General features: G+C 55.6%; 43 protein-coding genes and 1 tRNA gene. 38 read left to right on the top strand and 6 right to left on the bottom strand.

The genetic code is table 11. From position 1 onward, the window contains the following. Positions 1-545: 545 nt before the first annotated feature. The 3 genes from B1C80_RS20545 (at position 546) to B1C80_RS20535 (ending at position 5,165) form a co-directional block, all read left to right on the top strand. The gene (locus tag B1C80_RS20545; RefSeq protein WP_077923093.1) at positions 546-1,283 is read left to right on the top strand and encodes a LytTR family DNA-binding domain-containing protein; all 738 of its coding nucleotides are present in this window, start codon (positions 546-548) and stop codon (positions 1,281-1,283) included. Between the two features lie 35 nt (positions 1,284-1,318). Continuing rightward, a complete protein-coding gene (locus B1C80_RS20540; protein ID WP_077923092.1) occupies positions 1,319-3,391 on the top strand; it encodes an ATP-binding protein in 2,073 nt (690 codons plus the stop codon). Between the two features lie 415 nt (positions 3,392-3,806). Beyond that, positions 3,807-5,165, top strand: coding sequence for a sensor histidine kinase KdpD (locus B1C80_RS20535; protein ID WP_139361700.1), 1,359 nt, complete (start codon positions 3,807-3,809; stop codon positions 5,163-5,165). Here B1C80_RS20535 and B1C80_RS20530 read toward each other — a convergent pair. Further along, positions 5,158-6,138 carry an FAD:protein FMN transferase gene (locus B1C80_RS20530; RefSeq protein WP_369822723.1) on the bottom strand — a complete coding sequence of 327 codons (981 nt, stop codon included), beginning with the start codon at positions 6,136-6,138 and terminating at the stop codon, positions 5,158-5,160. The two genes, B1C80_RS20535 and B1C80_RS20530, sit on opposite strands and share 8 nt — an antisense overlap. 45 nt (positions 6,139-6,183) lie before the next feature. Between B1C80_RS20530 and B1C80_RS20525 the strand changes: the two genes are divergently transcribed. Further along, positions 6,184-6,390: a hypothetical protein gene (locus B1C80_RS20525; protein WP_077923090.1), complete on the top strand. Its 207-nt coding sequence runs from the start codon at positions 6,184-6,186 to the stop codon at positions 6,388-6,390. Positions 6,391-6,408: 18 nt separating this feature from the next. Here the strand turns inward: B1C80_RS20525 and aroC are convergent, their stop codons facing one another. After that, a complete protein-coding gene (gene aroC, locus B1C80_RS20520) occupies positions 6,409-7,488 on the bottom strand; it encodes a chorismate synthase (RefSeq protein WP_077923089.1) in 1,080 nt (359 codons plus the stop codon). Continuing rightward, positions 7,485-8,804: a BatD family protein gene (locus tag B1C80_RS20515; RefSeq protein WP_236648863.1), complete on the bottom strand. Its 1,320-nt coding sequence runs from the start codon at positions 8,802-8,804 to the stop codon at positions 7,485-7,487. The genes aroC and B1C80_RS20515 overlap by 4 nt, the downstream gene beginning before the upstream one ends. 219 nt (positions 8,805-9,023) lie before the next feature. Between B1C80_RS20515 and B1C80_RS20510 the strand changes: the two genes are divergently transcribed. Further along, entirely contained in the window at positions 9,024-9,227 is a 204-nt protein-coding gene (locus B1C80_RS20510) for a hypothetical protein (protein WP_077923087.1), read from the top strand. A 74-nt stretch (positions 9,228-9,301) separates the two neighbouring features. On the opposite strand, the gene B1C80_RS20505 is transcribed toward B1C80_RS20510, so the two are convergent. Then, positions 9,302-10,696 (bottom strand): MBL fold metallo-hydrolase RNA specificity domain-containing protein, encoded by a 1,395-nt coding sequence (locus B1C80_RS20505; RefSeq protein WP_077923086.1) that lies wholly within the window; start codon positions 10,694-10,696, stop codon positions 9,302-9,304. A 39-nt stretch (positions 10,697-10,735) separates the two neighbouring features. On the opposite strand from B1C80_RS20505, the gene pbpC reads away from it, so the two are divergent. From pbpC to B1C80_RS20460, 9 genes are all read left to right on the top strand, one after another. Beyond that, positions 10,736-13,111, top strand: a complete 2,376-nt coding sequence (pbpC, locus tag B1C80_RS20500; RefSeq protein ID WP_077923085.1) for a penicillin-binding protein 1C — start codon at positions 10,736-10,738, stop codon at positions 13,109-13,111. A gap of 67 nt (positions 13,112-13,178) precedes the next feature. Further along, positions 13,179-13,616: a nuclear transport factor 2 family protein gene (locus B1C80_RS20495; protein WP_077923084.1), complete on the top strand. Its 438-nt coding sequence runs from the start codon at positions 13,179-13,181 to the stop codon at positions 13,614-13,616. Between the two features lie 117 nt (positions 13,617-13,733). Beyond that, on the top strand, positions 13,734-19,250 hold the full coding sequence (locus B1C80_RS20490; RefSeq protein WP_077923083.1) for an alpha-2-macroglobulin: 5,517 nt from the start codon (positions 13,734-13,736) through the stop codon (positions 19,248-19,250). A 226-nt stretch (positions 19,251-19,476) separates the two neighbouring features. Beyond that, positions 19,477-20,826, top strand: coding sequence for a hypothetical protein (locus B1C80_RS20485; protein ID WP_077923082.1), 1,350 nt, complete (start codon positions 19,477-19,479; stop codon positions 20,824-20,826). A 75-nt stretch (positions 20,827-20,901) separates the two neighbouring features. After that, complete coding sequence (locus B1C80_RS20480) at positions 20,902-21,411, top strand: gamma carbonic anhydrase family protein (RefSeq protein ID WP_077923081.1); 510 nt, start codon at positions 20,902-20,904, stop codon at positions 21,409-21,411. A 2-nt stretch (positions 21,412-21,413) separates the two neighbouring features. Beyond that, positions 21,414-22,025: a HupE/UreJ family protein gene (locus B1C80_RS20475; RefSeq protein WP_077923080.1), complete on the top strand. Its 612-nt coding sequence runs from the start codon at positions 21,414-21,416 to the stop codon at positions 22,023-22,025. A gap of 116 nt (positions 22,026-22,141) precedes the next feature. Next, positions 22,142-24,544, top strand: coding sequence for a M1 family metallopeptidase (locus B1C80_RS20470; RefSeq protein WP_077923079.1), 2,403 nt, complete (start codon positions 22,142-22,144; stop codon positions 24,542-24,544). Positions 24,545-24,567: 23 nt separating this feature from the next. After that, entirely contained in the window at positions 24,568-26,970 is a 2,403-nt protein-coding gene (locus tag B1C80_RS20465) for a M1 family metallopeptidase (protein ID WP_077923078.1), read from the top strand. 96 nt (positions 26,971-27,066) lie between these two features. Further along, positions 27,067-27,140 (top strand) — tRNA-Pro (locus B1C80_RS20460). Positions 27,141-27,291: 151 nt separating this feature from the next. Here the strand turns inward: B1C80_RS20460 and B1C80_RS20455 are convergent. Next, positions 27,292-27,588: a hypothetical protein gene (locus B1C80_RS20455; RefSeq protein ID WP_129603177.1), complete on the bottom strand. Its 297-nt coding sequence runs from the start codon at positions 27,586-27,588 to the stop codon at positions 27,292-27,294. A 608-nt stretch (positions 27,589-28,196) separates the two neighbouring features. On the opposite strand from B1C80_RS20455, the gene B1C80_RS20450 reads away from it, so the two are divergent. The 21 genes from B1C80_RS20450 to B1C80_RS20345 all read left to right on the top strand — a co-directional run bounded on the left by B1C80_RS20450 (position 28,197) and on the right by B1C80_RS20345 (position 51,603). Then, positions 28,197-29,030: a MotA/TolQ/ExbB proton channel family protein gene (locus tag B1C80_RS20450; protein ID WP_077923076.1), complete on the top strand. Its 834-nt coding sequence runs from the start codon at positions 28,197-28,199 to the stop codon at positions 29,028-29,030. A gap of 64 nt (positions 29,031-29,094) precedes the next feature. Continuing rightward, a complete protein-coding gene (locus tag B1C80_RS20445) occupies positions 29,095-29,721 on the top strand; it encodes a biopolymer transporter ExbD (protein ID WP_077923075.1) in 627 nt (208 codons plus the stop codon). Between the two features lie 75 nt (positions 29,722-29,796). After that, positions 29,797-30,330 (top strand): biopolymer transporter ExbD, encoded by a 534-nt coding sequence (locus tag B1C80_RS20440; protein ID WP_077923074.1) that lies wholly within the window; start codon positions 29,797-29,799, stop codon positions 30,328-30,330. 4 nt (positions 30,331-30,334) lie between these two features. Next, complete coding sequence (locus B1C80_RS20435) at positions 30,335-31,159, top strand: energy transducer TonB (RefSeq protein ID WP_077923073.1); 825 nt, start codon at positions 30,335-30,337, stop codon at positions 31,157-31,159. A 220-nt stretch (positions 31,160-31,379) separates the two neighbouring features. After that, positions 31,380-32,315 (top strand): PstS family phosphate ABC transporter substrate-binding protein, encoded by a 936-nt coding sequence (locus tag B1C80_RS20425; RefSeq protein WP_077923071.1) that lies wholly within the window; start codon positions 31,380-31,382, stop codon positions 32,313-32,315. Positions 32,316-32,643: 328 nt separating this feature from the next. Continuing rightward, positions 32,644-34,464 carry a tetratricopeptide repeat protein gene (locus B1C80_RS20420; RefSeq protein WP_369822722.1) on the top strand — a complete coding sequence of 607 codons (1,821 nt, stop codon included), beginning with the start codon at positions 32,644-32,646 and terminating at the stop codon, positions 34,462-34,464. Positions 34,465-34,634: 170 nt separating this feature from the next. Beyond that, positions 34,635-35,222 (top strand): adenylate kinase, encoded by a 588-nt coding sequence (locus B1C80_RS20415; RefSeq protein WP_077923070.1) that lies wholly within the window; start codon positions 34,635-34,637, stop codon positions 35,220-35,222. A gap of 43 nt (positions 35,223-35,265) precedes the next feature. Further along, positions 35,266-36,276, top strand: a complete 1,011-nt coding sequence (obgE, locus tag B1C80_RS20410) for a GTPase ObgE (RefSeq protein WP_077923069.1) — start codon at positions 35,266-35,268, stop codon at positions 36,274-36,276. Between the two features lie 50 nt (positions 36,277-36,326). Continuing rightward, positions 36,327-39,296, top strand: a complete 2,970-nt coding sequence (locus B1C80_RS20405) for a T9SS type A sorting domain-containing protein (RefSeq protein WP_077923068.1) — start codon at positions 36,327-36,329, stop codon at positions 39,294-39,296. A 176-nt stretch (positions 39,297-39,472) separates the two neighbouring features. Continuing rightward, positions 39,473-41,626, top strand: a complete 2,154-nt coding sequence (locus B1C80_RS20400; RefSeq protein ID WP_077923067.1) for a T9SS type A sorting domain-containing protein — start codon at positions 39,473-39,475, stop codon at positions 41,624-41,626. 205 nt (positions 41,627-41,831) lie between these two features. Next, a complete protein-coding gene (locus tag B1C80_RS20395; RefSeq protein WP_077923066.1) occupies positions 41,832-42,203 on the top strand; it encodes an NADH-quinone oxidoreductase subunit A in 372 nt (123 codons plus the stop codon). Between the two features lie 64 nt (positions 42,204-42,267). Continuing rightward, positions 42,268-42,813 carry an NADH-quinone oxidoreductase subunit B gene (locus B1C80_RS20390; protein WP_077923065.1) on the top strand — a complete coding sequence of 182 codons (546 nt, stop codon included), beginning with the start codon at positions 42,268-42,270 and terminating at the stop codon, positions 42,811-42,813. Positions 42,814-42,912: 99 nt separating this feature from the next. Next, positions 42,913-43,413, top strand: a complete 501-nt coding sequence (locus tag B1C80_RS20385; RefSeq protein WP_077923064.1) for an NADH-quinone oxidoreductase subunit C — start codon at positions 42,913-42,915, stop codon at positions 43,411-43,413. Positions 43,414-43,495: 82 nt separating this feature from the next. Further along, on the top strand, positions 43,496-44,728 hold the full coding sequence (gene nuoD, locus B1C80_RS20380; protein WP_077923063.1) for an NADH dehydrogenase (quinone) subunit D: 1,233 nt from the start codon (positions 43,496-43,498) through the stop codon (positions 44,726-44,728). Between the two features lie 13 nt (positions 44,729-44,741). After that, positions 44,742-45,242, top strand: coding sequence for an NADH-quinone oxidoreductase subunit NuoE (nuoE, locus tag B1C80_RS20375; protein WP_077923062.1), 501 nt, complete (start codon positions 44,742-44,744; stop codon positions 45,240-45,242). A gap of 9 nt (positions 45,243-45,251) precedes the next feature. Continuing rightward, positions 45,252-46,592 (top strand): NADH-quinone oxidoreductase subunit NuoF, encoded by a 1,341-nt coding sequence (gene nuoF / locus B1C80_RS20370; RefSeq protein WP_077923061.1) that lies wholly within the window; start codon positions 45,252-45,254, stop codon positions 46,590-46,592. Positions 46,593-46,657: 65 nt separating this feature from the next. Further along, positions 46,658-47,731, top strand: coding sequence for a 2Fe-2S iron-sulfur cluster-binding protein (locus B1C80_RS20365; protein ID WP_077923060.1), 1,074 nt, complete (start codon positions 46,658-46,660; stop codon positions 47,729-47,731). Positions 47,732-47,823: 92 nt separating this feature from the next. Further along, positions 47,824-48,993: an NADH-quinone oxidoreductase subunit NuoH gene (nuoH, locus tag B1C80_RS20360; protein WP_077923059.1), complete on the top strand. Its 1,170-nt coding sequence runs from the start codon at positions 47,824-47,826 to the stop codon at positions 48,991-48,993. Positions 48,994-48,996: 3 nt separating this feature from the next. Next, a complete protein-coding gene (locus tag B1C80_RS20355; protein WP_077923058.1) occupies positions 48,997-49,563 on the top strand; it encodes an NADH-quinone oxidoreductase subunit I in 567 nt (188 codons plus the stop codon). Positions 49,564-49,669: 106 nt separating this feature from the next. Continuing rightward, the gene (locus tag B1C80_RS20350; RefSeq protein WP_077923057.1) at positions 49,670-50,224 is read left to right on the top strand and encodes an NADH-quinone oxidoreductase subunit J; all 555 of its coding nucleotides are present in this window, start codon (positions 49,670-49,672) and stop codon (positions 50,222-50,224) included. A gap of 200 nt (positions 50,225-50,424) precedes the next feature. Further along, the gene (locus B1C80_RS20345; RefSeq protein ID WP_077923056.1) at positions 50,425-51,603 is read left to right on the top strand and encodes an acetyl-CoA C-acyltransferase; all 1,179 of its coding nucleotides are present in this window, start codon (positions 50,425-50,427) and stop codon (positions 51,601-51,603) included. A 107-nt stretch (positions 51,604-51,710) separates the two neighbouring features. Here the strand turns inward: B1C80_RS20345 and B1C80_RS20340 are convergent, their stop codons facing one another. Continuing rightward, the gene (locus tag B1C80_RS20340; RefSeq protein ID WP_161492796.1) at positions 51,711-53,543 is read right to left on the bottom strand and encodes a LysM peptidoglycan-binding domain-containing protein; all 1,833 of its coding nucleotides are present in this window, start codon (positions 53,541-53,543) and stop codon (positions 51,711-51,713) included. A gap of 366 nt (positions 53,544-53,909) precedes the next feature. Here B1C80_RS20340 and B1C80_RS20335 point away from each other — a divergent pair, with 366 nt between their 5' ends. The 3 genes from B1C80_RS20335 to B1C80_RS20325 all read left to right on the top strand — a co-directional run bounded on the left by B1C80_RS20335 (position 53,910) and on the right by B1C80_RS20325 (position 57,578). Continuing rightward, positions 53,910-55,724 carry an acyl-CoA dehydrogenase family protein gene (locus tag B1C80_RS20335; protein WP_077923055.1) on the top strand — a complete coding sequence of 605 codons (1,815 nt, stop codon included), beginning with the start codon at positions 53,910-53,912 and terminating at the stop codon, positions 55,722-55,724. 163 nt (positions 55,725-55,887) lie between these two features. After that, complete coding sequence (locus tag B1C80_RS20330) at positions 55,888-56,382, top strand: GyrI-like domain-containing protein (protein ID WP_077923054.1); 495 nt, start codon at positions 55,888-55,890, stop codon at positions 56,380-56,382. 77 nt (positions 56,383-56,459) lie between these two features. After that, positions 56,460-57,578: a Gfo/Idh/MocA family protein gene (locus tag B1C80_RS20325; protein WP_077923053.1), complete on the top strand. Its 1,119-nt coding sequence runs from the start codon at positions 56,460-56,462 to the stop codon at positions 57,576-57,578. Positions 57,579-57,671: the final 93 nt, after the last annotated feature.

Here is a 57,671-nt window from a genome sequence, read left to right as displayed (position 1 = left end):
TTTGTAAACCAGCGGTCCTTTTTATGCGGGGACACTGGTTTAAAAGAAGCCATCAACAGCCGGCAACACTCCCGGCTCCCAATCGCGGAACAGATGAACATTCCTGGGGTCGCCTACAGTATGCGCTGCTGCATCTGGCAAATCGATACGTATGTAAAATGATGTTGATAAACAGGGGTCGGTGAGTCATGCAACTCACCGACCCCTCGCATACTCAGGATAAGCCAAACTATTGCCAACCGGGACCAACGAACGCTCAAATCATACGTGTGTGCAGATTTTCTATCTGAATGATCTTTTTATATCATGAATGCCCATTTTCCTGATTCGAGTGAGCCATACTGTAGTGACTTAATTCTACCGAATAATGACATACGCTGACTTTAGGCCTTTTTTACACGAAATCAGCTTTTTTATATACATACCTAAAAGTTTGTGATATGTATTTGAGTATTTTTACTCAGTTTTTTGATTATATGCCATGATTTTTGCTTATGCCTGTCAGGTATAAGCACAATGTGTTGTACCCGTAACTTGACTCATGTATGTTTTCCTGCCTAATCGTTGAAGACGATCCGTCGTTTTCTGATCAACTCACTACGTATCTGGCAAAAACAACGCTCTTCGATGCACCCCTGATTTGCCGCACGGCCAGGGAGGCTTTCTCGCTGCTCAATACCATCCCGATCAACCTCGTTTTACTGGATTACGACCTGCCAGATATGAACGGTCTCGATTTGCTGGCTTGCCTGCCGCAACCTCCTCAGGTTGTGATGACAACCGCGCATACCCAGCCAGCCGTGGCGTGTTTTGATATCGATGCAGTGGCGGATTTTCTTACCAAGCCTTATAGCTATCCCCGCTTCCTGCGTGCTGTTCGCCGGGCGCTCGGTAATCAGCTGCAGCCGGCCGAGAGCCAGCCAGCCAGCAAGGCGCCAGCCGCCCGCGAAGACAAGTACATCTATTTTAAGTCGGGCCGGAAACTGAACCGATTCGTGCTCGACGATATCGTCTATGCAGAAGCCTATGGGGCCTACACCAAGGTCCATACCCTGACGGGTTCAGTAGCTATCAACCAGCGGCTGGCTACACTCCAGAACGAATTACCCCGCAACCGATTCCTGCGCGTCCATAAGTCGTTTATTATCAATTCGTTGCATCTAAGCAATCTGGAAACAAACCGGTTGCATGTATTGTCGTACAAGATCCCGATCGGTATCACCTATCGGCCAGCCGTACTTCAGTTCATGCAGCAGGCAGGCATTACAGCTCCTATCAGCTGATCTGACCCGACAGATAACCTCTCCTCTCCCCTACCATGAAAATGTTACTTGCGGGCATCACTCTGCTCGTACTTCAGACAGCTCAGGCTCAGTCGTCCCGACTTGCTCAACTACGCCATCAGCTGACGAAAGCGCAGCATGATACAGCACGCATACGACTCTATATAGAACTGGCTCAGCTTTACTCTAAACATGTAACGCCCGACAGCGCTTACTATATGGCAATGAAAGGCATCAGCCTGGCCCACAAACATGGGTTATCCCTTCAGGAAAGCGCGCTGTATCTGCATCTGGGTTATTACTACAAACGCAAAGCCAACTATCCAGAAGCACAGTCAGCTTTACAAACGGGCCTGCGCTTATCCGAAAAAAACAAACCCGACAGCCTGAGAATCAAGTTACTGTACCGGCTGTCCTGCATCTATGGCGATCAGGGGATGTATGAGAAAACGATAGAAGCCGCAACGGCAACCCTACGCCTGGCCACGCAACTCAAGGACACAGTGCAGATGTGCTATGCCAGCAATGTGCTTACCTCGGCTTATCTCGACACCAGGAACAAAGAAATGGCCCTGACGTATGCCCACTCATTTTATCAATTGGCCAGCCAGATTGATTCCCGAAACCCCAGGCGGCAGGCCCAACTCATCATGGCCGGGCTAACCATTGCCGATATTTATGAACAGACCGGGCAGTATGCTGAAGCGTACCCGTATATCGAACGCTCGTTTGCCCACACAGTTTCCCTGGGTGACTTCATTCAGACTTCTGAAATAGCTATTCGGCTTGGTAAGAATCTAGTAAAACAGCGTCGATCCGGAGAGGCTATTCGCCATATCGACAAAGCACTCCGTGAGAATCTCACAAACCCTGATGCTTCTGAACCCTACGAAACCTACGCACTGGCCTATCGGCAGCTTGGCCAGCTGAGTACAGCCCTGGCTCACGCCCGTAAAGCTCACCGGATTGCCTTGAAGAAAGGGCACCTCAAACAAATACAGTCGACTTTAGAAACGCTGGCCCTGTTGGAAGAAGACCAGCATATGTATGCCAGCGCAGTGACTCACCTGCGTCAGCTAAACACTATCAACGACAGTCTGTTTACCGTTCAGAAAGCCGAAGCCATTGCCCGGGTAGAAACCAGATATCAGGTAACTCAGCACGAACAAACCATTCAGCTTTTACAAAAAGACGCTTCTCTACGCCAGGTTTCGCTGGCCCGTAAACAGGCTGATTTATTGGCCCATCAGGAACGTCAGACGCTGCTGATACTGCTGACAATCTTTTTGCTGACGCTGGCGGGCGGGTTGCTCATTGTTTTCCTCCATGAGAAAAACGTTGCCCGGCTGCTCGCAGCCCAGAAAGCCGACATTGAGGATAAAGCCCGGCAGCTGGAAGAAGTCAATTCCATTAAAGACAATCTGTTCGCTATTCTCGGTCACGACTTGCGCAGCCCTATCGCCAACCTGAAAACTCAGCTCAACGGTATCAAGGAAGGGTTCATTTCTCCCAAAGAGTTCAGATCACGCATCGATGGGTTGCGCCAGAAAGTAGACAGCGTATATACTACGCTCGATAATCTGCTTCATTTCTCACTGCTCCAGCGAAAAGGCATGCGCTCTTTTCTGACACAGGTTGACCTGGCCGAAACCATAGAATCTGTCGTTCAGCTGTACGACGCCGATATTATGGCCAAGCGCCTGACCCTTCAAACAGCCTACAGTGCAACGCCGGTTTGGGCTGATGAGCATCAGCTGCATATTGTAGGACGCAATATTCTTCAAAACGCCATCAAGTTCACGCCCGTAGGGGGGTCTATCCATATTATTACCCAATACCAGAGCAACCGCTCCAAACTAATCATCAAAGACTCAGGGGTTGGTATGGAAATCAGTCACCAGCTCAATCCGACCGATCAGAACCTCAACAGGCGAGGTACGGCGGGTGAGCGCGGCACGGGTCTGGGGCTACAAATCTGCCGGGAGCTGGTTCAGCTGAACCAGGGGCAACTGCATATCGAAAGCCAACCCGGCCATGGCACAACGGTAACGGTCGAGTTTGGGGAGCGTCAGCAGACAACTTCGACAGTATCTGCTTTTTTACAGTAGTCAGCCTATACGTTTGGCCATATAAACGAATCCGCCTTTTCATCGTACTGGTTTTATCATGCTGATCCAGGAAACATCTCACGGGTGAATATTCGGGATGCTTCCTGCCGCACCGGTCAGCATGACAAAAAACAGCCGTGACAAAAATGAGCAGCACAAAAAAACAGCAGAGCCGACAAAAATTGCGAACTAGAAAAATCAGCTATGCGAAAGGCTGGTATGGCGCTGGCTGAACGTTTAAACGCCCTTTACCCAAGCTGGATGCCGACCGCTGTTCGAGACAGGGGGCGGCTGCCTTTTTGCGTACATACCGGCCAATCCGTTTCAGATGAGTTACGTAATGGCACTGGTAACGTCTACTATACCTTAAACAACACCCCCCTGTCGGGAAAGGCGTTTACGTTACTCTTTGTACATGCAAAACCAACTCAATCAGGCAATGCCCTGGCCATTCAGACTTCCTCGACGGATGCTGCTGAACGGCAATTTTTCATCTTTATCTCCTGTCGACCAGCTCCGGCTGATAACCCTGCTGCATATCGGCTGGTACGGCATGGTACTGCTCGTACTGATCGTATCGGTCAGTATGGCAAACGGTCAGTATGATCGGGCTCAGTACAACCTGATTGCTGTTCCTGCCTTTCTGGTGCCTACGCTCTGGCTGGCCTACAAACACAAGGTACAGCTGGCTTCCTGGTACCTGCTCATCGCTATGTACGCTACTACCATCTGGGGTATCTATGTCCGGCTTCTGGATAAGGCCGACGTACACGTTGAATTGCTCTTTATCATGATCGGTATCTTCTCTATCATACTGATCAATAGCAGAGCGTCACTCGCACTGTGTACCTTACTGGCTATCAGTTATTTAACGGCCAGGATAATTACATTTCAACAGCTACATCTCCACTTTGAAATGGGCCAGCTTATTACCGGTATGGCCACATTTATAGCGCTTACTTATGTTAGCTATACTGTCAAAAAAACGGCCATGCAGATTCAGCGAACCATAGCGGTCCAGAATCAGGCGCTCAGCGAGTTGAATACGATGAAAGACAACCTGTTCGCTATCATCGGTCATGACTTGCGAAGTCCGGTAGCGGGATTGAAAACGCAGCTCATGGCCGTAAAAGCAGGCTATACTTCGGCCGGTCAGTTTGAGCAACGTATCGATCAGCTGGCTCAATCCGTCGATGGTGTTTACCTTACCCTCGATAATCTGCTCCACTGGGCCATGCTACAGCGTGAACGGATCAAGCCCAACCCCATTTCGCTCGATCTGTCGAAAATAGCGGAACCCATATTGTTATTATATGTATCGGATATTCAGCGTAAGCAACTTACGGTAACCACCCACCTCGATACGGCTCCTGCTGCCGTTGACGAACATCAGCTGTCTATCGTTGTTCGGAACCTGATTCATAACGCCATTAAGTTCACCCCCCAGGGCGGTACTATTCGCCTATCAACCTCGTCCGATAAAGGACAGGCCCGGCTGACGGTTCAGGATTCAGGCATCGGCATGCCCGTCGCGAACCAGACGGAATCCCGCGAGTCAGCCGTTCAGAACCGCGGTACGTCGGGCGAACGGGGAACCGGGCTGGGCCTGCAAATATGTCGGGAATTCATGCGGCTCAACCAAGGAACCCTTCACATTCAGAGTGAACCCGGAAAAGGCTCAACCATAACGATTTCCTTCATGCTGGATAAAAGCAAAAAGTCTGCCAATCGATCAAATTCGATAACCAAACTTGACCCGGTAGAATCTACCTGACCGGAAACCCGACCGAACGCCAGTGTCGCTGCCGCCCGTTTTTTACATCGATCCGGTACAGCTCGGCATCGGGAAACCGTTTCAGTAGCCGCCGACTCCGACGCAGCCCCGCTACACTGAATACTTTCGTGAGGGCATCGGCCCGCCAGCCGTCGGGCGCCAGTACGGTAGCCCGTACCGACTGCCGAAGCCCCAGCCCCGAGCGCGGGTTCATGATGTGGGAGTAGCGCCGACCGTGGTAGTCGAAGTGGCGGTACAGATCGCCGGAGGTGGTTATGGCGGCCCGGTGCAACCGTATCGTTGTGGAGTCGAATCTAACCCGCCACGGCCCCTCACCCGCCAGCACGTCGCCCCCCAGATCGAGCAGGAAAGCGGGCAGGCCTAACCGACGCAGCAGCCCGGCGGCTTCGTCGATAGCAAACCCCTGCCCAATACCGCCCACATCGAGTCGCATACCGGATCGGGTCAGGCGCACCGCCCGACGTCCACTGTCCAGCTCCATATACCGATACCCCACCGCCCGGCGCGCCCGCCGGCGTTCAGCCCGGTTCGGCAGCGCCCGTTGCCGCACGGCCCGTCGCCAGAGCTGCGACAGTGGCCCGATGGTGGGGTCGTAGCGCCCGCCAGAGAGCCGGGCAATCTGCCGGGCTTTCCACAACACCCGAAACAGATCGGGCGATACGGTAACCCACCGGCCCGACCCACTGGTGCCGGACAGCCGGTTGATCTCCGACCCGTCGAGGTAATCGCTCATCGCCTGGTTGAGCGTATCCATCCGGGCACTCACGGCCGCGTTGGCGCGTTGTGCAGTCAGGCTGTCGGGCGCGTAGACCGTAAGCGTAAATTGCGTACCCATCAGCCCCCGCCGAAACGTAAACCGCTCCGAACGAACTGGCTGGGCCAGCGCAACATTAGCCAGACACAGAACAAGCAAACCAAACAACCGCACCGGGAAAACCATTCTTTTTAACATGAGGTCGTAGGATGACGCTACGTTTACCTCTAATTATGATGCCGCATGATCACGATCCGCAATAAATTCATTCTACTGGCCGCCGGCTTCTGGCTGGTCGGCATTTTGCTGGTGTTACTGGGTGCCTACGGCAAAAGCGCGGGCTGGGAAGCCACCGGCCTCCTGCTCACGATCGGCGTTACGGCGCAGGCCATCGGGTTCGGCTTTCTGGGCTATGTGCTGATGCAGGCCGTTTTTTCCCGGAGAAAGTAACGCGCCCGCCCGGATTTTTTACACCCGGGCTGCTTTGTTGCGGAGCATCATGTCGGCCAGTACCAGCGCGGCCATCGACTCAACGATAGGAACCGCCCGCGGCACAACGCAGGGATCATGCCGACCTTTTCCGGATACCGTTACCGGCTGACCGTGTACATCGACGCTGTCCTGGTCCTGCATGATCGTGGCAACGGGTTTGAAGGCCGTCCTAAAGAAGATATCTTCGCCGTTGCTGATTCCGCCCTGAACCCCGCCCGAGTGGTTGGTTCGGGTCCGTACGGCGCCCTGGGCATCGGTATAAAATTCGTCGTTATGCTGCGAACCGTATAGCGCGGCCCCGGCAAATCCGCTGCCGTATTCAAAGCCTTTCACGGCGTTGATACTGAGCATGGCTTTTCCCAGTTCGGCATGGAGCTTGTCGAAGACCGGCTCGCCCCAGCCCGCCGGAACGCCCGTTACCACACAGTCGACCACGCCCCCGATCGAGTCGCCCCGCTTCCGGGTTTCGTCGATGTACTGAAACATCTGCTCCGCTACGGCCGGATCGGGGCAGCGCACCGCGTTCTCTTCGGCCAGCGCCAGCGTCAGTTCCTGATAGGGCGTATCGAGTTTCAGCGTACCGACCTGCGATACGTACGCCTGGATCTGCACGCCCTGCTGAGCGAGCAGCAGCTTGGCTACCGCACCGGCGGCTACACGGGCGGCCGTTTCGCGGGCCGACGACCGACCGCCCCCCCGATAATCGCGGGAGCCGTATTTGGTCTGGTAGGTGTAGTCGGCATGCGACGGCCGGAACTGTTCGGCAATATGCCCGTAGTCTTTACTCCGCTGGTCGGTATTGCGAATGATCAGCGCAATGGGCGTTCCCTGCGTCTGTCCGTCAAACACGCCCGACAGCACCTCGAACTCATCGGCCTCGCGCCGTTGGGTCGTGATGCGCGACTGCCCGGGTTTGCGCCGGTCCAGTTCGTGCTGAATGAAATCGGTGTCGAAAGGCAAACCAGCGGGGCAGCCGTCGATAACGACGCCGATGGCGGGTCCGTGCGATTCGCCGAAAGTAGAAATCTTAAATAGGGTTCCGTAGGTACTGCTCATTTTCTAAAAAAGACAAAAATCATTCCCAGGAGCATCAGCACAATCAACACGTTGGCGATGGCCCTGATCAACGCTGAGACCTGAATGGGTTGCTCTGTACTATCCAATGCATCGATGCCCGCGTATAACGACCGCCCACCGCTGGCATCCGTCGGCTGATCAGCCGGGAGGGTATCCGCAGCCGCATCGGCCGTCGTGTTCAGCGACGCCCGCCCGCCCACCAGCAACTGCAGTCGGGAGCGCAGGGTATCATAACGGGCCCGTTGCGGGTCGAAATATATCCATTGAAATCGGTTTGCCAGCGCAACGGACCCGTTTCGGTGGGGTACCAGAAAATACGAGAACGATTTTCGGCCCGTAATCCGGTCGCCGGTCCGGTTGATGACGTGCCGCGATTCGGGCGGAAACACCTCCAGCTCGGTCGGGTTACCAGTCGTTACCGGGTTGGGCAGGGTGGCTATGTTGCCTTCACCGGCTATGGCAAATGAATAGCGGACGCTCTGCCCCAGTCCAACCCGCTGTCGGCTCAGCTCTTCTTCGAGCCGAAACAGACCAACCGGCACGCGCCCCCGCAGCGGATGCACCGGCAACGCCCGCACGGCTACCGTAACGGGTCGGCTGGTAAAGGAAACCGGCTCGGGCTGGGTAGTGGCCGGGCGGGTCTGGGTGAGCTGGAGGGTAACGGCCGGAATCCGCAGCGGCCGAACGGCCAGCGGGAAAAACTCGGCCCGGTACAACTGATATTGCCGGTATTTTTTTCCGGCTATCAGCACGGGCGAGGGCTTCAGATCGGTTATGTTCCAGTTCTCTTCCCAGGCGTTAACGGGTCTGATCTGCTTGACGATTGTCTGGAGCTGCTTGTCGAGCGCGGTGAAGCTCAGTTCGTAGGGGTAATTATCGGCTACGAAAAACGACAGTGTCATGCCGACCCCTTCGCCCGCGTAGATCGCCGATTTGCTGGTCTGGAGCTGGAGGAAAGCCGCGTTGCCCGAAGGCACTACCGGCGCGGGTGGCGGGGTCTGGAGCGATGACGACACCACGAGTTCCGCCCCCTCCGATCGAACCGGCGTACCGTTTATGACAATCACAAACGGCGGCAGGCGATAGCGGCCGGGCGCACGGGCCTGGTAATTCTGGGTAATGATCTGATTGGTAACGGACTTACCCCCCACCTCGGTCGTGGTTACGCTGGCCGAGGTTCCTTTTTTTACAAAGCCCGCAATATCCGGAAACGCCAGTACCGGCCGGGTGTCGCTGTTGGGAATATTTACCGTAATGACAAATGGCCGTTCGATCGGAAAATTAGATTGGCCCAATTCTATAACTGCTCCATTATCAATTTGTTGCCCAAACGACACTATTTGTAAACAAAAATATAATCCAAGAAATTTGCGGAATATTGCAAAGAACATAGCTATTTTTGGGCAACAAATTCGCGAACAAGCCGTTCCATTTTTAGTTAGATACGCGTACCAAGAACCTACAAACCTCTTTTTTCATTCATCGGCTCCTCTAACCAGAAAACGTTCAAACGTATGCTTTCCATGCTCGAGTACATCAAGACTATCCTTCAGAAGGTGAGTTTTGACAAAGCCCTGTTCGAGAAAGAGTTGGCGAAGGCCATTCAGATGCTGATTCCAGATGAAGTAAAACAGCTCAAACGCTGGTGTTATGCCCAATTCGGCAAAGTTTATCGCGCCGTACTGAACCGTTGCTTCGCCCGGGTTCGCTTTACCTGACGACTCTTTCTTTTTCCTGACCGCTCTTAGCCCCCGGCCACCAGGCCGGGGGTTTTTTATGTCTACCCGGCGTCTTACAAATCGACTTTATCCATCATGTCGGGAATCTGCACGTCGGCAAATCCGGCGGCTTCGAGCTTTTCTTTCCAGACCAGCTGTTTGTCATACTCGCCATGGACCAGAAAAACGGTTTTGACCCGGGCCGGATTCTGGCAGCTCAGGAAGTCGAGCATCTCCCGGTAGTCGCCATGGGCCGAAAAGGAGTCCATCACCTCAACCCGCGCGTTTACGGGGTAGCGTTCGCCGAAGATCGTCACCTCAGCATCGCCCCGTTTCAACGCGCCACCCAGGCTGTTGGGCGATGCGTACCCCACCAGCAGAATGGTCGTGTTCGGGTTCTCGATGTTATTTTTGATGTGGTGTTTGATGCGTCCGGCTTCGGCCATACCCGAGGGTGCAATGATGATACACGGCTCCCGCTGGTCGTTGATGGCTTTGGATTCGTTGACGTCCGACACGTAATGCAGGTTCGGAAACTCAAACGCATCGCCGTCTTTCTTGATGTAAGCCAGAATCTCGGGGTTGAAATCGTCTTCGTGATCACGCATGACCTCGGTTGCTTTTACCGACATGGGACTATCGATGTAGACCGGCAGCCGCGGCAGCAGGCCTTCGCTCGATAGCTGGTCGAGGGCGTAAATCAACTCCTGCGTCCGGTCAACGGCGAAGGCCGGAATCAGAAGTTTGCCCCGTTTTTTTACGCAGGTATCCTCTACAATACGCAGCAGATGGGCTTTCATGTCGGGTTCAGCTTCGTGAATCCGGTCGCCGTAGGTCGATTCGCAGAGGATGTAATCGGCCTGCGGAAACGGATCGGGCCGACGCAGGATTTTATCGTCAGGACGGCCAATGTCGCCACTGAAGAACAGGCGTTTTTCCGCGCCCTGCTCCCGGATGGTCAGGCTTACGGCCGCGCTGCCCAGCAGGTGGGCCGCATCGGTCAGTAAGCCCGTTACGGTATCGCCGATGGCAAAAGGCTGGCCGTACCGAACCGGCTGCATCTGGCTGAGGGCCTGCTCAACGTCCTGCTCGTCATAGAGGACGTCGAGCTCGGGCTCACCGCGCCGGGACCGACGTTTGTTGACCCGGTCCAGGTCGCGCTCCTGAATGCGGGCGCTGTCCATGAGCATCACGTTGCAGAGATCGATGGTAGAGGCCGTCGTATAGATCGGTCCCCGGAACCCCTGCTTAACGAGCCGGGGAATAAGGCCGGTATGATCGATGTGAGCGTGCGACAGGACCATATAATCGACGCGGGCCGGGTCGAAGCCAAAGGTCTGGTTCAGCTCGTCGGTATTGATACCCTGAAACAAGCCGCAGTCGAGCAGAATCTGCACGCCACGGTCGGTCGTAATGAGATGTTTGCTACCCGTCACGGTACGGGCGGCACCGAAAAATTGAATGGTCATTGGCAGAACAGCCGGGTTTAGGTATCTTTCTTCGTGAATATGTCAAGGCTTAACGAAGCAGATCGACGCCCTAAGTTACGCCGTTGGGTGCAGGAAACAGCAAGCCCCTGGCTGAAACGCATCGGCAAACCCACCTGGGTTCGGGTTGTGGCGGCTGGCGGACTGCTGGCTACCGGGCTCGACCTGGCCTTCCCGATCCGAACTACGGTCCCGTATGCCACCCTGGTTACGGCCCGCGACGGGCAGATTCTGCACGCGTTCCTGAGCCGCGATGACAAGTGGCGTATGTACGCCGAGCTGAACGACATCACGCCCGCCCTGCGCGACGCCATCCTGTTCAAGGAAGATACTTACTTCCGGTACCACCCGGGGTTCAACCCGGTATCCCTGCTGCGGGCGGCCGGGCGGAACCTCCTCAACGGCCGGCGCACCTCCGGAGCTTCGACCATCACGATGCAGACCGTACGGCTGCTCGAGCCCCGCCCGCGCACCTACGCCAGCAAGCTGATCGAGCTATTGAGGGCGGTGCAGCTGGAAATTCGTTTGTCGAAAGACGAGATTCTGCAACTGTACCTGAACCTGATTCCCTACGGCGGCAACATCGAAGGGCTCAAATCGGCCTCGCTGCTGTACTTCGGCAAGCCACCCGCGCTGCTGAGTCTGGCCGAACTGACTACACTGACCATCATTCCGAACCGCCCGTCGAGTTTGCGGCTCGGTCAGAATAACGCCCGGATCGTGCAGGAGCGCAACCGCTGGCTGGCCCGCTTCCGGTCGGCGGGTCTCTACGATGACGCGACCATTGCCGACGCCCTGGCCGAACCCCTTACGGCCTACCGGCGAGCCGCACCCCAGCTGGCTCCGCATCTGGCGCGACGGCTTCGGGCCGAGTATCCGGAAGTTCCTGTCATTCGATCGAGCCTCTATCCGGCGGCCCAGGCCACGGCGGAGCGGCTCGTGCAGAACTACGCCAACCGAATCCGGGCGCTGAATATTCATAACGCGGCCGTGCTGGTACTCGACAACCGAACCCACGAAACGGTGGCCTACATCGGCTCGGCCGACTTCGCCAATACCCTCGACGGGGGGCAGGTCGATGGGGTGCGGGCGGTACGGTCGCCGGGAAGCGCCCTCAAGCCGCTCCTGTACGGACTGGCCTTCGACGGGGGGCAGATCACCCCCAAAACCAAACTGGCCGACGTACCGACCAATTTTGGCGGGTATGCCCCCAGCAACTACGACCAGCGGTTCAACGGCCCCGTTACGGCCGAATTCGCCCTGGCCAACTCGCTCAACATACCGGCCGTGGCGCTGCTGAACGACATCGGCACATCAACGCTGGTAGCAACCATGCGCAAAGCAGGCTTCTCGACGGTGAAGAAGCAGGCCCGCGACCTCGGCCTGTCGATGATTCTGGGCGGCTGTGGCGTTACCCTTGACGAGATGACCCGGTTATATGCGGGCTTTGCCAACGGGGGCGTGGTCACCGACGGGCGGCTCACCCCGGCCGCTGCGGGTCAGCAAACGGCCGGATCGCGGATTCTCTCGGCCGAAGCAGCTTACCTGATTGGCCACACGCTCACCCAGATCACCCGGCCCGACCTGCCCAATAACTTCGACAACAGCTACCATCTGCCGCGGATTGCCTGGAAAACCGGCACCAGCTACGGCCGGCGCGACGCCTGGAGTATCGGCTACAACCAGCGGTATACGATCGGCGTGTGGGTCGGTAACTTCTCGGGGGTGGGCGTTGCTGAACTGAGCGGGGCCAACACCGCCACTCCGCTGCTGTTTCAGCTCTTCAACGCCCTGGACTACAACGCCCCGAGCGGCTGGATACGCCCACCGCGTACGCTGGCCATGCGGCTGATCTGCCCCGAAACCGGCGATATTCCCGGCGACTCCTGCCTGAACCCCATTACCGACTATTACCTCATGGGGGTGTCGCGGCACCGGTATTGCCAGCACCGCAAGCCCATCTGGACCAACCAGACAGGTACGCTGGCCTACTGTGCCCACTGCCGCCCCGACAGCGGAGCCGTTCGCCGGATGTATCCCAACCTGGCTCCGAACGTACTGGCTTTCTACCAGGCCCAGCGCATACCGGTGGCCCGTATACCGCCCCACAATCCGGCCTGCGAGCGGGTGTTCGGGTCGGGTGGTCCGCTGATTACCAGCCCCAGCGAAGGCAGTGAGTATTATATCAACCCCCGCCAGCCCGCCGAACTCGAGCTAAGCTGTCAGGCCCCCAACGATGTGGAAACCGTTTTCTGGTACCTGAATGATAAACTGTACCGCAAAGCCAGTCCGCAGGAAGCCGTGTTTTTCAAACCCCGGCCGGGTGCGCTGAAAATTTCCTGCGCCGACGACCGCGGCCGACATACCGACCTGCGCATCCTGGTCAGGGCCGAGTGAGGATTTGTTCATTTTGCGTTTCCACAAATTCTTCACACTTTTCCACCTTAAAAGCCAACATACTCCTATGAAACCCCTTTTATCCGTTCTACTGGCGCTGCTACTGACAAGCGCTGCCTTTGCCCAGACCACCCCTACCGACCCCTCGCAGGACCCAACAGCCCTGACCAATGCGTTCTTTAAAGCCATGCTCGACGAAGATGGTACCATCAGCAAATACATGACGTCCGATTTTACCATTACCAGCTTCGACGGCGCAACGGTAGACGGCGATCTGCTGGCGCAGGGTGTGGGCGGGGGGTATGTCATCATCGAAACCGGTACGCTATCCAACGCCCGGACCCGCCAGTACAACAGCGACGCGGCCGTAACGACCGGCAGCTGGAAAGCCAAAGGCAGCATTCAGGGGCAGAACTTCGAGAATACTGTCTCTTTCTCGGTCATGAGCGTGAAGCAGGGATCGACCTGGAAAATTGCCAACGTTCAGTTTACGGCCACCAAATAGCGGCTATCCCTGGTTGCCGATCACTCAATACCTGCGGCAACTTCTTTGAATTCAGTACCCACTCCGCGTAGTTAGAGTGGGTTTTTTCGTTCCCTATCGTACTCTTGTCCTGACCCCATGAAAATCCGTCGGTTACTCCCCGTTCCTTTCTTCTGTCTTCTTCTTTTCCAGTGCGCCCGGCTTTCGTTCAACGAGGTCAGCGTAGTGGGCCGCAACTTCGACGATGAAGTACAGCAGACGCAGAACCTGACGTTTACCTTCAATAAAAACGTTGGTCCCGCGGCCGCGCTCGACGAATGGGACTCGACCCAGTACGTACGGTTCATCCCGGCCGTTCGGGGTAAGTTCAAGTGGGTGGCTCCCAACGAACTGATCTTCTCACCCGCTACCGCCTTCGATGCGGCCACCGACTACCGGGCCGAACTGACCGACCAGCTGCTGAACCGGGCGACCGACAAGGATGTGAAAGTTTCGAACGAGGTCATTGCTTTTCACACGCCCTATCTGCAGCTGACCAGCACCGAAACCTGGTGGGCCAAAGCCCGCGAAACCGGACAGCCCGTTGCCCGTACCCGGCTGAACTTCAACTACCCCGTCAGTGCGGGCGAAGTAGCCGGTAAAGTAACCGTCAGCACCGACGACAAAGGCCTCCCGACGCAGCTCAGCGCCAGCGAGGCCGGCAGCAGCGTTGTTATGACCCTCATGAACGCGCCCGCCGTCCGGAACGAGCAGCCGCTTCAACTGAAAATCGACAAGGGGCTGAAAGTAGCCAACACGGCTTATGTCAGTAAGGATGTTATTGACGAAACGGCCTCGTTACCTGCCCAGACCAGCGTTGACGTGGTAGATGTTCAGACGCGTTTCGAAGCCAGCCGAACGGGCGGCCCAGCGGGGGTTGTTCGGGTTATCACCACCCAGGAGCTGCAACCGGCCGATGCGGGCTCGGGCGGGCTGAGCCAGTACTACACCATTCAGCCACAGGTCGAAACAACGGCCGAACTGACCGAGAACGGCTTCATCATCCGGGGTAATTTTACCGAAACCGACACCTATGTACTGACGCTGACCGATCAGATCCGCGGTACCCTGGGCACCCGACTCAGCGAGCCCGTTACCAAAGATCTGTTTTTCGGGAAGATGCCCGCCAGCATTGCGTTCGCCAGTCAGAAAGCCCTGTATTTATCCTCGAAAGGGTCGCGAAACGTTGGGCTGAACATCGTCAACGTGCCGAAGGTGCAGGTCAAAATTGCCAAACTGTACGAGAATAACCTGCTCAACTATTTCCGGTCGTACCGCTACGAACAGTACGCCGAGAAAGGCGATGGCTCCTGGGGCCCAACCGGCAGCTACAGCTACAACGGCGATGACGAAAACGACCTCAGCCAGGTGCTGGTCAGCAAAACCGTCGACACCGAAGACCTGCCTAAGGTGCGGGGCGTTTCGGCGCTCAACATTGCCCTGCCCGATCAGAACAACAACTTCAAGGGTGTTTATCTGGTATCGGTCGGCTCCAAAGACGAAGCCTATCTGCAAAGCACGCAGCTGGTTTCGGTATCGGATATTGGCCTGGTCGCTCACCAGACCGATACCGACGTGCTGGTCTGGGCCAACTCCATCCGAACGGCCGAACCGCTGCAGAATGTAGAAGTAACCCTCGTCAGCAGCAACAACCAGTCGGTCTATACACTCACCACCGACGGCAGCGGCTTTGCCCGCTTCGAGAAAGTAGACGAGAAAGCCCCCGGCTTCACGATCCGGATGATCACCGCCCGAACCGACAGCAAAGCAACCGACGGGGGCGACTTCAATTTCCTCTTCCTGCCCGACGCCCAGGTAGAAACATCACGCTTCGAAGTAGAAGGCAAACGTGATAACCCCTCGGGTTTCGACGCCTTCGTCTACGGCGACCGCGACATCTACCGCCCCGGCGAAACGATTCATATCAATACCCTGGTTCGGTCGCTGGCGTGGCAGAGCGTGGGCGAGATTCCGGTGCTGATCCGGCTGCTGGCGCCCAATGGCCGCGAGGTACGGGCGTTCCGCAAAACAACCAATGCCCAGGGCGCGGTGTCGACCGACATCCCCCTCGACCCGGCCGCCGTTACGGGCAGCTATACCATCGAAATCCTGAACGCCAACAACGTACTGCTGACCGCCCAGCCCATCAGCGTCGAAGAGTTTGTACCCGACCGCATCAAAGTCGACGTGCTGACCGACCGCACCAGGTATCAATCGGGCCAGACCATCACCCTGTCGGCCACGGCTATGAACCTGTTTGGCCCGCCCGCCAGCGACCGGTCGTACGAAATGGAATTTCAGCTCAAACGAAAAACCTTCGCGCCCAAAGGCTTCGAGGACTATTCGTTTGCCATTCCCAGCGGGCAGGCGGGGGCGCCCGGCACCTTTCCGAAAGAGGTACGGCAGGGCAAAACCAACGCCAACGGGCAGGCCACCGAACGCTTCCAGATTCCGGCCACCTACCAGGACATTGGCCTGCTGGAGGGTAAGCTCTTCGTAACGGTATTCGACGAAAACGGGCGACCCGTAAACCGGCTTCGGCGTTTCGAGGTACAGACCCAGCCGGTTCTCTTCGGCATACGCCTGGCCGACTCGTACGTAACGACCAACTCTCCCCTGGCCGCCGAACTGGTAGCGGTCGATGCCAGCGGTTCGCTGCGCCCGTCGGCATCGGCCAGCGTGGAGGTCGTTCGGTTCGACTACCAGACCGTAATCGAAAAACAGGAAAACGACCAGATCAAATACACGACCAAAAAGCGCGAGAAAACGGTCTATACCAACACCCTGCTCTTCAAAGGGGGCAAAGCCTCGTTCCGCTACGTGCCAACGGTATCGGGCGAGTACGAAATCCGGGTCCGGCGCCCGGGTGCGTCGGCCAGCGGGTACGCAGCCACGCCGGTCTACGCCTACGGTTACGGCAGCACCTCGGCTTCGTCGTTTGAGGTCAGTCAGGAAGGGCAGGTGCTGATGACCCTCGACAAACCCGCCTACCAGACCGGCGACAAAGCCAAAATTCTGTTCAAAGCCCCCTTCGACGGGAAGCTGCTGGTAACCATCGAGCGCAACCGGGTCATGGAGCAGCAGTGGCTGACGACCAACAACAAGTCGGCCGAGTGGAGCTTCGCGGTTGGTGCCGACCACCTCCCGAATGTGTACGTAACGGCCACGCTGATCCGGGCCATGGACAACACGAACCTACCGCTCACCGTAGCCCACGGTTTTGCGCCGATACCCGTAACGGACAACAGCACCCAGCTGCCTGTTGCGATTACGGCCGCTACCCAGTCGCGCTCCAAAACGAAGCAGACCATCCGCATCAAAACAGCCCGCAACGCACAGGTAACGGTCGCCGTTGTGGACGAAGGCATCCTGCAGCTGAAAAACTTCAAAACCCCCGATCCGCACGGGTTCTTCTACCAGAAACGCGCCCTCGAAGTCAGCAGCCACGACCTGTACGCCCTGCTCTACCCTGAACTATCGCTGCGCTCGGCATCGAGCGTAGGGGGCGATGGTTACGATCTCGAACGGCGGGTCAACCCGCTCAGCAACGGCAGGGTCAGGCTGGTAGCGCTCTGGAGCGGCATTCTGGAAACCGGCCTCGACGGCGAAGCCGAGTTTACGGTCGATGTCCCCCAGTTTTCGGGCGATCTGCGGGTAATGGCCGTAGCGTACAAAGACAACGCCTTTGGCTCGGCCAACACGAATATGAAAGTGGCCGACCCGATCGTTATCAGCACCGGCTTACCGCGCTTTCTGACCCCCGGCGATCAGCTCGACCTGTCGGTCAACCTCAGCAACACGACCACGCAGGCCGCCGTCGTAACGGCCCGGCTCGGCCTGAGCGGCCCACTCTCAGCCGACAGCCTCACCACCCGAAAACTAACCATTGCGCCGGGTCGCGAGAGCCGGCTGACGTTCGGAATCGCGGCCAAACAAGCCATAGGTGCCGGAGCCGTAACGATTACCGTTACGGGTGTGGGGGCGTCGTTGCGCGGAGAAACCTTTACCGAGAAAACCGACATCACCGTGCAGCCGGGCGCTTCTCTGCAAAAAACTACTGCTTCGGGTGCCGTAGCGGCCGGGAAATCAGCCACCATCAACCTAGCAGGCAATGGTTTTCTGCCCGGTACCGCCCGGGCCAGCCTGACCCTCAGCCGATCGCCGGTGGCGCAGTACGGCCGTGAGCTATCGTTCCTGCTAGGCTACCCACACGGTTGTCTGGAGCAAACCATTTCAAAAGCGTTTCCGCAGCTTTACTTCGCTGACCTGACCAGGCAGGTGGCAACCAACACCTATTTTGTCCGCACCGGCGACAGCGACCTGAACCCGGCCACCAACGTGCAGCAGGCCATCCAGAAGATTGGGAGTTTACAGGCCGCCAGCGGTGGGTTTTCGATGTGGCCCGGGATGGAAGGCACCAGCGTAGACGCCTGGGCTACGGCCTACGCGCTGCATTTTCTGGTCGAAGCAAGTCAGGCGGGTTACGAAGTTTCGCCGGCAGTGACCAGTAAAGCGATCGACTACCTCACCAACCTGGCCAACCAGCCGGCCAAAGAAGAGCAGGTAGCCTACGATGAAACCGGCGGCCGGACGGTTCGGTCGGTGACCAGCCGAACCAGTTTGTACAGCCTGTACGTACTGGCGCTGGCTGGCAAGCCCAACCGGTCGGCCATGAACTACCATAAACAGAATGCAGCTGCCCTTACCACCGACAGCCGTTACCTGCTGGCTTCGGCCTTCGTTCGTACCGGCGACACCCGATCGGCTGCGGCTCTGTTGCCCAAACGCTATACGGATACCATGACCGGCCGCGAAACCGGTGGCAGTTACGCATCACCCCTGCGCAATCTGGCCCTGTCGCTCGATGCCCTCGTAGCTACGGATCGGGATAACCTTCAGATTCCGGCCCTGGCCCGGCAGCTGACAACGGCCCTCCGCCAGAGTCAGTATCTGAATACTCAGGAAGCGGCCTTTGCTTTTCTGGCGCTCGGCAAGCTGGCCCGGCAGAACGCGGGCAGTACCGCCACGGCTACCGTATCGGCAGGGGGTAACTCGCTGGGCACGTTGGCTGCCGACTACCTGAACCTCAAACGGGTACCGGTTGGTCAGCCGATCAGCCTGAACGCCAAAGGTACCGGCAACGTATACTACTTCGCGGCCAGCGAAGGCGTACCGGCCTCGGGGCAGGTAACCGAAGAAGATAACGGCCTGCGGGTTCGGCGGACCTATCTGAACCGCGACGGCGCCCCCATCAGCGAAGCCCGGCAGAACGATCTGGTTGTTGTGCGGGTATCGGTAGCGAGTACCAGCGGGCTGGCCGTCGACAATGTAGTTGTGACCGACCTGCTGCCGGCCGGGCTGGAGGTAGAAAACCCGCGTTTGACCGAACAGCGCGATCTGAGCTGGGTCAAAGGAGCCAGCACCCCGCAGCATTTCGACCTGCGCGACGACCGCATCAACTTTTACACAAAAGCAACCGGTACCGAACAGGTTTTCTACTACCTCGCCCGCGCCGTGTCGAAAGGTCGGTTTGTGGTGGGTCCGGTTTCGGCAGATGCCATGTATAACCACGAGTATCGGAGCTATAACGGGGCGGGTACAATAACAATCAGGTAAGCGCTTTCCAGTTGACGGAACCCTTGTTTGTATCCTGATCCGGGGGCTACCGAACACAACCGGCATCCCCCGGGTACGTGTGATGCCACGGGACTATACTCTACGGTTACCGTAGAGAAAAATCCTAACATTTACGTATGTGTCAGGGTTTATAGGTCTGCAAGCGGGTTGGTATGTTTTTTGACCTGTGCAGACTGATCTTACCAACAAAACTCAACGCAACGATATGAAACGAAGGACATGGGTAGTTGCCTCCCTGCTGGCTGCTACCGTAGGTTTATCTTCCTGCGCCACCGTAGAAGGGTGGCTCTATGGCGACTCGAACGCCAGCCGGCAGGAAATGGTACGCAATGACCGCAACGCCCGCGGCCGAACCGCCGACTACCGTCGGGATGAGGACGATCGCAACGATCGGCAAACCTCGTATAACGACCGCAACCGTTCCAGCCGCGACCGCGACAATGATCGCGACAGCGAGCGGGGCGAAGGTATCTTTAGCCGCAACCGGAACAACCGGAACGACGAGCGGCTGAGCCAGAACGACTTCCGCAACAGCCGCTCGTACAACAACCGGTACCGCGATGCTGACAGTGACTACGACCGCCCGAGCCGTATGTCGGGGGGCAGTTCGTATAATAACCGCTATTCCTCAGATGATCGGGACGACCGCGACAGTCAGTATGACGACCGCGACGATGACCGGTACAGCCGGTACGACGATCGCAACGACAGCCGCTACAGCGACCGGGACGACCGCGACCGCTACAGCAGCCGTTCAGATTACGACAGCTATCGCTCGCGTGATGACCGGGATTCGTACAGCGACCGCGATCGCAGCCGGTATGACGACCGGAACCGGGATCAGTACAGCGACCGCCGTTCAGACGACCGCTACGACGACCAGCGCAGTCGCGACCGCTACGATGACCGGGATAACCGTCGCGACGACCGCGACAACGATCGTTACAGCCGACGGGATGACCGAAACGACGATCGTGACAGCAGCCGAAACGATGACCGCGACAACCGCCGGGAAGATCGCCGGAACGACGACCAGGATAACCGCCGGAACGACGACCGCGATAGTCGCGACGATCGGGATAACAGAAGTGGCATAGCCGGTATCTTCAACGGCCGTAACGACCGCAACGAGGCCGGCGATCGCGACGACAGCCGGACCAACAACCGCCGGGACGACCGGAATGACCGCGACCGGATGGACGATCGGTCAGACCGGGATAACGACCGGAACAGCCGTCGAAACCGCGACAACGACAGCGATTTTGAACGCGACCGGCGCGACCTGGCCGACCGCATCGACGAGCAGATGGACAAACTGGACGACCAGCTCGACGAAGCCAAAGAAGAAGTAAAAGGTGAAAGCAAGAAAGCCCGCAAGGAGCGCGAAGACCGTGTTAAAGACCTTGAAGACAAGCGTCGTCAACTGACCGATTCGTACTATAAAGTGCAGCGGGCGGGTGAAGATGACTTCAAGAAAGTAAAACGCGAAGTGAACCGCTCCGTCGACGACGTTGAAGAAGCGCTCGAAAAACTGGTCGATAAGATGAAGAAGTAATCAGCCAGAAACAACTCCGGAAGAAGCCGGCTCGCAGGAGTCGGCTTTTTTCATTACAGGAACTACCTTTGCCGCATGGCTTTGATTAAACCTGTACGCGGCATAGAGCCGCAGGTCGGCAATAACTGCTGGTTTGCCGACAACGCCACCCTGGTTGGTGACGTAACTATGGGAGATGACTGTACGGTCTGGTTCAACGCCGTTGTGCGGGGCGATGTCAACCGCATCCGCATCGGCAACCGGACCAATATTCAGGACGGAGCCGTTATTCACTGCACCTACCAGAAATACGCCACGACCATTGGTAACTCGGTCAGTATTGCCCATAATGCCGTTGTACACGGCTGCACGATCGAAGATCGGGTGCTGATCGGCATGGGGGCTATCGTCATGGACGGCGCGGTGGTCGGAACAGGCAGCATCATTGCGGCTGGCGCCATCGTCACCCAGCATACGGTCGTTCCGCCCGGCTCCATTTATGCCGGCAACCCAGCCCGTTTCCTGAAAGCGGTTTCTCCGGAACAGGCCGAGATTTTTGATCGCACCGCCAATAATTACGTCATGTACGCCGAGTGGTTTAAGTAAGTATGGACGAGTTTTTCATCTACCTGCGCCTGGGTTTCGACCACATCACCGATCCCGGTGGTTACGACCATATTCTGTTCGTGATAGCGCTCTGTACGGTCTATACCCTCCAGCAATGGCGGCAGGTACTGGTGCTGGTCACTGCCTTTACCATTGGTCACTCCATCACGCTGGCCCTGGCTACCTTACAACTGATCGACTACAGCACGGCGCTCATCGAGCTGCTGATTCCGGTTACGATCCTGATCACGGCCATAACCAACCTGTTTTATCAGGAACCCCGCTCCCGGCTGCAATCCACCACCCCGTCGCCCAATCGCTACTGGCGGTACGGCCTGGCTCTGGTCTTCGGGCTGATCCACGGCATGGGCTTCTCCAACTACCTGCGCAGCCTGCTCGGCCGCGAAGTCAGCATTGTTCAGCCGCTGCTGGCGTTTAACATCGGGCTGGAGCTGGGGCAGCTGCTCATTGTAACGCTGGTTCTGGCCATTGCCTTCGTGGTGCTGGATATCCTTCGGCGGAGCCGGCTCCGGTGGGTACTGGTCGTTTCAGGAATCGTGGCCGGCATGGCTATTTCCCTGATTCTGAACAATGAGTTAGTAGCGGGCAAGTAGCTACGCGGTTCATGAACCCGATGATTATATGCGGCTATATAGAAAAAGCGCAATGGGCATATTACGCTTTTTCTATAATTTTACTCTCCTAATCCAAATTCTGACAAACTCACTTCATGCAAAAGATAATTTTGCTGGCGATCGGTGTTTCCATCGGATTCACAACGGCGCAGGCACAGGCGCCATCAGCGCCAACTCAGAAGGCCAACACCCGTTTTGAGCAACTCGGGCCTATGCTGCCCACCCCCAATACCTTCCGTACCGCTTCAGGCGCTCCCGGCAAAGACTATTTCCAGAACCGCGCCGACTATGACATCAAAGCCGAACTCGACGATACCAAACAACGGATAACGGCTTCGGAGAACATCACATACCAGAACAACTCATCCGACGCCCTTCGCTACCTCTGGCTCCAGCTCGACCAGAACCTCTTTAAGCCCGATGCCGACGGCAATACCACCGAAACCAACAGCATCAACGCCGAACGGGGCGCGTCGCCCGGCCAGCTGGACCCCAGCGCTGCGCTGCGGAACAAGGAGTACGGCTATACAATCACATCGGTACGCGATGCAGCTGGTAAAGCGCTGAAGTACACGATCAATCAGACCATGATGCGCATCGATCTGCCCACGCCCCTGGCGCCCGGCAAGTCGGTTTCGTTTGCGATCGACTGGAATTTTAATATCGTCGACGCCAAATCCGTTGGGGCTCGTTCGGGCTACGAGTTCTTCCCGAAAGACGGCAACTACGTATACGAGATAGCGCAGTGGTTTCCGCGGCTTTGCGCCTATGACGATGCAAATGGCTGGCAGAACAAACAGTTTCTGGGGCAGGGTGAGTTTACCCTTATCTTCGGCAATTACAAAGTGGCCATCACCGTTCCGAACGACCACGTAGTAGGCGCCAGCGGTGAACTTCAGAACCCGTCGCAGGTGCTGACCGCTGCGCAGCTGACCCGCTGGAACAGCGCCAAAGCCAAAGGTGACAAACCCGGCGAAAATCCGGTACAGATCGTAACCCCGGCCGAAGCCGAAGCCGCCGAAAAAGCCAAGCCGACCGGCAAGAAAACCTGGATCTACAAAGCCAATAACGTACGCGATTTCGCCTTCGCAACCAGCCGTAAGTTTATCTGGGACGCCCTCCAGCCCAACGTAGGTGGCAAGCGCGTATGGGCCATGTCGCTCTACCCCAAAGAAGCCAATCCGCTCTGGGGCCAGTACTCGACCCGGCTGGTGGCGCATACCCTGCGTTCCTACTCGCGCCGTACGTTCGACTATCCCTATCCCGTAGCCTACTCCGTACACGGCCCCATTGGCGGTATGGAGTACCCCATGATCTCGTTCAACGGCGCCCGTCCGCTGGCCGATGGTACCTATTCGCAGGGAACCAAGAACTTCCTGATTTCGGTGGTGATCCACGAAGTAGGGCACAACTTCTTCCCCATGATCGTCAACTCCGACGAGCGCCAGTGGTCCTGGATGGACGAAGGCCTGAACAGCTTCCTCGAAGGGCTGGCCTGCCTGGAGTGGGATCCCGATTTTCCGGCCCGGGGTATCGAACCGCAGTACATTGTCCCCTACATGCAGCTCGACTCTACGCAGCAGGTGCCCATCATGAGCAGTTCCGACAATATTCTGCCCAACACCTTTGGTCCCAACGCCTACAGCAAACCTGCCACGGCGCTCAACATCCTGCGCGAGACGGTGATGGGCCGCGAACTCTTCGATTACGCCTTCAAGGAATATTCCCGCCGGTGGATGTTCAAGTCGCCCACGCCCGCCGATTTTTTCCGGACCATGGAAGATGCCTCGGGTGTTGACCTCGACTGGTTCTGGAAAGGCTGGTTCTACGGTGTTCAGCCCGTCGATCAGTCGCTGGTAAAGGTAGACTGGTTTCAACCCGCCAGCCAGAACCCCGAAGTAACGAAGGCCGAAGCACGGGCGGCTGCCCAGCGCCGGGCTAATACCATCAGCAAACAGCGCGATGCGGCTACCAAAGATCAGAGCGTGGTGGCTCAGGACAGCACCATGAAGGACTTCTACAACTCCTACGACCCCTACGCCGTTACCGACGAAGACAAGAAGAAGTATCAGGACTACCTGGCCACCCTCACCCCCGACGAGCGGAAACTGGCCGAAGCGGGCACCAACTTCTATACCTTGTCGCTGAAAAACAAAGGCGGGATACCCATGCCCGTGATCATACGGATGCAGTTCGAAGACGGCACTGACTCGGTAGCCCGCTTCCCGGCCGAAATCTGGCGCTTCAACGATGTTCAGATTCGGAAAGTCGTTGCCACCAGCAAGAAAGTGACCCAGTGGACGCTGGACCCCTACCGGGAAATTGCGGATATCAATACCGACGACAACAGCTTCCCGGCCCTGGCCGAGCCAAGCCGTTTCCAGCTGTTCAAGCAGCAGCGGGGGGGCGGAGCAACCGCGCCGAACCCCATGCAGCAGCAACGCCAAAGCCAGTCGACACCCCCGCGTCCTGCCGTTCAGGGAAGCGGTCGAAACTAGAACCAAACAACCTGCAGCAAACTATGAGAAAAATCCTTCTTTCCTGCCTGGCCCTCTGGTCGGCAACCGTACTGGCGCAGCAACCCGCTCCAACGCAGAACGCCAACTCGCGTTTTGAGCAGCTCGGGCCCATGCTCCCAACGCCCAACACCTTCCGTACGGCCGCGGGCGCTCCCGGCAAAGATTACTTCCAGAACCGCGCCGACTACGACATCAAGGTCGAACTCGACGATGCCAATCAGAAGATCATCGGTTCTGAAACGGTCACCTACCACAACAACTCGACCGACGTACTGCCTTACATCTGGCTCCAGCTCGATCAGAACCTGTTTGCCAAAGGCTCGACCGGCAGCGTAACCCGCACCGGTGGCGTGAGCGAAAACGGCATGAGTTTCGCCCAGTTGCAGAACCTGACCTCGGTTCGTGAGCGGAGCAACACCCAGGCTACCGACAAGTACGGCTACAAGATCACGGCCGTTACCGATGCCAAATCGCGCACGCCCCTGAAGTACACCATCAACCAGACTATGATGCGTATCGACCTGCCGGCCCCCCTCAAGCCAGGCACCAGTTACTCATTCAACATTGACTGGAACTACTTCATTACGGAGTACTACGGCCGCAGTGGCTACGAGTTTTTCCCGAAAGACGGTAACTCCAACTACTTCATTGCCCACTGGTTTCCGCGTTTGTGCGCCTATAGCGACGTAAATGGCTGGCAGAACAAGCAGTTTCTGGGGCAGGGTGAGTTTACCCTCATTTTCGGCAACTACAAAGTGGCCATCACTGCCCCTGCCGACCACATCGTCGGTTCTACCGGCGAATGTCAGAACTACAAGCAGGTGCTCACGGCGGCTCAGCAAAAACGCATGGCTCAGGCCGCGAACTCGAAAACGCCGGTCGTCATCGTAACCCAGGCCGAAGCCGAAGCCGCCGAAAAAGCCAAGCCAACCGACGTAAAAGCGAAGAAAACCTGGATTTACAAAGCTGACAATGTACGTGATTTTGCGTTTGCCAGCAGCCGTAAATTCATCTGGGACGCCATGCAAACCGACGTATACGGCGACGGTCGTAAGATCTGGAGCATGTCGTTCTATTCGAAAGAAGGCAACCCGCTCTGGGGCCAGTACTCGACCCGCGTCGTAGAACACACGCTCAAATCGTACGGCAATCGTACCATCAAGTACCCGTATCCGGTGGCAATCTCGTGTCATGCTACGGCAGGTGGCGGCATGGAATACCCCATGATCTCGTTCAACGGCGGTCGGCCCGAGCCCGATGGCACGTACTCCGAGCGCACCAAAGCCGGTATGATCGGCGTAATTATCCACGAAGTAGGGCACAACTTCTTCCCCATGATCGTCAACTCCGACGAGCGCCAGTGGACCTGGATGGACGAAGGGCTGAACACGTTCTGTCAGTATCTGGCCGAAAAAGAATGGGATTATAACTTCCCGACAAGCCGGGGTGAGCCGCAACAGATTGTCGACTACATGAAGTCTGACAAGTCGGTACTGTCGCCCATCATGACCAGCTCCGACAACGTTATCAGCCTCGGTCCCAACGCCTATGCCAAGCCCGCCACGGCGCTCAACATCCTGCGCGAAACGGTCATGGGCCGCGAACTCTTCGACTACGCCTTTAAGGAATACGCGCGCCGGTGGGCCTTCAAGAGCCCCGAGCCAGCCGACTTCTTCCGGACGCTGGAAGATGCCTCGGGCGTTGACCTCGACTGGTTCTGGAAAGGCTGGTTCTACGGCGTTGAGCCCGTTGATCAGGATTTGGTAGAGGTAGACTGGTTCCAGGTCGACAACCAGGATCCGGTTGTGGCCAAAGCAGCCGCTCGTGAAGCCGCCCAGCGCCGGGCCAATACCATCAGCAAACAGCGCGATGCGGCTACCAAAGACAAAAGCGTGGTGGCTCAGGACAGCACCATGAAGGACTTCTACAACGCCTACGATCCTTACGCCGTTACCGACGCCGATAAGAAGAAGTATCAGGATTACCTGGCTACGCTGAGCGAAGAAGAGCGCAAAACGCTGGAAACAAACACGAAGACTAACTTCTACACCCTCTCGCTGAAGAACAAGGGGGGCGTACCGATGCCTGTCATTGTACGGATGCAGTTTGAAGATGGCACCGACTCGGTGGCCCGCTTCCCGGCCGAAATCTGGCGCTTCAACGATGTTCAGATTCGGAAAGTCGTTGCCACCAGCAAGAAAGTAACCCAGTGGACGCTGGACCCCTATCAGGAAATCGCCGACATCGACACCGAGAACAACTCGTTTCCGCGTTCGTCGCAACCGACCCGCTTTCAGCTGTTTAAGCAGCAGCAACGGGGTGGTGGAGCCCCCCCGAACCCCATGCAGCAGCAACGGCGCACTACGCCCCCGCCCGCCGTACAGGGTACCGGCCGGAATGAGTAGAGGCTGACCAAAGCCAAATGCGCAATGGATATTGAGCGATACTCATCAATATCCATTGCGCATTTGGCTTTATTAATTACCTTTGCAGACCTCATTCGGGATGTGGCGCAGCCTGGTAGCGTGCTTGCATGGGGTGCAAGAGGTCGTGGGTTCGAATCCCGCCATCCCGACTTAGTTGAAAAGCCAATCGATCCGATTGGCTTTTTTTGTGTCCATACCGCAGGAATTTGTCTGGGTGGCCTCGGTTACTACGACCTGTCAGGCCAACAAAAAAGGCACCCGTAGGTGCCTCTCTCACAATCTATAGAAACTTGACCAAGCCTATTCTGTACGTCCTGCCTGCACCGGTTCGTAATCGATCAGGTCGGTAGCCAGATTGGTTCCCTGCCACAACGACAACGCGGCATGAGCGACCAGCACAACCGACAGAAATACGGCCACCAGTTTACCAATCAACGGCATAGATAGCCCCGGCAGTAATACTAAACCCATCAAGCCGGCAAAAACAATAAAAACAGTAATGGTGGTGGTGCGGTAGCTGCTCATGGTCGTTTCCAGTGAATGGTTTGGGAATGATGGAGGGAGTGAAACTCCTGTTTCTTTTGACGATACAAACATCTCGTTACCGGATTAAGATGACGTTTAGTTCGGGTTAAAGTAGGGTTAAAGTTGTTAGACTGCGCCGTTTGCAATTCGTCATCTGAGCCGGAGAGAATATCCAGGTTTTACAGTCGCAAACCTGCCCCTGGGCCATTATGCCCCTTACAGGCAACGCTTCTGCGAAAAAATATAGGATGCATCGTGTGGATTCTGATACTGGTACGCATCTAAAAGGCATAGCTCTGGCTGGACAAACGAGTAGGGAGCATCAACCTTAACAATTATTTTATGAAGAGAGCCCCGCCCAAACCCGTTGAATGTAGCTCACTCATAGCCATACAATTGTACTTCGGACGGTTGAAAAACAAGGCTTTACCGCAGGAGAGGGTCATTCAGGAGCATTTGTAGTCAGTCGAATATATCCAAGTATTTGTTGATGGATTGCCATTAGAATGAAAATTTTGGATAATAGGGATGCGTTGTATTCATCGGAAAAACTATAGTTTTGTGGAGGTTTCGATCGCTTGCGGTCAAATTTTTGACTGACAAAACCCAAACAATCTAAAATTTTCACTTTTTTTACCGGGCAAACCAACTTTTAATTTTAACCCTACAGTCCAGTTCCAATGAAAACACAAACACCCTCTCCAGCACCAGCCAAAGCAGCTGCACCTAAGAAGAAGTCGGGCGGTCTGAATCCAGCACTCGTGATTCCGGTTCTGCTGTTGATCGGTATCCTGACGTACATGTTTGTCTTCGGCGATGGTAGCCACTTCCAGGAAGGCGACAATACGAAAGAGCCGCTCCCAGGCGATTACTTCGGGACTGTGTACAAGGGCGGTTTTATCGTGCCGATCCTGTTCACATGTTTCCTGACGGTGTTGGTGTTCTCGATTGAGCGCTTCATTACCATCGGCCGCGCCAATGGCTCAGGTTCGATTGATGACTTCGTTCGGAAGGTGAAGAGCCAACTCGACCGCAACGACGTATCGGGCGCTATTGCCGAGTGCGATCGTCAGAAAGGTTCGATCGGTAACGTAGTAAAAACCGCCCTGCTGAAATACCAGCAGCTGTCGACCGACACCGAACTGAACAAAGAACAGAAACTGGTTGCGCTGCAGAAAGAAGTAGAAGAAGCTACGACGCTTGAACTGCCAATGCTCGAGAAGAACCTGACGATCATTGCTACGCTGGCTTCGGTTTCGACGCTGATCGCCCTGCTCGGTACGGTACTTGGTATGATCCGGGCTTTCGCAGCTATGGGTGCTACCGGCCAGCCTGATACGGCTGCTCTGTCGACGGGTATCTCGGAGGCCCTTGTAAACACGGCTCTGGGTATCGGTACGGCTGCTATCGCTACGATCATGTACTCGTACTTCACCAGCCGGATCGACGTACTGACGTACAACATCGACGAAATCGGTCTGAGCATCCAACAGAATTTCGCAGCTCACTACTAGGCGCGCTTAGGTGACGTTTTCATTAGCCAGTCTGCTCAGCAGATTCGCAGAAACAGATTAAAATATGCCAGCAGTTAAAATCAAACGTGCTAGTTCTTCGGTGGACATGACGGCGATGACTGATGTGGCGTTCCTGTTGCTGACGTTCTTTATTCTGACGGCCCAGTTCCGGGCCCAGGATGCCGCCAGCATTGAAACCCCTTCGTCGATCTCCGGGATCAAAGTCCCTGATAAGAATATCATGACCATCGGCCTGGGTAAAGACGGCAAGGTTTATTTCGGTATCGACAACCAGCAGGAACGCATGGAAATGCTGGAAAATGTCGCGGCAGCCAAAGGCATTACCTTCTCGCCAAACGAGAAAAAAGAGTTTGCTCTGATGTCAAACTTCGGTATGCCCATCGCGCAGTTGAAGCAGTATCTGAACCTGTCGAAAGAACAGCAGGGGAAGATCAAGCAGCCAGGTATTCCGACCGATTCGACCGGTGCCGGTGCGAACAATGAACTGAAAGATTGGGTGTTCAACTCAAGAAAGGCCAATAATGACCTGCGGATCGCTCTGAAGGGGGATAACCTCGCCAAGTTTCCGGAGTTCAAGAACGTGTTGGCTACGCTCCAGGCGCAGAATATCAACAAATTCAACCTGATCACGGGCACGGAAGCGCCCCCGGCTGGTTGGAAGGCAGACTAACAACGTCTACAGCTTACGGTACCTGGCACATCGGTAGCCAGGGCCGTAAGCTGTAAACCGAAAACCAAACAAGCCATGGCAGAAATTAACACTGGCGGTGGTGGTGGACATGATGGTGGTAAGGTACGGTCCAAGAAACAGTCGACCCGCGTTGATATGACGCCGATGGTTGACCTGGGCTTCCTGCTGATCACATTCTTCATCCTGGCTACCACCCTGAGCAAGCCATCTTCGATGACGCTCAACGTGCCAGATAAAACCAAACAAGAGGAAACGGAGCCTATCAAGGCCTCTAACGTAATGACCGTTTTCCTGGGTAAAGACAACAAGGCGCATTACATTTTCGGTAAGGCGGCTAACGAAGACCCAGAGCTGAAAACAGTTGGCTACGGGTACGAATTCCGGCAGGCCATTCAGGAAAACGCCCGCAAAGTAGGCAGTGACAAATTTGTCGTGGTTATCAAGCCAACCAAAGAGTCGACCTACAAGAACATGGTCGACGTATTGGATGAGATGGCCATTACGAAAACCAAACGGTACGCGCTGGTTGACCAGTTGACCGCGGATGAGAAAACCCTTCTCAAAGACAAAGTTAAAATAGACGCATAACACCATGGCAGAAACTCCCAAAAACGCAACACTGGATGATATAGTGTTTGCCAACCGGAACCAGGCGTATGGTGCGTACGATCTGCGGAAAGCGTATCCAAAGACCGTTACCCGTGCGTTAATCATCGGTGGTGTGCTGTTTACGCTTGGCGTACTGGCCCCAACGATCATTACAGCCCTGACTCCGGAAGTTGAAGAACAGGCAATGGTTGAGGTGGACCTTATGAAGCTCCCCCCCCCGCCAATTGATCCCAACGAACCACCGCCACCGCCACCACCGCCGGTAGAAGTACCGAAGGTGAATACGGTTAAATTCCTGCCGCCGGAAGTTAAGCCCGACGAGGAAGTACCCGAAGAAACACCACCGCCGGCCGTTGAAGAGTTGAAAGAAGCCGTCGCTGCCGAAAAAACCCAGGAAGGTGACCCTAACGCTGAAGAGGTAATTGCTGCCCCCGAAGCGAGTGCCGGCCCAACCAAGGTAGAGGTAGCCGTTGAAGCAGCTCCCAAAGAAGAAGAAATCTTTACGGTGGTTGAACAGCAGCCCGAATTCCAGGGTGGTATGGCCGCACTTGGTCAGTTCCTGCAGAAAAACCTGCGTTATCCGGCTGCGGCTCAGCGTGCAAACGTATCGGGCCGGGTATTTGTAAGCTTCGTTGTTAATACCGACGGTAGTATCCAGGATGTTCAGGTTCTGAAAGGACTGGGCTTCGGGACCGACGAAGAAGCAACCCGCGTGGTAAAAAGCATGCCGAAATGGCGTCCCGGTAAACAGTCGGGCCGTCCGGTTCGGGTAAAGTATAACCTACCGATCAACTTCACGCTGGAATAAACCAACATGCGCGGACGAAATCGTGGTCTGGCGCAGCTAACACTGTACATCGCAGTGCTGGCTTCGCTGGCATACATGGGAGGAGGCATCGCACTGATAGCCTCCTCTCAGTCTTTTGGCGTGTTCCCTGAACCGGGACCTCTCCGGTACGGAATGGCCACACTGTTGCTTATTTATGGTATTTTCAGGGCCTATCGCGCCTATCAACGTTTTCAGGGACATGATTAAGCACCTTCTTTGGCTGGGCGGATTCCTGACGATGCTGTTCGGCTGTACGAACGAAGCCACCAAGCTCGACAATCCGGCACGGGGCACCATTACCGTGGCGGCTGACGAATCGTTTCGCCCACTGGTTACGCAGCTGACCTCCGCCTACGCCGGAATCTACCCCGACGCGCATTTCAAAATCGTTTTCAGACCAGAACAGGAAGCCATCAACATGATGCTCCGCGACAGCGCCCGGATTGCCTTTACCACCCGGACGCTAAAACCGAACGAGCGGGGCGTACTTAACCAACTGAAGATCAAAGGCAGTACGACCAAGATTGCCACCGACGGCGTAGCGCTGATCATCAACCGGGCCAATACCGATAGCCTGATGACCATGAACGAACTGCAGCGCCTTTTCCTGGGTCAGATAAAAGACTGGTCGCAGCTGAAAGGCGGAAACCAGTCCAGCCCGATTACGCTGGTGTTCGACAACAACAACTCCAGTAACCTGGCATCGATACTGACTAAATTCAACATAAGCGACGTAAGTAAACTACGCATCTTCACGACCCGATCGAACCGAGAGGTCATCGATTTTGTTCGTAAAAATCCGTCGGCCCTCGGTTTTATCGGTGTGAACTGGATCAGCGATGGCGACGAACCCCTTACGGCTGAATTGTCGCGCGATCTGCGAGTTGTGGGAGTCTCTGACAAGCCCAACCCTACGCAGCGGTCTGATTATTATCAGCCGTTTCAGGAAGATCTGGGTATGTTGCGCTACCCACTCCGTCGGCCGGTTTACGTACTTAGCCGGGAAGCCCATCCGGGTTTGGGCGGAGGCCTGATAAACTATGTGGCGCGGGATGCCGGTTCGCTGATCATTTACAAACTTGGACTTTGGCCTACGATCCCGTATAACCGCGAGATTAATCTGAAAAAGTCATAGTCGGAGAGCCTCAGGATGGATGGCCCCAGGGGCCCCAAGTTGTAGGTTGACGGATCGGCTTCTGGCGGGTCGATGTGGAAAATCACCCTTTTTATCATCAGCTGGAATACTAGGTTTCTCGAAAATGGAGCCAGTAGAAAGCCAGCTGACCGGCACATCGGCTCTTACTTAAAAAGTGGATTTCTGGCTTCTGAGGCTATTGTTCTTGACGTTTAATCGGTAAGTCAAACCTTTTGCTCGGAAAACAGTCTATTGTTTGGCAACTCAACTAAATAGACAAACTAAGTCTAAGTTTTTCGGTTTGTGTGCAATTTTTTAGTTTTGCCTTATGTTAACTAAACACGAAGTACTTTTTCCCATTACCAACCTGAAATACATGATGAACACCCCAAAAAAACTGCTGTTCACCATCTTGTTCGCAGGAGCGTCCTTAACTGCTCCGGTGGTAGCGCAGGATGTTCAGACAGCGCTAAAGGACATAGAAGCTGACCGTTTCCCGAAAGCGGAGCAAACGCTGACCCAACTGGCATCGAGTGCCCCTACGGCCGACAACCAGTTCTACCTCGGCTATTTCTACCTGCGTACCGGTCAGATTGATAAAGCAAAGGCTGCTTTCGAGAAAGGCGCAGCGGCCGACGGTAAAAACCAGCTCAATAATGTTGGTCTGGCCGGGGTTGCGCTGGCGAAGAAAGACCGTGCGACGGCTAAAACCCTGATCGACAATGCTGTTTCACAAACTAAAAGCAAGAACCAGGATGTTCTGATTCGTGCTGGTGAAATGTATACGCTTTCTGAAACCAATGATCCGGCCGAGGCTCTGCGTCTGCTGACCATTGCTGACGAGAAAGACAAGAAGAATGAGAACGCCGAGATCGAAATGTTGCTGGGCGACGCGTATTTCCTGAAAAATGACGGTGGTAACGCCATCACGAAATACGAGAACGCGCTGGCCGTTAGCCCGAACCTGGCTGAAGCTAATTACAAAATTGGTCGGCTTTACCTGCGTGGTAAAAACTATACCAAAGCGCAGGAGTACTTTAAGCTGGCTATCCAGAATGATCCTGAGTTTGCTCCGACCTATCTGGCTTACGCCGATGCGCTGGCTAACTCAAGGGCCTATAAGAGTGCAGCCCAGAACTATGAGCTGTACGTACAGAAAAGCGGCACGAACGACCCTGAGCGCCTGCTCGACGTAGCTCGTTATCGCTTCCTGGCCCAGGATTATCAGGGGGCTACCACCTACCTCGATCAGCTGAAAGGTAAGGTGAACAACCCGATCGCTGACCGGATGTACGGTTGGGCTTACTATGGCCTGAACCAGCCCCAGCAGTCGGTAGACGCGCTGAACCGGTTTATCTCGTCGGCTCCCAACAAGGTAATCTATGACGATTACAAGTATCTGGGCCGTTCGTACGGCTTGTTGAACACCCCGGAAGCAGACTCGCTGAGCATTGTGAACCTGGAAAAAGCAGCTACGCAGGATACGACCGAGAACCTGTATCGCGATATCGCTAAGAAATACTACGATATGAAGCGGTACGACAAGGCGGCTGCCTACTACACCAAAACGATCCAGAACGACAAAAAACCGCAGAACAATGACTACCTGTGGCTGGGTCTGGCTAACTACCAGTATGCTCCGCGTGTAGGTCGGGATAGCCTGGCCGCTCCGGTCGATTCGGCTTCGATTCCGCAGGTGAAGCAATCGTACTACCTGCGTGCCGATTCAGCCTTCGCGCAGATGTCGCAGAAGATCGAAGCAGACGGCAAGAAGTATCCGCTGGCTTATTACTACCGCGCTCAGTCGATTTACTACGCCAACGCTACCGATCCGATCAAGGCTGGCGAAGCAGCTACGCCGATTTACCAGAAGTTCATTGAGCAGGCCACCGCACCTGATTCAACGGACAAAACGGATTATAAGCGTTACCTGATCACTGCCTACAAGGCACTGGCAGGCTTCAACATAGCCAAGAAGGATGATGCCAAAGCGAAAGAATATTTCGACAAGGTACTGGAGCTGAATCCGAATGATGCAGACGTGAAGAAGGCGCTGGAAGGACCTAAGGTAGCTCCGACGCCAACGACCCGACCGGGTGCAAAACCGGCTACGAAAGCACCAGCCAAGAAGAGTTCGGCCAGTAAGTAGTCCGCTTACATACATAAAGAAAAAGGCGCAGGCAAGTTGTCTGCGCCTTTTTCTTTATCCAGAAAATAAATACCCTTGGCGCTGAAGCGTGTAGGTTATTATTTTCTAAGGGGCTATCGTAACTTTGCGGGCGCAATTTTTTACAGAACGACACTACCCCGTAAGGCCGTATGCTTAACCTTGTACTGTTTGGCCCACCGGGTGCCGGAAAAGGTACCCAAAGTGAAAAGTTAATTCAGAAATACAACTTAGTACATCTGTCTACAGGAGATCTTCTCCGCTCGCAGATTGCAGCCGGTACGGAGCTGGGCATGCGGGCTAAGCAGTTGATGGACCAGGGCCTGTTGGTACCAGACGAAGTGGTGATCGGCATGATCGACTATAAACTCCGGGAGAATCAGGATGCCGCCGGCTTTATTTTCGACGGTTTTCCGAGAACAGTGCCGCAGGCGCAGGCGCTCGATCGGCTACTGGCTCAGTACAATACGCAGATCACCACCATGATTGCGCTGGTTGTTGATGATGCCGAACTGATTCGCCGACTACTGAAACGGGGAGAAACCTCAGGCAGACCCGACGATCGGGACGAAACAACGGCCCGCCGACGCGTTAGCGTATACAACAGCGAAACCGCGCCCGTAGCCGATTACTATAACCAGCAACAGAAATACATAGCCGTTGATGGCATTGGTGAGATCAGCGAAATTTTTGAATTGATCTGCCAGAATATTGAAACAGCTGTTGCAAAAACAGCGTGACCCCGCTAACCTGATCGGTCTTAAGTTCAGGAAAGCAACTCGTATGGCTTCATCAAACTTCATTGACTACGTTAAAATAAACTGCCGTTCGGGAGCAGGCGGTGCAGGTTCGGTTCACTTTCGGCGCGAAAAGCACGTTCCTAAAGGTGGTCCTGACGGGGGCGATGGGGGCCGTGGCGGGCACATTATCCTGAAAGGCAATGCCCAACTCTGGACATTGCTCCACCTTAAATACCGGAAACACGTCAAAGCCGAGAACGGTACAGCCGGCGAAGGTGGCCGTCGGAGCGGCCAGCAGGGCGAAGATGTTTTTCTGGAAGTACCGCTGGGAACCATTGCCCGCGATCCGGACACCGGCGAAAAGTTGGCCGAGATAACCGAAGAGGGTCAGGAACTGATTCTGCTGCCGGGCGGCCGGGGCGGGTTGGGTAACGACCACTTTAAATCAGCCACCCAGCAGGCTCCGCACTATGCCCAGCCGGGCGAGGCCGGGCAGGAAGCCTGGGTGGTTCTGGAACTGAAACTACTGGCCGACGTAGGGCTGGTGGGCTTTCCCAACGCCGGTAAGTCTACCCTTTTGTCAGCTGTTTCGGCAGCCCGGCCCGAAATTGCCGACTATCCATTTACAACGCTTGTCCCCAATTTAGGGGTCGTAGCATACAGAGACTTCAAATCATTCGTAATGGCCGACATTCCGGGTATTATTGAAGGAGCCTCACAGGGTAAAGGGCTGGGACTGCGTTTCCTGCGTCATATCGAGCGAAACTCGATCCTGCTATTTCTGGTACCGGCTACCAGCGACAACATTCGACAGGAGTATAATACGCTGCTCGATGAGCTACACGCTTACAATCCGGAGTTAATGGATAAAAAGCGGCTGCTGGCCATTACCAAGATTGACTTATTGGAAAATGAAGAAGCCCTGGCGCTTCTGAAAGAAGATTTACCGAAAAAAGTGCCGGTCACGTTTATATCCTCAGTTAGCCAGCGCGGCCTCACAGAGTTGAAAGATCTTATCTGGCAAAATCTGACAACAACAGCTGAAGCAACCTGATTTACTCTCAATCAATATGGCTGGCTGCCAACTGGCCATTTTAACTACTTATGAAGAACTTATCCGTAGCGTTTGTTCTGACGGTTTGCCTGTTTATTCCGCTTGCAACGATAGCTCAGATTCAGATTTCGTTCCCGACCACACGGGCGGTGTTTCAGCGTAATAACGCGAACCAGGCTACCATTCGGGTCTCCGGCTATTATACCACTCCCATCACACGGGTAGAAGCCCGGCTCATTGCGCGGGATGGTGTTGGCAGTTCTACCGACTGGCGTACCATTCAGGGAAACCCGACAGGTGGCGTCTTTGCCGGTGATCTGGCCGGACAGGGTGGCTGGTACAACCTGGAAGTGCGCGGCATGAGTGGCGACCAGCAGGTGGGTACTGCGCAGGTCGAACGGGTAGGTATTGGAGAAGTATTTGTCATTGCGGGCCAGTCAAACGCGCAGGGGGTTCACCAGAGTGCTCCTAATCCCGGTAATGATCTCGTCAACTGTGTCAACTACCGGTATCCTGACAATGGATTTCCGAACGACCCGCCCAAACCCGAATTTACGCGGCTGGACAACTCGCCGGGTTTTACCATTGCTCCGCGTGGTACGGGCAGCTGGTGCTGGGGCCAGCTCGGCGATATTTTGGTGAAGCGGCTCCGGGTGCCGGTCATGTTCTTCAATGCAGCCTTTACCGGAACCGCCGTGCAGAACTGGAGCCAGAGCGCTCCCGATGGTGGTATCGCCTACGGCGTTTATAACGGCGACCCTTACCCAGCCCGTCAGCCGTATATCAACCTGAAAATTGCGCTTCAGTACTACGCCAACACCCTGGGTTGCCGGGCTGTACTGTGGCATCAGGGCGAAGCCGATAACCTGATCAAGTCGCAGCAGAGCTTCTACGTAAGTCAGCTACAGATCGTAATCAGTCAGAGCCGTCAGGATTTTGGCCGAAACGTACCCTGGATGGTGGCCCGGGCTACGTATGGCGATTACATCGGCCTGAGCAATCCAACCATCATTGCGGCTCAGAATCAGGTGATCGCATCAACAGCCAACGTATTCGCCGGCCCCAATACGGATAACATCCAGGTACCCCGTCTGCGCCCTCCGCTCAACGACATCGAAGGTGTTCACTTCGACAACGACGGCCTGGTTGAGGTAGCCAATGCCTGGAACAATAGCATGACCGATGCGTTCTTTCAGCAGGCCAACCCCATTGGACCGGCCGCAGCCCCGACCCTGTCGGTAGCCTGCGCGTCGAACAATAACCTGACCGTTACGGTCAACGGCGATTTCCCAACCGTTCAGTGGACGTCGGGCGAAACCGGGCGTAGCATTACCCGGGGTGCGGGCCTGTATCAGGCAAAAATTAAAGATGCCCTGGGCAACACATACTTCTCCGGACAGGTACGCATATCCGATGCTCCCGTCGCAGCCGTTGCGGATAACCGACCGCCGTCTATCTGTATTGGCAGTAGTCTGGCGCTGACTGCCAATTACGACAATGTTAGCTGGTTCAGAGGTGGCGACAATACCGGAACCACCAGCCGCACCTTCAGCACATCGACGGCCGGGGCCTACTCGGTTCGCTATGCCGACGTGAGTGGCTGTACCTTCACCTCAAATACCATCAACCTGTCGGTCAACCCGCTCCCGGCCACCCCCACCGTGGCGAACGAACGACCCACTACGTTCTGTCAGGGCGACAATACCGTATTACGGGCCAGCAGCGATAATGTTCAGTACAACTGGAGCTCCGGCCAGCGGGATAAAGCCATTACGGTGGGCACATCGGGCAACTATTTCCTGACCGTTACCGACCAGAACGGCTGTACGTCCTTCGCGTCGAATACCATTGCGGTAACCGCCAATCCGGTACCCGCCAAACCGACCGTTACGACCAACGGTCCGACCACATTCTGCGCCGACCGAAACGTAACGCTGACGTCTCAGGAAAATACCGCCTACACCTGGAGCAACGGCCAGACAACCCGCGCCATTACGGTAAACCAGTCCGGCAATTACTCGCTACAGGTACGCAATCAGTTTGGCTGTGCTTCGGTCAACTCAGATATAATCACCGTATCGGTCAACCCGCTGCCGCCCACCCCCACGGTTACGGCGGCTGGCCCAACTACCTTCTGCGAAGGCAACCGGGTGACGCTGAACTCGACCAGCCCCTTTGAGGTGGTTTGGGCCAGCGGCCAGACCGACAAGTCGATCACGGTTAGCTCAAGCGGCAACTATGCCGTACAGGCTCGCGATCAGAACGGTTGCCTGTCGCCCTATTCACCCATTATCGTTGTACGGGCCAACCCATTACCCGCTACACCAACCATCCTGACCAATAAGCCATCAACCATCTGCGAAGGCGACCGGATCACCCTGCGCGTCGATGGTCCCTTCACCGTTTTCTGGAGCACCGGCGATTCTACAGCCAGCATCACGACCGGCCAGCCCGGTGGTTATTCGGCACGCGTACGGGACGTAAACGGCTGTATATCGGCTCAGGCCGGTAGTCTGACCGTGGCAACCCGTCCGTTACCGCCGGCACCATCCATCAATCAGATTGGTACCTATACCCTCGAAGCCGTAAGCTCGACCAATGGCACCGAGTTCCGCTGGCGCCGGGATGCTGATTCGCTGGCCGTACAGACGGGCATCATCAAGGCCAATCAGGCCGGCAACTATACTGCGCGGGCGTCGATCGTCTACTCAAACTCGCTAACCTGTTTCTCCCTGCCGTCGGCTCCGCTATCGTTTACGATCGACCTTAGCAACGGGGGCGTCAGTATTTATCCTAACCCCAGCCCTGACAAGAGAGTGGTACTCGAAACGCTGGAAAACCACTCCAATGTGTCAGTAACGCTGTACTCGCTGACGGGACAACTTATCTCAACGTATAGGGTTCCCCTGTTCGATGAGCGTAAGCAGCTCGAATTAACGGGTGTTCCATCGGGTAGTTACGTATTACGCCTGCAGGCAGCCGACCTCGACGTTTCAAAACGAATTATTCTAGGCTTGTAATATTATTGCCAAACTGACCGTTCAATCATTGAAATTAGCCTTATTTTTGCATTTTACCGGGATACGCATTTCCCGGAAGGCCATAGATTGAACAGGGTCTGATTTTTGCTGTGAATTGGCTGGTAAGTATATAGTCTAGCAGGTGAACAGCAGAAATGGCCGCTTACAGGCATCGAATGAATAAGCATTATTTTCTACAGAGAGTACTGGTAACGGGCAGTTTGATGCTGGCACTGGTGGGGTTACAGTGGATACCCACCTTTGGGCAGAGTATCAAAATCACCTATCCCGAGAGCCGGGCCGTTTTTCAGCGGGAGAACGACAATACAAGCACTATTTTTCTGTCGGGTAACTATTACCAGCCCGTCGACAGCGTTCAGGCGCGGGTTCAGGCCGAAGCGGCCGGGCAAGGGGTAAATACCGACTGGGTAACGATTCAGCGAAACGTTCAGGGAGGTCTGTTTCAGGGCGCTATCCGGGTGCGGGGCGGCTGGTATCGGCTCGAAGCGCAGGCTTTCTACAAAGGGGTACTGGTTGGCTCCGACGTAGTTCGGAAGGTCGGCGTAGGCGAGGTGTTTATCATCACCGGCCAATCCAACGCGCAGGGCTTCCAGAACTTTGGCGCTACCGGCGCTTCAGACGACCGGGTCAACTGCGTTACCTACGACAACACAACGGCCAACTCGCTCAACGATCCGCCAGCGCCGACCTTTCAGCAACTGAGCGCCACCTCCCTCATTGGGCCCCGCGGCCAAAGCGCCTGGTGCTGGGGCGTACTCGGCGACCTGATTGCCCGACAGTACCAGGTTCCGGTGCTGTTCATCAATACCGCCTGGCAGGCTACCGTCATCAAAAACTGGCGCGAAAGTGCCGACGGGCAGATCACTAAAAACATTTTTGCGCTCGGAACGCCCAACGAGAATTTTCCGCCGGGAATGCCCTATGCCAACCTGGTAATTGCCCTTCGTTATTACTGTTCGCTACAGGGCCTGCGGGCCGTGCTCTGGCAGCAGGGCGAAAACGACAACGTGCCGCTTAACTCGACCCGGCAGGCCTACGGTCGCGACATGCAGTATCTGGTCAACAAGACCCGCTCCGATACCGAGCGTTATCCGGCCTGGGTACTGGCGCGGTCTTCGTACAATACCGGCAAAGTCAGTCAGGACATTATCCAGGCGCAGAACGACGTTATCAACACCTTCAACAACAACGTATTTGCCGGTCCTTTTACGGATAATATCCAGGTACCCCGCTACGAGGGTGAAGTACACTTCGGGGGCGATGGGCTGCGGCAACTGGGCCAGGCCTGGTTTGAAAGTCTGAACTCCGTATTCTTCGCCAGTTCGAGACCCCTCCCGCCACTGCCTCCGCCGGCCGCTACGGTAACCTGCGCCAGCGGCAACAACGCCCTGACCGTAACGCTGCCCAACCTCTACCAGTCGTACAGCTGGAATACCGGACAAACTGGCCGAACCATCAACGTGACGCAGCCGGGTGTCTATCGAGCAACGCTCAAAGACCGCAACGGGAACACGTACCTCTCGCCGGTTATCGATGTGCAGGGAACCATTCAGCCGACTACCCCAACCATCTCGGTGTCGGGGCAGGAAGGGCGGCCCGCCAGCAGTCAGCTGCAGGTCTGTTCCGATTCGTCATTAACACTCGTGGCCAATACCGCTACCAATAGCATGGCCGTCTGGAGCAACGGAGCCACCACCCCGAATATCCGTCTGACTCAGGCTGGCAACTATTCACTACAGGCCGTCAACGTGTACGGCTGCCGCTCCGGCCAGTCGTCGTCCGTCAGCCTGACCGTACGGCAGAAGCCGGCCGTGCCTACCATCGAGCAAGTGGGGGCCTATACCCTGCAGGCGGTATTACCAGCACCCACGGGAGGCCAGTCAGATCTGTTCGACTGGCGACGGGCCAACCAGCTTCTCCCTCAGAATACGGCAACCGTTAAAGTCGTCGTGTCGGCCGACTATGCTGTGCGGGCCCGGACCAACTACGTTCTGGGAACCAGTAACCTGACCTGCACCTCGGATTTCAGCGCGCCCAAGCCTTTTGTATTCGACCTGTCGAACGGCGGGCTGACCGTTTACCCGAACCCATCGAGCGACGGTAAGGTAACGATCGAAACGGCCGAAAACCTGCGTAATGCCGATGTTCAGGTGTTCTCGCTGATGGGCCGTCGAATCTTCGGAACGGTTGTTCCCATACTCGACGAACGCAAATCCGTCGACTTATCGAGCCTGTCGCAGGGTGTTTATATCATCCGGGTCCGATCGGCGGGTTTCGACGTGTCGCAGCGGGTAATCATCAATCGCTAAGCCGATCCTGTACAAATGCCGAAACGCCTTCCCTAACCGGAGGGCGTTTCGTGTTTCTTCACCGATCAGCGGGGCGCTGTAATTGCGTAAACAGCGCTGGTGTCGTATCTTTGGAAGACTATTCGCTGCGTTTGTTGGCGGTTGTGAAGCACAACGCTTAATAGTTTTATCACTACCTTTGCAGGGTTCTCTATCAATAAATTATATGGATACAACCTACGTGCCTGCCGACTATCTGCCGGTGCTGATTCAGCTGGGCTTAGCCTTGGGATTTATCGTTACAACGATGATTGTAACGCACTCGATCGGCCCCAAGCGGAACAGTGTGAAAAAGGACGATCCGTTCGAGTGTGGTATTCCTGTTCAGGGAGATGCCCGCACGCCGATTTCCATCAAGTATTTCCTGATTGCCATCCTGTTCGTTCTGTTCGACGTGGAGGTAATTTTCCTGTACCCATGGGCCGTTAACTTCAAAGGGCTGGGCATGACCGGCTTTATCGAAATGGTTCTTTTTATGGGACTGTTGCTGGCTGGTTTCTACTACATCATCCGTAAGGGCGTATTGAAGTGGGAATAAGGCCAATAAATGAATTTTCAAACATATTTATTCGTTGTTACAGTAACTAACTGCAACGTAATGTATGGCAACTGACATCAAATTGGCCGAGGCTCCGGCGAGTTACGACGGACCTGGATTTTCGGCTACTTCGTTCGATAAAATCATTGGTCTGGCCCGCGCCAATTCGCTCTGGCCGTTGCCGTTTGCGACCTCCTGCTGTGGCATCGAGTTCATGTCGACCATGGCTTCGCATTATGATCTGGCCCGGTTCGGTTCGGAGCGGCCCAGCTTCTCGCCACGCCAGGCCGATATGCTGCTGGTAGCCGGCACGATTGCCAAGAAAATGGCGCCCGTGGTGAAGCAGGTCTATCTGCAGATGGCCGAACCACGCTGGGTCATTGCCATCGGTGCCTGTGCGTCGAGCGGTGGTATTTTTGATACCTACAGCGTATTGCAGGGTATCGACCGGATTATTCCCGTCGACGTGTACGTGCCGGGCTGCCCCCCTCGCCCCGAACAGATTCTGGACGGCGTCATGCAGGTGCAGGAGCTGGCCAAGAATGAATCGCTGCGTCGGCGAAATACCGAAGAGTACCAGAAGTTGCTCAATTCGTATAGCATTCAATAAACAGCGCCCGATCGGGCTGTCGAGCGGCTCCGTGTGGTCCTATCACGCGCCGACTCAGCCTCCCAGCCCGGTTTTTCGCTCATTCACCCACTGCCAGAAATGCTGACCAACGAAGAAGTTGCGCAGACCATCATCAATCAATTTGGAGAAGCCGTCGGTGAGTTCGACGATCCGTTCGACCTGTTAACCTTCACCGCCAGCCGCGACCAGATCGTTCCGTTGGTTCGGTTCCTGAACGAGCATACGACCTACCAGTTTAGCTTTCTGACCGACATCACGGCTATACATTATCCTGACTCGGCCGGTCGGGAGTTTTGCGTTGTGTACCACCTGCACAGCCTCGTCAACAACTTCCGGCTGCGAATCAAGGTGTATCTGGCCGAAGACGATATTCATATTCCCACGCTGACGCCCCTGTTTGCGAGCGCCAACTGGATGGAGCGCGAAACCTTCGACCTGTTCGGCGTCATCTTCGATGGGCACCCCGACCTGCGCCGGATCCTGAACATGGAGGAGATGGATTATCACCCCATGCGCAAGGAGTACCCGCTCGAAGACGCCACGCGCGAGGACAAGATTGACGCTTTGTTTGGACGATAACTACTGAGTGATTGAGTGATTGAGTGTGGAGTCGCGTTTGCCTCTCACTCAATCACTCAATCGCCCACTCACTCAATTACCCATGGTTTCTGAAGAACTAGATATAGCCAAGAAGAACCTGCCTGCCGAACAGGGACCGGTTCAGTACGTCAATGAGTTGACGACGCTCAACCTCGGCCCAACGCACCCCGCCACCCACGGCATCTTCCAGAACGTGCTGCAGATGGACGGGGAAAAAATCGTATCGGGCGAGCAGACGATTGGGTACATTCACCGGGCGTTCGAGAAAATTGCCGAACGGCGACCTTTCTATCAGATTACGACCCTGACCGACCGGATGAACTACTGCTCGTCGCCCATCAACAACATGGGCTGGCACATGACGGTGGAGAAACTGCTTGGTGTTGACGTACCCAAGCGGGCTCAGTACATCCGGGTTATCATGATGGAGCTGGCCCGTCTGGCCGACCACCTGATCTGTAATGGTATTCTGGGCGTTGATACGGGTGCCTTTACGGGCTTCCTGTACATCTACCAGGAGCGCGAAAACATTTACGAAATCTACGAAGAAGTCTGCGGAGCCCGCCTGACCACCAATATGGGTCGCATCGGCGGTATGGAGCGCGACCTGTCGCCTACCGCCATCCGTAAGATCAAAGAACTGATTCCGCGATTCCGGAAAGTCTTGACCGAGTTCGAAAACCTCTTCAACCGCAACCGGATCTTTATGGACCGTGTAGTGGGCGTAGGCGGTATTACGGCCGAGCGGGCACTGAGCTACGGCTTCACGGGTCCGAACCTCCGGGCGGCCGGTGTGGACTACGACGTGCGGGTCATGAATCCGTATTCGTCGTATCAGGACTTCGAATTCGATATTCCCGTTGGCCAGAGTGGTGATACTTACGACCGGTTTATGGTCCGTAATGAAGAAATGTGGCAGAGTCTGCGGATTATAGAGCAGGCCATCAACAACCTGCCCGAAGGACCCCATTTTGCCGACGCTCCGCAGTACTACCTGCCGCCCAAGCAGGAGGTTTACAAGAACATGGAAGCGCTCATCTATCACTTCAAGATTGTGATGGGCGAAATTGATGCACCGATAGGTGAAGTGTATCACGCCGTAGAAGGCGGCAACGGGGAGCTGGGCTTCTACCTCATCAGCGATGGGGGCCGCGCACCGTACCGGCTGCACTTCCGCCGTCCGTGTTTCATTTATTACCAGGCCTATCCCGAGATGTGTAAAGGCCTTACTCTTTCCGACGCCATCGTAATCATGAGTAGCATGAACGTGATTGCGGGCGAGTTAGACGCTTAATTTACGGATACCTATGACAACCGAGAGCAAACCCACCATACAATTCACACCGGAGCGGCTGGCCAAGGTGCAGGAAATCATTGCCCGTTATCCCGAAGGAAAACAAAAGTCAGCGCTGCTTCCCCTGCTGCATCTGCTGCAGGAGCAGGAAGGCTGGACCAGCCCCGAAGGCATGGATTACGTGGCGAGTCTGCTCGATATCGAACCCATCGAAGTATACGAGGTGGCGTCGTTCTATACGATGTACCACCTCCAGCCGGTTGGTAAGCACGTGATCGAATACTGCCGGACGGGCCCGTGCTGCCTGATGGGGGGCGAAGAGGTATACGCTCACCTAAAGCAACGGCTGGGCATCGATACCGGTCAGACAACCGTCGACGGGCAGTTTACCCTGAAAGAAGTAGAATGTCTGGCGGCCTGTGGCATGGGGCCGGTATTCCAGATCCGGGAAAAATATTACATGCACCTGACTAACGAGCGCGTGGACGAAATCATTGACGAACTGTCGAAATAAAACCCACACATGGCTACCAAGATATTAACTGAACATATCAACGTTCCCGGCATCGAAACCTTCGATGTATACCGGAAGCAGGGCGGCTATACGGCCGTTGAAAAAGCGCTGAAAACGATGACGCCGGAGGCCGTTGTCGAGGAAGTGAAAAAGGCGGGGGTTCGGGGTCGGGGCGGTGCAGGCTTCCCGATGGGCATGAAGTGGAGCTTCCTGGCGAAGCCGGAGGGCGTTCCGCGTTATCTCGTCTGCAACGCCGATGAGTCGGAGCCGGGTACGTTCAAGGATCACTACCTGATGAAAAACATCCCGCACCTGCTCATCGAGGGAATGATTATTTCGTCGTTTGCGCTTGGGGCCAACAAGTCATTCATCTACGTACGCGGAGAGCTGATGTACGTCATTCATATCCTCGAAAAAGCCATCGCCGAAGCAAAAGCGAAGGGATTCCTGGGTAAAAATATTCTGGGTAGTGGCTACGACCTTGAGCTGGTTGTTCAGCCCGGTGGCGGAGCTTACATCTGTGGTGAAGAAACGGCCCTGCTCGAATCACTCGAAGGGAAACGGGGTAATCCGCGGAACAAGCCGCCCTTCCCGGCCGTCAAAGGCCTGTATCAGTCACCAACGGTGGTTAACAACGTCGAGTCTATTGCCACCACAGCCTGGATCGTTAACAACGGGGGCGATGCCTACGCGGGTATTGGCATTGGTCGCAGCACGGGCACCAAACTGATTTCGGCGTCGGGTCATATCAACAAGCCGGGCGTGTACGAAATCGAGCTGGGCGTTCCGGTCGAAGATTTTATCTATGCCGACGAATGGTGTGGCGGTATCCGGCCGGGCCATAAGTTCAAAGCCCTCGTGGCGGGTGGCTCATCAGTGCCGATTCTGCCCGCTAACCTCGCGCTGACCCTGGCCAACGGCGAAAAACGACTGATGTCGTACGAGTCGCTGTCGGACGGTGGGTTTGCTACAGGTACTATGCTGGGCTCGGGCGGATTCATCGTGTTCGACGAAACGTCCTGTATCGTGCGCAACACCTGGAATTTCTCCCGGTTCTACCACCACGAGTCGTGTGGCCAGTGCAGCCCCTGCCGCGAAGGCACCGGCTGGATGGAAAAGGTGCTGCACCGGATCGAACACGGCCACGGCCACCAGCACGACATCGACCTGCTGGTCGACGTCGCCAGAAAGATCGAAGGCAACACGATCTGCCCCCTTGGCGATGCAGCAGCCTGGCCGGTAGCCAGTGCTATCCGCCACTTCCGTGATGAATTTATGTGGCATATCACCAACCCGCAGGAAGCCACCCAGCCGGGCGCCGTTTACCGCGGAGAAATGGCCTTAGTTTAATAGAATACGGCAGCGAAGCCGTACTGTACTGATTGACCTGCGGCTTCAGGGCCGCATTACGATACATGGAAGAGACAAAGCCGCAACTGCTGAGAGTTACCATCGACGGTATTCAGGTCGAGGTAGAGCCGGGAACAACCATATTACAGGCCGCCCGCAAAATCGGCCCGGAGGTAGCGCCCCCCGCCATGTGCTATTACCAGCCGCTAAAAGGAAGTGGCGGTAAATGCCGCGCCTGTCTGGTACGGGTAGCGGCCGGCTCGGAGAAAGATCCGCGGCCAATGCCCAAACTTGTTGCCTCCTGCCTGACCCCCGTTCAGGATGGTATGATTGTCGAAAACAAAACGAACCCGCAGGTCATTGACGCCCGGAATGGGGTAGTCGAGTTTCTGCTGCTGAACCACCCGCTCGACTGCCCGGTTTGCGATCAGGCGGGCGAATGCGATCTGCAGAATTTTGCGTTCGACCACGGCAAGGCAACCACCCGCTACGAAGAAGACCGGCGGACGTTCGAAAAAAACGACCTGGGCCCGTATATCCAGCTGCACATGACGCGCTGCATCCTGTGCTACCGCTGCGTCTATACAGCCGATCAGATTACCAACAAGCGCGTACATGGAGTACTGAACCGGGGCGATGCATCGGAAATCAGCACCTATATCGAGAAAGCCATCGACAACGACTTCTCCGGTAACGTAATCGACGTTTGTCCGGTAGGGGCGCTGACCGATAAAACGTACCGGTTTAAGAACCGGGTTTGGTTCACAAAGCCCGTTGACGCCCACCGCGACTGCCCAACCTGTTCGGGTAAGGTGACGCTCTGGTACCGGGGCGACGAGGTAATCCGGGTAACGGCCCGCAAAAACGAGTGGAGCGAAGTAACCGAGTTCATCTGCAACACCTGCCGGTTCGAAACCAAGAAAACCAGCGACTGGACCATTGAAGGCCCAACGAAAGTATCGCGGGCATCGGTGATTTCGGCCAATAAGTACCGCGCCGATGCCATCAAACCCAGCTTTGGCCAGCGTCTGGCAGCCGCCGAATACAAACCGATCCATGACGAGCGCGACACTACGCAGCTAAGCATTCAGCAGCTGCCACCCGAGCGTTTCGCCAAGCTGCCATCCGCAGAGAGCTAACCTGTCAGAAAACTAACCAGATTGGGATTACGGGTATGGCCTTCCGTACAAACCGAGCCGACACGTAAACCAACTATTGAAACCTACTAAACATGGATTTAACCATATTATCGGCTAAAGGAATTATCATCCTGGCCGTATTTGGGATAACGCTCCTCATTGCCATGTACTCGACCTATGCCGAGCGCAAGGTAGCGGCATTTCTGCAGGATCGGATCGGACCGAACCGGGCGGGGCCGTGGGGGCTGCTGCAACCGGTTGCCGATGCCGGTAAAATGTTCTTCAAAGAAGACTTTATCCCGTCGCAGGCCAGCAAGTGGCTGTTTATTCTGGGCCCCTGTCTGGCTATCCTGACGGCGCTGATGTCGAGCGCGGTTATTCCGTTTGGCGATACGATCCGGTTCAGCTGGGACAGTAAGAACTATGAAGTAGCGGTGCAGGCCATAGAAATCAACATTGGTGTGCTGTACATCTTCGGGGTTGTATCGCTGGGCGTGTATGGCATCATGGTCGGTGGCTGGGCCTCGAACAACAAATTTTCCCTGCTGGGCGCTATCCGGGCAGCTTCGCAGAATATCAGCTACGAAATTGCGCTGGGTCTGTCGCTGATCGCTATCCTGATGATGACGGGCTCGCTGTCGCTGCGGGCCATCATCGACGAGCAGGCTTCTTTCTTCGAGTGGAACGTGTTTACCCAGCCGCTGGGGTTCATTATTTTCCTGACCTGCGCCTTTGCCGAGTGTAACCGTACGCCGTTTGACCTGCCCGAGTGCGAAACCGAGCTGGTCGGTGGCTACCATACCGAATACAGTTCCATGAAACTGGGGTTCTACCTGTTCTCGGAGTACATCAACATGTTCGTATCGTCGGCCTTTATTTCGGCCCTGTATTTCGGCGGCTTCCACTACCCGTTCATGGATCTGGTGGGCGGAGCGCTCGAAAACTCACTGGGCGCGGTAGCGGGCCATAACGTAGCTACCCTGATCGGCGTCGTGGTGTTCTTCGCCAAGATTTTCTTCTTTATTTTCTTCTTTATGTGGGTTCGGTGGACGCTGCCCCGTTTCCGCTACGACCAGCTGATGAATCTGGGCTGGAAAACCTTTATTCCGCTGTCGATTCTGAACGTGGTCATCACGGGCGCCGGTCTGCTGTTCAACTTCAAATACTCGACCTGGCTTATTGCCATTGTCATGATCGTGCTGGCGGTGATGTCTTCTGCCCGCGCTCCCAAACGGACTGTTGTACCACAACAAACAGTTTAAACGATGCAACTCACGAATCGCTCCAAACAAGTCAGCAATAAAGAAATGACGCTGGCGGAAAAGATGTACCTACCTGCCGTTATTGGCGGGCTGGCCATCACGATCCGGCACTTCTTTCGCAAAAAGCCGACCATACAATACCCGGAGGTTAAGAAGTACCTCGGCCCCATTTACCGGGGTCACCACGTGCTGAAGCGCGACGAGCAGGGCCGCGAGCGCTGCACGGCCTGTGGCCTCTGCGCGGTAGCCTGCCCGGCCGAAGCCATTTCGATGGTAGCCGCCGAGCGTAAAAAAGGCGAAGAATCGCTGTACCGGGAAGAAAAATACGCGGCCGTTTACGAGATCAACATGCTGCGCTGCATCTTCTGCGGTCTCTGCGAAGAAGCCTGCCCCAAACAGGCCGTCTACCTGCGCCACGATCGTATGGTGCCGGTTTTTCAGGAGCGCGACGAGGTTATCTACGGCAAAGATCGGCTGGTTGAGAAAATGGATGATCGATACGTTCGTATTGCCAGTTCAGAAGTGCAGGCCACCCCAACCGAGCCGAGCCTGACCCGGGCCGCTACCTAGCGTTTGTCCGCGAGGGTCATGCGTAGTCTGGTTGTGCTAACGTAAAAAGCAGGCTACGCATGACGATCTCCGATGACAATCTCCGACCATTAATGACTACACGTCCATGACTGAGACTATTACTTTTTTCAAGACACTTACGCCAACAGGCTACCTGTTTCTGGCGTTGACCGCCCTGACCCTGTTGAGTGCTATCAGCGTGGTAACGGCCCGTAACCCGATCTACAGCGTACTGGGACTGATTGCAACGTTCTTCTGTCTGTCGGGGCATTACATTCTGCTGAATGCTCAGTTTCTGGCAGCCGTCAACATCATCGTATACGCCGGGGCTATCATGGTTCTGTTCCTGTTTACGATTATGTTTCTGAACCTGCGGAAGGAAGATGAAGAATCGAAAACGAATCTAACCAAAATGGCGTCCGTTGTGGTGGGTGGCATACTCATGGTCATGCTCATTACCATCTTCAGAGCCAAAAGTGCGCAGGTGCCGGTCGTGAACGCAACCACCTTCGACGCCAAAACGGGTCTGGTCGAAAATCTCGGCAACCTGCTCTACAGCGATTATATTCTGCCCTTCGAGCTGGCGTCAGTCCTGTTCCTGGTGGCTATGGTCGGCGCCGTTATGCTGGGCAAACGCGAAGCCGGCGACCGCCATTTTTAAACGATTAGGCTTTTCATAAGCGCTAAGCCACTCTTTAGGGAGTGGCTTTTTTTATGCCCGCCCCACCGCCAGACCGGCATCTGATCGAAACCTGGCATAAACCGTATGCTTGCATAACAATTTTGTGTAGGTTTGTAATTATTCCCCCAGGCAATTAGTTAACAGACTAGATGCCTGCTTAACCAGTAATCTAGACAAACATGGACGCATACATTGTTGCCGGATATCGCACAGCTGTGGGCAAAGCTCCGCGTGGTGGTCTCCGCTTAACTCGCCCCGATGACATGGCGGCCGAGGTTATCAAACATTTGCTGAGCCAGGTCCCCAATCTGGATCCGGCCCGCGTAGAAGACCTTATTGTTGGTAATGCCGTACCGGAAGCCGAGCAGGGCATGCAGATTGCGCGGTACATTGCGCTGTTGTCGTTACCGAAAAGTGTGCCCGGCTTTACGATAAACCGCTACTGCGGCTCAGGGCTGGAGGCCATCGCGATTGCCTCTGCCAAGATCCACGCGGGTCTGGCCGACTGCATCATTGCGGGGGGTACGGAGTCGATGTCGCTAGTGCCGGTGATGGGCTGGAAAACCGCCCTCAACTACGAAATAGCCAAGCAGAACCCTGACTACTATATCGGCATGGGCCTAACGGCTGAGCAGGTTGCGCAGCAGTTTGGGATCAGCCGCGACGCTCAGGACGAATTTGCCTATGAGTCGCATCAGAAAGCGCTCGCAGCCCAGGCCGCTGGCAAATTCACCGATGAGATCGTACCCATCAAGGTCAGCGAAACCTATTTCGACGCCGACAGTAACAAAAAGAAGACCCGCGAGTGGACGGTAGCGCAGGACGAAGGTCCCCGTAAAGATACCAGCGCCGAAGGGCTGGCTAAGCTAAAGCCCGTTTTCGCGGCTGGCGGGTCTGTTACGGCCGGCAATTCCTCGCAAACCTCCGACGGAGCCGCTTTTGTGCTGGTCATGTCCGAAAAGCTGGTGAATGAACTAGGCCTGAAACCGGTTGCGCGCATGATGTCGTACGCATCGGCCGGGGTCGAACCCAAAATTATGGGTATCGGTCCGGTAGCGGCTATCCCCATTGCGCTGAAAAAAGCCGGCCTTAAGCAGGACGACATTGAACTGATCGAGCTGAACGAAGCCTTCGCGGCTCAGTCGCTGGCCGTTATTCAGGAGCTTGACCTCGACCGTAGCCGGATCAATCCAAACGGAGGAGCTATTGCGCTCGGCCATGCCCTCGGCTCAACCGGGGCCCGGCTATCCGTGCAGCTGCTAAACGAGATGCGCCGTCAGGATCAAACCTACGGCATGGTTTCGGCCTGCGTGGGTGGCGGACAGGGAGTGGCCGGTATTTTTGAGCGACTCAACTAAGTTGGCCCGACCGCGGTATACGCACTGGAAACGAGTTTTACAGAAGTCGGGGCGCTGGTTCATGTGATGCACATGAACCAGCGCCCCGACTTCTGTATGCCAGCGTATTACTGTTTCTTCCGGATAATGAGCCGCTGGCCTACTTCTATAGAGTAATTCTTCAGGTTGTTCCAGCGCATGAGGTCGGGAATGGTTACGTTGTTGATCAGAGCCACCCGGTACACCGTCTGCCCGGGCTTCACGACGTGGTACGTCACTTTATCGGGCCGTTCTACAACGTAGGTGTTCACGATGCGCTCCGGCGCGGGCCGGGGCGCCGGTGGCGTAACCGACGGACTTGCGCCCCGGACGGGGGGTACCGCCACGGCCAACTCCTGCCCGATCTCGAGCGGAATCTTTTCAGAGAGGTTATTCCAAAAGTACAATTGCTGGGGCGTCACTTTGTACAGCTTTGCAATGCTATAGTACGTCTGGCCCGCTTTCACGACGTGTATCCGAACCTTGTCCTGTGGCTGTTTGATAACGGGAGCCACCGTAGTCAGCACTGGCGTTGGTGTCCTGGCTATCGGTGCGGCCACCCGTGGTGCACCCGCTGTATCGACAGCTGGTTGACTACGGGGTACCTGCGTTACCGTGGGCGCTACCAGCCTGGGCGGCTGAGCGGTTGTGTCCACACGCGGGGGCTCTTTTTTGGCCATCAGCGTATCGGCCACAGGGGCTGGCTCTGGTTCGGGTACGGGAAGCGGCAGCGCCTGGTACTCGACCGGCTGGTTACTGGGTCGCTTTTTTTGCAGCCATAGAATTCGACCGGCCCGCACCCGCTGCCTGGGTTCGAGCCGGTTGAACCGCAGCAACGAACTCAGCCGCACCCCGTACATGTTCGACACATCGCGCAGGGTCTGGTTCCTCTGTACAACGTGGAACGGTACTTTGGCCCGCTTTGCCTTCCGTTCCAGGTAATAAACCTGACCCGGCCAGATTACGTCCTGCTCGGCCAACTCGTTGTAATCCAGAAATTTTTTCACCGACAGGTCGCCGTAGTAAGCCAGCGTGATTGCGTTCTCACACGGTTGGGCCTGAACGCCCCGCATGTCGTTGATTTTGTAGAAAACGGCCGACGATCGCAGCCCTTCTTCCCGGTAGGGCATTTTGAGCAACAGCGGGAATCCCACGTCTCTAAGCCCCCCCACCTGGCTGGCCGCCCCCGCCATCGACGCAGCCCGCACCAGCGGAAACTCGTCGGTCGTTAACCGGATCAGCACCGGATAGTCGTCGCCCACGGGTACGGTCTGCTCTTTCAGCCATCTGTTATAGGGCGAAAACCGGTCAATCCTGAGTTCCAGCTGTTTGGCGATGGTTACCAGCGACTTCCCCCCGCTGTTCCGATACGGATAAACGACAAACGAAGCCGCCGGTTTATAGATGGGCTCCTCATGCTCGACGGCTATCTTTCGGGCCAGAATTTTCCAGAGCAGCGGAGGACTGCCTGGCTCAACCAGCAGCGTAGTATTGTTGTCGGGAACGGGCTCGCTGGTCGAAGCACGAACGTACCGCAGCAGCAGCTGAACGGCATCGCCCCGACTCCGCTCCTGCAGCCGCTTGATGTAGGTAGCAACGGCCTCGGTAGCCAGCATCGGGTGCAATCGGGTATCGACAGCGTTGTCGATGCGCAGGCCCAGCCGCCAGGCCTGCGCCGGCGATAGCGACCAGTAGGCAGGTTCGGCAGGGCTAAAGGGCAGGGCCGCGTAGCGAAAATCGACGGCCAGATCGGCATCGTCCAGATACGGTTGCAGCAGCGGAGTCAGCTGCCGGAGGGCATCAACATCCTGCTCCAGCTGGCTTCGATTGGCGTAGATCTGCCGGATTTCCTGCTGAATCTGGTAACGGACCGGTTCGCTTACGTAGATGGTAGCGCCACCAAAGCGAATCTCAGCAGGCACTTCGGGTAATGACTGGGCAACCACTAATTCACTACATGTAGCTACGGCAAGAAAAACTCTTAATACTTTACTTACTGCCCAGTGTTTAATCATAAAAAAGTTGATTAGGCGCTAATACCTAAAAACTGTGGTAACATACTACTAGCCCTATCACTCAAATGTAATCAGTTTCACTATATCTTACCTGCATGTTAAAGAGGCTACATAGGAGTATTTATTGAAAGGCCGTTACCTTCTTTTGGTAGCAGACCCAGATTTTGCAGGACTTTTTTGCGGCTTTTTTTGTTATTAGTATGCTTGCATACCATTAACAAACTTCTTTTCTTTGTACTAGATTAGTATGCAAGCATAACAACCCTATTAACTATGATTGCGACAGAGCCCAAAGCCTCCATCAAGGGTGGTGAGTTTTTGATTAAAGAAACCGATGCTGCCCAGGTATTCATTCCTGAAGAGTTTACCGAAGAGCAACAGATGATTGCGGCAACCTGCCACGAATTTCTGGAGCGCGAAATCTGGCCGCGGCTGAACGAGATCGATACCGCCAAATCGCCGGAGTTGATTTCTTCGCTGATGGACAAAGCCGGTGAGTTGGGCTTGCTCGGTACGGGTGTACCGGAAGAGTACGGCGGTTTCGGTATGAACTTCAACACCTCCATGCTGGTAGCTGAAGTAACCGGCGCGGGCCACTCGTTCTCGGTTGCCCTGTCGGCCCATACCGGTATTGGTACCCTCCCCATTGTCTACTACGGCAACGACGACCAGAAGTCGAAATACCTGCCCAAACTGGCAACCGGCGAGTGGAAAGCCGCTTACTGCCTGACCGAGCCCGACTCAGGTTCAGATGCCAACTCGGGTAAGACCCGCGCGGTACTGAGCGAAGACGGCAAACACTATATCCTGAATGGCCAGAAAATGTGGATTACCAACGGCGGTTTTGCCGACGTCTACATCGTATTTGCCAAAATAGACGACGGCAGCGGGCAGCCCGACAAAAACCTGTCGGCTTTCATCGTTGAAAAGTCATTCGAGGGAATTACCATGAATGAGCCGGAGCACAAGATGGGAATCAAAGGCTCCGATACGCGCCAGATCTTCTTCAACGACACCAAAGTACCGGTAGAGAACCTGCTGTCTGAGCGTGGAAACGGGTTCAAGATCGCCGTAAATATCCTCAACATCGGCCGGATCAAGCTGGGCGTTGCCGCTATTGGCGGGTCGAAAGAAGTGATCAACAACGCCATCCGCTACTCGAACGAGCGGAAGCAGTTTAAAACCCCCATTTCGCAGTTTGGTGCCATCAAGCACAAACTCGCCGAGATGGCCATCAAAGTATACGCGTCCGAAACGGCCAGCTACCGCGCCGGTCAGAACATCGACGACCTGATCGAGGATCTGAAAGAACAGGGTATGGACGATGCGTCGGCCAAGCTGAAGGCGCTGGAGCAGTTTGCGATCGAATGTGCCATCATGAAAGTACACGGCTCGGAAGTGCTCGACTACGTGGTAGACGAAGGTGTACAGGTATACGGTGGTATGGGCTACTCGGCCGACGCGCCGATGGACCGCAGCTACCGCGACGCCCGCATCAACCGAATCTTTGAAGGCACGAACGAGATCAACCGGATGCTGGTGGTCGATATGCTGCTGAAACGGGCCATGAAAGGTGAGCTCGACCTGATGGGCCCGGCTATGGCCGTTGCCAAAGAGATCATGTCGATTCCGGATTTCAACGCCGAGGAAGAAGAAGGGCTGTTCGTTGCCGAGAAGAAAGTACTTCGGAACCTCAAGAAAGCAGCCCTGATGGTAGCCGGTGCCGCCGTGCAGAAATTCATGGCCAACCTCTCCAACGAGCAGGAAATCCTGATGAATGTAGCGGACATGGCCATCGAAATCTACGTAGCCGAGTCGGTGCTGCTACGGATCGAGAAGCTGATTAGCACCAAAGGAGAAGCCGCCGTTGACCTTCAGAAACAAATGGCGCTGGTCTACCTCCACGAAGCCGTTGAGAAAGTAAACAACGCCGGCCGGGCCGCCATTACGTCCTTCGCCGAAGGCGATGAGCTGCGCGGTATGCTGATGGGCCTGAAACGGTTCACCAAAATCGAGCCGATGAATCTCAAAGATGCCCGCCGTCAGATTGCCGACGCCATGATTACCGAGAACAAGTATATATTTTAATCCTGAGAGGTTTTTTTCTGAACTTTCAGTTGGAGGTTGCCGCCAGAAAGTCGCTTTCCAGTTTGGGAAGCGACTTTTTTTATTCGACGCTGGCCCTACTGACATAGGGCTGTCACTAGTCAGGCTGATCTTTGTTGTGGTTATTCACTAAACACAAATACACATGACAACTGACGTACTTATTCCCGAAAAAGCCCTCGCCGAAAGTAATGTTGTCCCGTTCACTGCCCTCACCGTTGGGTTACGCGCCACCCTGCTCACAGCGGCCGATCGGGGCGGGGCAGCTACCCAGCAGTTGCTGTCTGAAGCCGCCCGGCTGGGTCTCGACATGACCCAGCCCGTTCAGTGGATGTACACCGGCGTCAATGGTGACGAAACCAACGAATTCGATCTGGAGATTGCCCTACCCATCGGGTCAGCGGCTCCGGTTCTGCCAAACCATCCGTTTCAGGTTAAAACGTTTCCGGCTTTTCACTGCCTGCATTATACCTACACCGGCCCCTGGGACGACTTTATGCCGGTTTATGACGCACTCTTCGCGCAGGTGGAGGCCGGAAACTACCGCCACAATCAGTGCGTTCGGGAGGTCTACAGCGTCGTAAATCTGGAATCGCCTGACCAGTGCGTGACCGACATTCAGATCGGCCTGATTAAGTAACCGGCCGGGTCGATACCTGTTGATAGAAAAGAGCTGTATACACGGGTAAAGTGCCCCTATACAGCTCTTTTTGCAGTATGAAAACACCGACTCCACTCTCGCGCCGAACCTTCCTCAACACCCTGGGCGCATCGGCCATTACGCTTCCCGCTCTGACCGACGTCCTGGGTCGGCCCATCACGACCGCGGGCAATCAGGATCGCAAACTGGGTATTGCTCTCGTTGGCCTGGGCAGTTACAGCAAAAACCAGCTCGCCCCGGCGTTGCAGCAGACCAAACACTGCCGCCTGGCCGGTATTGTGACGGGTACGCCCGCCAAAGCCGAGGAATGGATGCAGAAATACAACATTCCGAAGGCCAACGTATACGACTACAAAACCTTCGACCGGATTGCCGATAACAAAGATATCGACGTCATCTACGTCGTACTGCCCAACTCGATGCACGCCGAGTTTGTGATTCGGGCAGCCCAGGCCGGTAAGCACGTCATCTGCGAAAAGCCCATGGCCATCACCGAAAAGGATTGCCAGTCGATGATCGATGCCTGCAAAAAAGCCAATAAACAACTGGCCATCGGCTACCGCCTGCATTACGAGCCCTTCACGAAAGAGGTGATGCGGCTGGGCCAGGAGAAAGTATTCGGCCAGGTCAAGTTCATCGAGAGCAGTGATGCGTTCCGGATTGGCGACCCCACCCAATGGCGGATGAAAAAATCGATGGCGGGTGGCGGGCCACTGATGGACGTAGGCATTTACGCCGTTCAGGGCGCGCGCTACGTAACGGGCGAAGAACCGGTTTCGGTTACGGCCCAGTTCTCCCCGAAAACCGAACCGCAAAAGTTCAAGGACGTGGAAGAGACCCTGTTCTGGCAATTCCGGTTTCCCAGCGGGGCCGTCAGCAACTCGACAACCAGCTACACGGCGGGTGTGGAGCGGCTCTACGCATCCTGCGAAAAAGGCTGGTTCGAACTGTCGCCCGCCTTTGGCTACGGCCCCCTCAAAGGCCGCACCAGCAAAGGCCCCATCGAACAGCCCGTTGTGAACCACCAGGCCATGCACATGGACGGCGTCTGCAAAGACCTGCTCGACGGTAAGACCCTGCCCGGCCACATCACGGGCGAAGAGGGCAAACGCGACGTTCGGCTGCTCCAGGCCATCTACCGCGCAGCCGAAACCGGCAAAACGATCTCCCTGTAAGGCCTATATGAGCTGATTTCCCGCCGTCGACGTAGAAGCGGGTCAGACCGAAAGCCGTATCTTTGTAGCCTTGTATCTCCGGTAGCAGGATGC

The organism is Spirosoma sp. 209, assembly GCF_002006735.1.
Taxonomy (GTDB): domain Bacteria; phylum Bacteroidota; class Bacteroidia; order Cytophagales; family Spirosomataceae; genus Spirosoma; species Spirosoma sordidisoli.
This window is presented reverse-complemented; position numbering and strand designations above follow the sequence as displayed.

Bases quoted from the DNA above. Each gene is read 5' to 3' on its own strand.
- B1C80_RS20385 (WP_077923064.1), top strand. From the start codon at position 42,913: ATGCTGACCAACGAAGAAGTTGCGCAGACCATCATCAATCAATTTGGA.
- B1C80_RS20390 (WP_077923065.1), top strand. From the start codon at position 42,268: ATGGCAACTGACATCAAATTGGCCGAGGCTCCGGCGAGTTACGACGGA.
- nuoE (WP_077923062.1), top strand. From the start codon at position 44,742: ATGACAACCGAGAGCAAACCCACCATACAATTCACACCGGAGCGGCTG.
- obgE (WP_077923069.1), top strand. From the start codon at position 35,266: ATGGCTTCATCAAACTTCATTGACTACGTTAAAATAAACTGCCGTTCG.
- B1C80_RS20325 (WP_077923053.1), top strand. From the start codon at position 56,460: ATGAAAACACCGACTCCACTCTCGCGCCGAACCTTCCTCAACACCCTG.
- B1C80_RS20405 (WP_077923068.1), top strand. From the start codon at position 36,327: ATGAAGAACTTATCCGTAGCGTTTGTTCTGACGGTTTGCCTGTTTATT.
- B1C80_RS20475 (WP_077923080.1), top strand. From the start codon at position 21,414: ATGGACGAGTTTTTCATCTACCTGCGCCTGGGTTTCGACCACATCACC.
- B1C80_RS20415 (WP_077923070.1), top strand. From the start codon at position 34,635: ATGCTTAACCTTGTACTGTTTGGCCCACCGGGTGCCGGAAAAGGTACC.
- B1C80_RS20425 (WP_077923071.1), top strand. From the start codon at position 31,380: ATGATTAAGCACCTTCTTTGGCTGGGCGGATTCCTGACGATGCTGTTC.
- nuoH (WP_077923059.1), top strand. From the start codon at position 47,824: ATGGATTTAACCATATTATCGGCTAAAGGAATTATCATCCTGGCCGTA.
- B1C80_RS20525 (WP_077923090.1), top strand. From the start codon at position 6,184: ATGATCACGATCCGCAATAAATTCATTCTACTGGCCGCCGGCTTCTGG.
- B1C80_RS20490 (WP_077923083.1), top strand. From the start codon at position 13,734: ATGAAAATCCGTCGGTTACTCCCCGTTCCTTTCTTCTGTCTTCTTCTT.
- B1C80_RS20445 (WP_077923075.1), top strand. From the start codon at position 29,095: ATGCCAGCAGTTAAAATCAAACGTGCTAGTTCTTCGGTGGACATGACG.
- B1C80_RS20440 (WP_077923074.1), top strand. From the start codon at position 29,797: ATGGCAGAAATTAACACTGGCGGTGGTGGTGGACATGATGGTGGTAAG.
- B1C80_RS20465 (WP_077923078.1), top strand. From the start codon at position 24,568: ATGAGAAAAATCCTTCTTTCCTGCCTGGCCCTCTGGTCGGCAACCGTA.
- pbpC (WP_077923085.1), top strand. From the start codon at position 10,736: ATGTCAAGGCTTAACGAAGCAGATCGACGCCCTAAGTTACGCCGTTGG.
- B1C80_RS20535 (WP_139361700.1), top strand. From the start codon at position 3,807: ATGCAAAACCAACTCAATCAGGCAATGCCCTGGCCATTCAGACTTCCT.
- B1C80_RS20330 (WP_077923054.1), top strand. From the start codon at position 55,888: ATGACAACTGACGTACTTATTCCCGAAAAAGCCCTCGCCGAAAGTAAT.
- B1C80_RS20505 (WP_077923086.1), bottom strand. From the start codon at position 10,696: ATGACCATTCAATTTTTCGGTGCCGCCCGTACCGTGACGGGTAGCAAA.
- B1C80_RS20395 (WP_077923066.1), top strand. From the start codon at position 41,832: ATGGATACAACCTACGTGCCTGCCGACTATCTGCCGGTGCTGATTCAG.
- B1C80_RS20350 (WP_077923057.1), top strand. From the start codon at position 49,670: ATGACTGAGACTATTACTTTTTTCAAGACACTTACGCCAACAGGCTAC.
- B1C80_RS20510 (WP_077923087.1), top strand. From the start codon at position 9,024: ATGCTTTCCATGCTCGAGTACATCAAGACTATCCTTCAGAAGGTGAGT.
- B1C80_RS20545 (WP_077923093.1), top strand. From the start codon at position 546: ATGTTTTCCTGCCTAATCGTTGAAGACGATCCGTCGTTTTCTGATCAA.
- B1C80_RS20455 (WP_129603177.1), bottom strand. From the start codon at position 27,588: ATGTTTGTATCGTCAAAAGAAACAGGAGTTTCACTCCCTCCATCATTC.
- B1C80_RS20495 (WP_077923084.1), top strand. From the start codon at position 13,179: ATGAAACCCCTTTTATCCGTTCTACTGGCGCTGCTACTGACAAGCGCT.
- B1C80_RS20400 (WP_077923067.1), top strand. From the start codon at position 39,473: ATGAATAAGCATTATTTTCTACAGAGAGTACTGGTAACGGGCAGTTTG.
- B1C80_RS20450 (WP_077923076.1), top strand. From the start codon at position 28,197: ATGAAAACACAAACACCCTCTCCAGCACCAGCCAAAGCAGCTGCACCT.
- B1C80_RS20435 (WP_077923073.1), top strand. From the start codon at position 30,335: ATGGCAGAAACTCCCAAAAACGCAACACTGGATGATATAGTGTTTGCC.
- B1C80_RS20345 (WP_077923056.1), top strand. From the start codon at position 50,425: ATGGACGCATACATTGTTGCCGGATATCGCACAGCTGTGGGCAAAGCT.
- B1C80_RS20540 (WP_077923092.1), top strand. From the start codon at position 1,319: ATGAAAATGTTACTTGCGGGCATCACTCTGCTCGTACTTCAGACAGCT.
- B1C80_RS20355 (WP_077923058.1), top strand. From the start codon at position 48,997: ATGCAACTCACGAATCGCTCCAAACAAGTCAGCAATAAAGAAATGACG.
- nuoF (WP_077923061.1), top strand. From the start codon at position 45,252: ATGGCTACCAAGATATTAACTGAACATATCAACGTTCCCGGCATCGAA.
- B1C80_RS20480 (WP_077923081.1), top strand. From the start codon at position 20,902: ATGGCTTTGATTAAACCTGTACGCGGCATAGAGCCGCAGGTCGGCAAT.
- B1C80_RS20485 (WP_077923082.1), top strand. From the start codon at position 19,477: ATGAAACGAAGGACATGGGTAGTTGCCTCCCTGCTGGCTGCTACCGTA.
- nuoD (WP_077923063.1), top strand. From the start codon at position 43,496: ATGGTTTCTGAAGAACTAGATATAGCCAAGAAGAACCTGCCTGCCGAA.
- B1C80_RS20335 (WP_077923055.1), top strand. From the start codon at position 53,910: ATGATTGCGACAGAGCCCAAAGCCTCCATCAAGGGTGGTGAGTTTTTG.
- B1C80_RS20420 (WP_369822722.1), top strand. From the start codon at position 32,644: ATGTTAACTAAACACGAAGTACTTTTTCCCATTACCAACCTGAAATAC.
- B1C80_RS20470 (WP_077923079.1), top strand. From the start codon at position 22,142: ATGCAAAAGATAATTTTGCTGGCGATCGGTGTTTCCATCGGATTCACA.
- B1C80_RS20365 (WP_077923060.1), top strand. From the start codon at position 46,658: ATGGAAGAGACAAAGCCGCAACTGCTGAGAGTTACCATCGACGGTATT.
- aroC (WP_077923089.1), bottom strand. From the start codon at position 7,488: ATGAGCAGTACCTACGGAACCCTATTTAAGATTTCTACTTTCGGCGAA.
- B1C80_RS20530 (WP_369822723.1), bottom strand. From the start codon at position 6,138: ATGTTAAAAAGAATGGTTTTCCCGGTGCGGTTGTTTGGTTTGCTTGTT.